The sequence below is a fragment of the Streptomyces sp. NBC_00536 genome, assembly GCF_036346295.1.
Lineage (GTDB): Bacteria > Actinomycetota > Actinomycetes > Streptomycetales > Streptomycetaceae > Streptomyces.
In genome coordinates this window covers 7,657,275-7,714,091 of sequence record NZ_CP107819.1, presented here as the reverse complement: position 1 = coordinate 7,714,091, position 56,817 = coordinate 7,657,275, and the positions used below count along the sequence as shown (strand labels likewise).

Annotated in this window: 47 protein-coding genes and 1 pseudogene (2 of these 48 running past the window's edge); 13 read left to right on the top strand and 35 right to left on the bottom strand. The window is 75.1% G+C overall.

Annotation, left to right across the window (positions count from 1 at the left end; translation table 11 throughout):
- On the bottom strand, nt 1-320 hold the 5' portion of the coding sequence (locus OHS33_RS32990) for a MarR family winged helix-turn-helix transcriptional regulator (protein ID WP_330334080.1). It extends 139 nt beyond the left edge of the window; only the first 320 of its 459 coding nucleotides appear in the window; it begins with the start codon at nt 318-320; the stop codon falls past the left edge of the window.
- A gap of 120 nt (nt 321-440) precedes the next feature.
- Here OHS33_RS32990 and OHS33_RS32985 point away from each other — a divergent pair, with 120 nt between their 5' ends.
- The gene (locus OHS33_RS32985; protein WP_330334079.1) at nt 441-995 is read left to right on the top strand and encodes a DoxX family protein; all 555 of its coding nucleotides are present in this window, start codon (nt 441-443) and stop codon (nt 993-995) included.
- Between the two features lie 30 nt (nt 996-1,025).
- Here OHS33_RS32985 and OHS33_RS32980 read toward each other — a convergent pair whose 3' ends face one another.
- From OHS33_RS32980 to OHS33_RS32970, 3 genes are all read right to left on the bottom strand, one after another.
- The gene (locus OHS33_RS32980) at nt 1,026-2,087 is read right to left on the bottom strand and encodes a GNAT family N-acetyltransferase (protein WP_330334078.1); all 1,062 of its coding nucleotides are present in this window, start codon (nt 2,085-2,087) and stop codon (nt 1,026-1,028) included.
- A gap of 73 nt (nt 2,088-2,160) precedes the next feature.
- Nucleotides 2,161-4,929: a helix-turn-helix transcriptional regulator gene (locus OHS33_RS32975; RefSeq protein WP_330334077.1), complete on the bottom strand. Its 2,769-nt coding sequence runs from the start codon at nt 4,927-4,929 to the stop codon at nt 2,161-2,163.
- A 280-nt stretch (nt 4,930-5,209) separates the two neighbouring features.
- Complete coding sequence (locus OHS33_RS32970; protein WP_330335298.1) at nt 5,210-6,967, bottom strand: S8 family serine peptidase; 1,758 nt, start codon at nt 6,965-6,967, stop codon at nt 5,210-5,212.
- A gap of 630 nt (nt 6,968-7,597) precedes the next feature.
- Between OHS33_RS32970 and OHS33_RS32965 the strand changes: the two genes are divergently transcribed.
- The 6 genes from OHS33_RS32965 to OHS33_RS32940 all read left to right on the top strand — a co-directional run bounded on the left by OHS33_RS32965 (nt 7,598) and on the right by OHS33_RS32940 (nt 12,266).
- Complete coding sequence (locus tag OHS33_RS32965; RefSeq protein WP_330334076.1) at nt 7,598-8,650, top strand: DUF1996 domain-containing protein; 1,053 nt, start codon at nt 7,598-7,600, stop codon at nt 8,648-8,650.
- Between the two features lie 110 nt (nt 8,651-8,760).
- On the top strand, nt 8,761-9,390 hold the full coding sequence (locus OHS33_RS32960; protein WP_330334075.1) for a sigma-70 family RNA polymerase sigma factor: 630 nt from the start codon (nt 8,761-8,763) through the stop codon (nt 9,388-9,390).
- Complete coding sequence (locus OHS33_RS32955) at nt 9,387-10,121, top strand: anti-sigma factor family protein (RefSeq protein WP_330334074.1); 735 nt, start codon at nt 9,387-9,389, stop codon at nt 10,119-10,121. Before OHS33_RS32960 ends, OHS33_RS32955 begins: the two co-directional genes overlap by 4 nt.
- A gap of 214 nt (nt 10,122-10,335) precedes the next feature.
- Nucleotides 10,336-11,268: an SCO0930 family lipoprotein gene (locus OHS33_RS32950; protein ID WP_330334073.1), complete on the top strand. Its 933-nt coding sequence runs from the start codon at nt 10,336-10,338 to the stop codon at nt 11,266-11,268.
- 124 nt (nt 11,269-11,392) lie between these two features.
- On the top strand, nt 11,393-11,584 hold the full coding sequence (locus OHS33_RS32945) for a DUF5302 domain-containing protein (protein WP_330334072.1): 192 nt from the start codon (nt 11,393-11,395) through the stop codon (nt 11,582-11,584).
- A 193-nt stretch (nt 11,585-11,777) separates the two neighbouring features.
- Nucleotides 11,778-12,266 (top strand): hypothetical protein, encoded by a 489-nt coding sequence (locus tag OHS33_RS32940; protein ID WP_330334071.1) that lies wholly within the window; start codon nt 11,778-11,780, stop codon nt 12,264-12,266.
- A 60-nt stretch (nt 12,267-12,326) separates the two neighbouring features.
- Here the strand turns inward: OHS33_RS32940 and OHS33_RS32935 are convergent, their stop codons facing one another.
- The 4 genes from OHS33_RS32935 to OHS33_RS32920 form a co-directional block, all read right to left on the bottom strand.
- Nucleotides 12,327-13,025: a hotdog fold domain-containing protein gene (locus OHS33_RS32935; protein WP_330335297.1), complete on the bottom strand. Its 699-nt coding sequence runs from the start codon at nt 13,023-13,025 to the stop codon at nt 12,327-12,329.
- 5 nt (nt 13,026-13,030) lie between these two features.
- Nucleotides 13,031-13,768 carry a DUF1838 family protein gene (locus tag OHS33_RS32930; protein ID WP_330334070.1) on the bottom strand — a complete coding sequence of 246 codons (738 nt, stop codon included), beginning with the start codon at nt 13,766-13,768 and terminating at the stop codon, nt 13,031-13,033.
- 184 nt (nt 13,769-13,952) lie between these two features.
- Entirely contained in the window at nt 13,953-14,219 is a 267-nt protein-coding gene (locus OHS33_RS32925; protein ID WP_330334069.1) for a hypothetical protein, read from the bottom strand.
- Between the two features lie 29 nt (nt 14,220-14,248).
- A complete protein-coding gene (locus tag OHS33_RS32920; protein ID WP_330334068.1) occupies nt 14,249-14,470 on the bottom strand; it encodes a hypothetical protein in 222 nt (73 codons plus the stop codon).
- Nucleotides 14,471-14,799: 329 nt separating this feature from the next.
- Here OHS33_RS32920 and OHS33_RS32915 point away from each other — a divergent pair.
- Nucleotides 14,800-15,866: pseudogene (locus OHS33_RS32915) on the top strand (RNA ligase (ATP)).
- A 75-nt stretch (nt 15,867-15,941) separates the two neighbouring features.
- On the opposite strand, the gene OHS33_RS32910 reads toward OHS33_RS32915, so the two are convergent.
- The 20 genes from OHS33_RS32910 to OHS33_RS32815 all read right to left on the bottom strand — a co-directional run bounded on the left by OHS33_RS32910 (nt 15,942) and on the right by OHS33_RS32815 (nt 43,243).
- A complete protein-coding gene (locus tag OHS33_RS32910) occupies nt 15,942-16,751 on the bottom strand; it encodes an AfsR/SARP family transcriptional regulator (RefSeq protein ID WP_330334067.1) in 810 nt (269 codons plus the stop codon).
- A gap of 95 nt (nt 16,752-16,846) precedes the next feature.
- Nucleotides 16,847-18,322: a hypothetical protein gene (locus OHS33_RS32905; RefSeq protein WP_330334066.1), complete on the bottom strand. Its 1,476-nt coding sequence runs from the start codon at nt 18,320-18,322 to the stop codon at nt 16,847-16,849.
- On the bottom strand, nt 18,319-19,794 hold the full coding sequence (locus OHS33_RS32900; RefSeq protein WP_330334065.1) for a hypothetical protein: 1,476 nt from the start codon (nt 19,792-19,794) through the stop codon (nt 18,319-18,321). The genes OHS33_RS32905 and OHS33_RS32900 overlap by 4 nt, the downstream gene beginning before the upstream one ends.
- Nucleotides 19,791-21,887 carry an AAA family ATPase gene (locus OHS33_RS32895; RefSeq protein ID WP_330334064.1) on the bottom strand — a complete coding sequence of 699 codons (2,097 nt, stop codon included), beginning with the start codon at nt 21,885-21,887 and terminating at the stop codon, nt 19,791-19,793. Before OHS33_RS32895 ends, OHS33_RS32900 begins: the two co-directional genes overlap by 4 nt.
- Nucleotides 21,880-23,649, bottom strand: coding sequence for a hypothetical protein (locus OHS33_RS32890; RefSeq protein ID WP_330334063.1), 1,770 nt, complete (start codon nt 23,647-23,649; stop codon nt 21,880-21,882). Before OHS33_RS32890 ends, OHS33_RS32895 begins: the two co-directional genes overlap by 8 nt.
- Nucleotides 23,650-23,863: 214 nt before the next feature.
- Nucleotides 23,864-26,014: a phage tail protein gene (locus OHS33_RS32885; protein ID WP_330334062.1), complete on the bottom strand. Its 2,151-nt coding sequence runs from the start codon at nt 26,012-26,014 to the stop codon at nt 23,864-23,866.
- Nucleotides 26,014-28,233 carry a putative baseplate assembly protein gene (locus OHS33_RS32880; RefSeq protein WP_330334061.1) on the bottom strand — a complete coding sequence of 740 codons (2,220 nt, stop codon included), beginning with the start codon at nt 28,231-28,233 and terminating at the stop codon, nt 26,014-26,016. The genes OHS33_RS32885 and OHS33_RS32880 overlap by 1 nt, the downstream gene beginning before the upstream one ends.
- A 19-nt stretch (nt 28,234-28,252) precedes the next feature.
- The gene (locus OHS33_RS32875; protein WP_330334060.1) at nt 28,253-28,753 is read right to left on the bottom strand and encodes a GPW/gp25 family protein; all 501 of its coding nucleotides are present in this window, start codon (nt 28,751-28,753) and stop codon (nt 28,253-28,255) included.
- A 49-nt stretch (nt 28,754-28,802) separates the two neighbouring features.
- A complete protein-coding gene (locus OHS33_RS32870; RefSeq protein WP_330334059.1) occupies nt 28,803-31,775 on the bottom strand; it encodes a hypothetical protein in 2,973 nt (990 codons plus the stop codon).
- The gene (locus OHS33_RS32865) at nt 31,772-33,343 is read right to left on the bottom strand and encodes a hypothetical protein (RefSeq protein ID WP_330334058.1); all 1,572 of its coding nucleotides are present in this window, start codon (nt 33,341-33,343) and stop codon (nt 31,772-31,774) included. Before OHS33_RS32865 ends, OHS33_RS32870 begins: the two co-directional genes overlap by 4 nt.
- Complete coding sequence (locus OHS33_RS32860; protein WP_330334057.1) at nt 33,340-34,005, bottom strand: phage baseplate assembly protein V; 666 nt, start codon at nt 34,003-34,005, stop codon at nt 33,340-33,342. Before OHS33_RS32860 ends, OHS33_RS32865 begins: the two co-directional genes overlap by 4 nt.
- Nucleotides 34,005-35,090, bottom strand: coding sequence for a phage late control D family protein (locus OHS33_RS32855; protein WP_330334056.1), 1,086 nt, complete (start codon nt 35,088-35,090; stop codon nt 34,005-34,007). The genes OHS33_RS32860 and OHS33_RS32855 overlap by 1 nt, the downstream gene beginning before the upstream one ends.
- Nucleotides 35,083-35,259: a hypothetical protein gene (locus OHS33_RS32850; protein WP_330334055.1), complete on the bottom strand. Its 177-nt coding sequence runs from the start codon at nt 35,257-35,259 to the stop codon at nt 35,083-35,085. Before OHS33_RS32850 ends, OHS33_RS32855 begins: the two co-directional genes overlap by 8 nt.
- Nucleotides 35,256-36,656, bottom strand: coding sequence for a CIS tube protein (locus OHS33_RS32845; RefSeq protein ID WP_330334054.1), 1,401 nt, complete (start codon nt 36,654-36,656; stop codon nt 35,256-35,258). The genes OHS33_RS32850 and OHS33_RS32845 overlap by 4 nt, the downstream gene beginning before the upstream one ends.
- Nucleotides 36,653-37,237 carry a phage tail protein gene (locus tag OHS33_RS32840; protein WP_330334053.1) on the bottom strand — a complete coding sequence of 195 codons (585 nt, stop codon included), beginning with the start codon at nt 37,235-37,237 and terminating at the stop codon, nt 36,653-36,655. The genes OHS33_RS32845 and OHS33_RS32840 overlap by 4 nt, the downstream gene beginning before the upstream one ends.
- Nucleotides 37,238-37,240: 3 nt before the next feature.
- Nucleotides 37,241-39,256, bottom strand: coding sequence for a phage tail sheath C-terminal domain-containing protein (locus OHS33_RS32835; RefSeq protein ID WP_330334052.1), 2,016 nt, complete (start codon nt 39,254-39,256; stop codon nt 37,241-37,243).
- Nucleotides 39,253-39,720: a phage tail protein gene (locus OHS33_RS32830; RefSeq protein WP_330334051.1), complete on the bottom strand. Its 468-nt coding sequence runs from the start codon at nt 39,718-39,720 to the stop codon at nt 39,253-39,255. Before OHS33_RS32830 ends, OHS33_RS32835 begins: the two co-directional genes overlap by 4 nt.
- Before the next feature lie 42 nt (nt 39,721-39,762).
- Complete coding sequence (locus tag OHS33_RS32825) at nt 39,763-41,637, bottom strand: phage tail sheath family protein (protein ID WP_330334050.1); 1,875 nt, start codon at nt 41,635-41,637, stop codon at nt 39,763-39,765.
- Entirely contained in the window at nt 41,622-42,650 is a 1,029-nt protein-coding gene (locus OHS33_RS32820) for a hypothetical protein (RefSeq protein WP_330334049.1), read from the bottom strand. Before OHS33_RS32820 ends, OHS33_RS32825 begins: the two co-directional genes overlap by 16 nt.
- Nucleotides 42,647-43,243, bottom strand: a complete 597-nt coding sequence (locus OHS33_RS32815; protein ID WP_330334048.1) for a Pvc16 family protein — start codon at nt 43,241-43,243, stop codon at nt 42,647-42,649. The genes OHS33_RS32820 and OHS33_RS32815 overlap by 4 nt, the downstream gene beginning before the upstream one ends.
- Before the next feature lie 115 nt (nt 43,244-43,358).
- Here OHS33_RS32815 and OHS33_RS32810 point away from each other — a divergent pair, with 115 nt between their 5' ends.
- Nucleotides 43,359-44,255, top strand: a complete 897-nt coding sequence (locus OHS33_RS32810; RefSeq protein WP_330334047.1) for a hypothetical protein — start codon at nt 43,359-43,361, stop codon at nt 44,253-44,255.
- A 79-nt stretch (nt 44,256-44,334) separates the two neighbouring features.
- Here OHS33_RS32810 and OHS33_RS32805 read toward each other — a convergent pair whose 3' ends face one another.
- Nucleotides 44,335-45,249 (bottom strand): phosphatase domain-containing protein, encoded by a 915-nt coding sequence (locus tag OHS33_RS32805; protein ID WP_330334046.1) that lies wholly within the window; start codon nt 45,247-45,249, stop codon nt 44,335-44,337.
- 3 nt (nt 45,250-45,252) lie between these two features.
- Nucleotides 45,253-46,461 carry a T4 RnlA family RNA ligase gene (locus tag OHS33_RS32800; protein ID WP_330334045.1) on the bottom strand — a complete coding sequence of 403 codons (1,209 nt, stop codon included), beginning with the start codon at nt 46,459-46,461 and terminating at the stop codon, nt 45,253-45,255.
- Nucleotides 46,462-46,647: 186 nt separating this feature from the next.
- Between OHS33_RS32800 and OHS33_RS32795 the strand changes: the two genes are divergently transcribed.
- A complete protein-coding gene (locus tag OHS33_RS32795; RefSeq protein WP_330334044.1) occupies nt 46,648-48,408 on the top strand; it encodes an immunity 49 family protein in 1,761 nt (586 codons plus the stop codon).
- A 74-nt stretch (nt 48,409-48,482) separates the two neighbouring features.
- On the opposite strand, the gene OHS33_RS32790 is transcribed toward OHS33_RS32795, so the two are convergent.
- A complete protein-coding gene (locus OHS33_RS32790; RefSeq protein ID WP_330334043.1) occupies nt 48,483-51,674 on the bottom strand; it encodes a tetratricopeptide repeat protein in 3,192 nt (1,063 codons plus the stop codon).
- Nucleotides 51,675-51,804: 130 nt separating this feature from the next.
- Between OHS33_RS32790 and OHS33_RS32785 the strand changes: the two genes are divergently transcribed.
- Nucleotides 51,805-52,008, top strand: coding sequence for a hypothetical protein (locus tag OHS33_RS32785; RefSeq protein WP_330334042.1), 204 nt, complete (start codon nt 51,805-51,807; stop codon nt 52,006-52,008).
- Between the two features lie 14 nt (nt 52,009-52,022).
- On the opposite strand, the gene OHS33_RS32780 is transcribed toward OHS33_RS32785, so the two are convergent.
- The gene (locus OHS33_RS32780) at nt 52,023-52,613 is read right to left on the bottom strand and encodes a cysteine hydrolase family protein (protein ID WP_330334041.1); all 591 of its coding nucleotides are present in this window, start codon (nt 52,611-52,613) and stop codon (nt 52,023-52,025) included.
- 71 nt (nt 52,614-52,684) lie between these two features.
- Here OHS33_RS32780 and OHS33_RS32775 point away from each other — a divergent pair, with 71 nt between their 5' ends.
- Nucleotides 52,685-53,701 (top strand): GlxA family transcriptional regulator, encoded by a 1,017-nt coding sequence (locus tag OHS33_RS32775; RefSeq protein WP_330334040.1) that lies wholly within the window; start codon nt 52,685-52,687, stop codon nt 53,699-53,701.
- A 32-nt stretch (nt 53,702-53,733) separates the two neighbouring features.
- On the opposite strand, the gene OHS33_RS32770 is transcribed toward OHS33_RS32775, so the two are convergent.
- Nucleotides 53,734-54,177, bottom strand: a complete 444-nt coding sequence (locus tag OHS33_RS32770) for a MarR family winged helix-turn-helix transcriptional regulator (RefSeq protein WP_330335296.1) — start codon at nt 54,175-54,177, stop codon at nt 53,734-53,736.
- 194 nt (nt 54,178-54,371) lie between these two features.
- Here OHS33_RS32770 and OHS33_RS32765 point away from each other — a divergent pair, with 194 nt between their 5' ends.
- Nucleotides 54,372-55,892, top strand: coding sequence for an MFS transporter (locus OHS33_RS32765; RefSeq protein WP_330334039.1), 1,521 nt, complete (start codon nt 54,372-54,374; stop codon nt 55,890-55,892).
- 6 nt (nt 55,893-55,898) lie between these two features.
- Here OHS33_RS32765 and OHS33_RS32760 read toward each other — a convergent pair whose 3' ends face one another.
- Together OHS33_RS32760 and OHS33_RS32755 are read right to left on the bottom strand one after the other, a co-directional pair.
- Nucleotides 55,899-56,543, bottom strand: coding sequence for a HutD/Ves family protein (locus OHS33_RS32760; protein ID WP_330334038.1), 645 nt, complete (start codon nt 56,541-56,543; stop codon nt 55,899-55,901).
- Nucleotides 56,544-56,636: 93 nt separating this feature from the next.
- Nucleotides 56,637-56,817, bottom strand: the 3' portion of a protein-coding gene (locus tag OHS33_RS32755; protein WP_330334037.1) for a glycosyl hydrolase family 18 protein. The gene runs 1,574 nt beyond the window's last position; 181 of the gene's 1,755 nt are visible here — the last part of the coding sequence; its start codon lies off the right edge, out of view; it ends in the stop codon at nt 56,637-56,639.

Sequence of the window (56,817 nt, the reverse complement as noted above, 5' to 3'; positions counted from 1 at the left end):
CCCGCCTCGGTCAGGACCGCGTAGATTCCGCGCACGTCGGAGGGGCAGCTGCGGCGCCGGACCAGTCCGGCCTTCTCCATCTGGGTGACCTGGTAGGTCAGCCCGCTCTTGGAGTTGATCAGGCCGTGCGCGAGTTCGGTCATGCGCAGCTCGCCGTCCGTGGCCCCCGCGAGCCGGACGAGGATCTCGTACTGGGCGTGCGAGAGGCCGGAGTCGTCCTTCAACTGCTGGTCCAGACGGCGGTTCACCAGCGCCGAGGCGGCGAGGAAGCCCTGCCACGCGCGCATCTCGTCGTCATCCAGCCATCTTGTTTCAGCCATGTCTCCAGCTTATGTCAAGTTGTTCCAATTTAAATCACGGGCTAGGGTCTGACCTGGTCGTTCAAATTCGAATGACCTCATCGCTTCTACGGACAGTCCCCACCGGGAAGGATCTCCCCGATGACCCCCACCCCCACGCCCACCCTCGCCCCCACACACTCCCCCACGACTCCCGCCGCGCCGCACGCACACCCCTTCGCGGGCAGCGGACTGCTGATCCTGCGCCTCGTCCTCGGCCTCACCATGGCGGCCCACGGCTCCCAGAAGCTCTTCGGCTGGTTCGGCGGCGGCGGAATCAGCGGGACCGGCCAGTTCTTCACCATGAGCGGTTACCCGGCCGGCAAGACCATGGCGGTCGTCGCCGGTCTCTCCGAGACCTTGGGCGGACTCGGCCTCGCCGTCGGACTGCTGACCCCGCTGGCCGCGGCCGCCGTGATCGGCACCATGGTCAACGCGATCGCCGTCCATGGCACCGGCCACTTCTTCGCGCCCGCGGGCATCGAGTACGAGCTGCTGCTGACGGCCGCCGCCGCGGCCCTCGCCCTCACCGGTCCCGGCCGGTTCGCCCTCGACCGGTACGTGCCGGTGCTGCGCGAGCACCGCCCGGTCTTCGGCGCGCTGGCCGTGGTGCTCGGCGTGGTCCTCGCGGGCGCGGTGCTCCTCTCCCGCTCCTGATCCCACAGGAGCCCGGCGGCCGGACGGCCGTCAGACGGCGGTGCGGGTGTAGCGGACGTCTCCCTCGCCCGCGCCGCTCTTCGTGAATCCGGCCCGGCCGACGACCGCGTGCGAGGCCAGGTTGTCGTCGTCGACGGTGGCGTGCAGCGTGGTCAGGCCGGGCTGGGCGAGGGCCCAGGCCGCCAAGGCCCGTACCGCCTCGGTGGCGTAGCCGTTGCCCCGGGCCGAGGGCACCAGGTCGTAGCCGATCTCGGCGTTCCCGTCGCCGTCGGGGGCCGCGTGGAAGCCGATGCCGCCCACCGCGGTCGCGTCGGCGGCGCGGACGATCGCGTACGCGCCCCAGCCGGGCCGGCGGGTGCCCGCCTCGTGCGCCCTGGCCACCATTCCGGCGGCCATCCGGGTGCCCTCGTACGGCCCGTCCTCGGCCCACGCGAACCCGCCCGTGCCCCCGGCGTGCAGGTCGGCGCCGGTCACCGGGGCGATCTCGCAGAGCACGAGCCGCTCCGTCCGGATGGGGGCGGTGTGCCAGCGCCACGCCGACAGGCGGGGCAGGCCCGGCAGTTCGCCCCGGCCGGTGGCCCACAGCAGGGTCGGCCAGGGGGAGTTCACGCGCGGCGCGTGCGGGAAGAGCCGGTCCAGGACCGCCGCGCACAGCTCCACGGACGGCTCCCAGTCCGTGACCCCGAGGCCGCGGAGCATGTCATGGGTGTGCACGAAGGCCTCCACGACGCCCATCGCCGCGAAGTCTTCCGCGCCGGCCGCGCCGTACGGGTGCCAGGCCCGGACGTCGGGGGCGCTCGTGGCGACCACGGCCGAGAGGATCCCGCCGGTCGCCTCGATGCTCTGGATCAGCCCGGCGGGTGTGGTCCCCGGATCGGCGGCGATCTCGAAGGGCACCCACGCCTCGCTCGCCCGGGCCGTCAACTGGCCCGCGTAGGCGGTGAAGTCGCACGCCACATGGACGGCGGTGTCGTAACAGCTCCAGTCGAGCCCGTCGGCCGGGACCGCCCAGTCGCGGTCCGCGACGGCGCGCAGGGCCTTCGTGGTGAGGGACACCGCTTCGTCTATGTGCTGAGCACCCATGATCGTCATGCGCGCACCCTAGGGCCACCGGCCGTTTCGGGCCAGCCGATTACGGCCGCCCGGCCCGCGGCCCCGCCCGCCCTCACCGCGCCCGCAGCGCGGTGGCCAGCTGGGCCCGGGAGCGGACGTCGAGCTTCTGGTAGATGCGGGTCAGCCGCGCCTCCACCGTCTTGACGCTCACGAAGAGCCGGTCGGCGGCCTCCTGGTTGCTGGCCCCCTGGCCGACGAGCAGCGCGAGCCGGGTCTCGGCCTCGGTGAGCGCCGCGGCCCCGGGGTGACCGGCCGCGCCGTCGGGCCCGCCCGCCGGGCCGGGCGGGGCCTCCGCGGCCAGGTCCGTCCAGGGCTTCGCCCCGGCCTGCGCGAAGATCTGGGCGGCCGTGCGCAGCGCGGCGCGGGCGGGGGCGCGACGGCGGCGCCTGCGTTCCACCCGGGCGAGGGCGAGCAGGGTCCTGCCGCGTTCCAGGGGCAGTTCGAGGCGGTCGAAGCGGTCCGCGGTGGCCTCCAGCAGGGCGACGGCCGCGTCCGTCTCGCCGCGCGCGGAGAGCACCAGGCCGAGGGCCCGGTCGAGGGCGGCGACCACGGCGGTGCGGCCCAGGGCGAGGGCGACCGTACGGACGGACCCGGCCAGCTCACCGGCCTCGTCGGGGGCGTCGGCGGCGACGAGGGCCTCGGCGAGTTCCCCGTGCCAGCGCAGCACCGAGGGGTCGACGACCTGCTGGGCGGCCTCCAGTTCGGCGACCCGGCGCAGGGTGGCCACGGCCTTCGCGGTCTCCCCCGTCGCCAGTTCGACCTGCCCGAGGGCGAAGAGGCTGCGGGAGAGGAAGACCTGGTCGCGTTCCTCCTCGGAGGCCTGGATGCCGCGCCGGGCGTAGCCGGTGGCGCGCGCGAAGCTGCCGCCGGTGGCCTCCGCGGTGGCGGCGACGTACCAGGCCGGGCCGGGCGAGAGGCCCGCCTCGATGGTCAGTTCCAGGGCGCGCCGGGCGTGGGCGCGGCCCGCCGCGCAGCGGCCGCGGCGCAGTTCGACCTCGGTGAGGCTGCGCAGCACCTCGAAGACGTCCTCGGCGGAGCCGGTGCGCTGGACGGCGGGCAGCAGGACCAGGAGCTGTTCGCGGGCGTCGGTGAGCCGGTCGTCGAAGAGGGCGTGGCGGACGGCGAGGTACTGCGGGGCGTTGCGCATGCCGAGCGGTACCTCGGGGGCGGGCAGGGTGAGGGCCTCGGCCAGGATGTCCTCGGCGTCCGGGTCCCCCAGGATCCGGCCCATCCGGGCCCGTACGGTCAGGGCCATGGCCTCGGCGACCTGGTCCCCGCCGGTGGCGGCCAGTACCCCGGCTTCGGCGGCGGCGTCGCGGGAGCGGACGGGGTCGCCGTCGCAGAGATTGAGCTTCCAGGCGATCCGCAGCTGGACGGCGGCCTGGAGCGAGGGGTCGGCGGCGGCGTCGGCGCGGGCGTGGGCGAAGGTCTCGTCGAGGTCGGCGAGGGCCTGCCCGGCGGCGTCGATCACGGCGAGCCGGGCCCGTACCCGGTCGGCGGGCGAGGCGTCGCGGGCCAGGACGGCGCGGGCGGCGCGGCGGGCGAGGTCGGCGCGGCCGGCCCAGCCCGCGTCCTCGGCGGCGCCGACCAGGCGGGCCAGTTCGGCGGCGGGGCGGTCGGCCGGGGTGCGTTCCGCGGCCAGCAGGCCGAGTTCGGCGGCCAGGGCCCGTCTGCCCCGGCGGCGACTGGCCGCGGCTGCCTCCGTGATCTCGGCGGCGAGGTCCTCGTCGGGGGTGTCCACGGCGAGGGCGCGGTGCCGGACGGCCTGGACGGGGTCGTCGACGGCCCGGGCCAACGCGGCGTGCCCGGCGGCCCGTTCGGGCCAGCCCGCGTCGGCGGCGAGGGCCGTGGGCAGGGCTCCCGCGGTGAATTCGACGGTGCCGTCGTCCCGTACGGTCACCAGCGCGGCCCGTTCGGCTTCGGCCAGCTCGGCCTCCGCGTCGGGGCGTCCGGCGCGGCGGAGCAGGGCGGTGGTGGGGCGGGCCGCGAGGGCGGCGAGGAGCAGGGTGCGGTGGGCGCGGGCCGGGGCCTCGGCGAGCAGCCGCCGGGCCACCTCGCGGGCCTGGCCGGACAGGGGCAGGGTGTCGGCGTGGTGCGCGGCGCCGTCGCGGGCCTCGGCGAGGGAGTGGCCGAAGGCGAGGGCGAGGCGCGGGTTCCCGCCGCTGGCCTGGTGGATCCGGCCGGCGAGGCGGGCGGGCAGGCCGCGGCGGACGAGGAGTTCGGCGACCTCGTCGGCGCCGAGCGGCGGCACCCGCACGGTCGGGGTGCCGGGCCCGCAGAGGGTCGCGGCGACGGGGGCGCCGCCCTGGACGCATTCGGCGACCAGGACCCGGACGCCGCGGGGCGTCAGGCGCAGGGCGAACCGCAGCAGGTCGGTGGTCTCGGCGTCGAGCCACTGGGCGTTGTCGAGGACGAGGAGCAGGGGGCTGCGGTCGGCGAGGGTGCGGAGCACTTCGACCACGGCGAGGCGCAGGGCGACGTGGTCGCGTCCGGCCCGGGGGGCGTCGGCCTCGCGGCGCAGCAGGGCGATGGCGGTGCGCTGCGGCGGGGCGAGGCGGTCGAGGGCCGTGCGCGGGACGGAGGCGAGGAGGGCGGCCGCGGAGGCCTCGGGTATCCACTGGTCGGCCGCTTCCGGCGCGAGCCGGAGCACGCGTTCGCGGCGGCCGGTGGCGGCCGCCGCGATGGCGTGCAGTACTTCGGTCTTGCCCGAGCCTGCCGGTCCGGTGAGGACGGCGCGGCCGTGCGTGGTCAGCGCGCGGTCCACCGCCTCGATGAGTTCACCGTGTCCGACGGTCGTGTCAGCGTTCCCCGTCGCCGCCACGCACAGCCACCAGCCTCTCGGTCCCCAGTTCCTGTGCCGCTTCTGTGAGCGCGACAATACGAGGTCCGCCGCCGGACGGACCCGGATTGTGACGCAGAAATCAGTCAGGTGACCGGAAAGCCCGCCGGACCAGCCAATACGCGGTGTATCAGCAGGTCCGGGGGCCGGCTTGGTCCGTACTATCGGCCCGTCAGGCCGGTGTGGCCGGGCTGGCCGGCCGTTTCAGGAGCCGGTTGAGAAGCAGGTTCAGCAGTGGAGCCGGTCCAGCGGTGGAGCCGGTTCAGAAGCCGAGGCTCCAGGAGTCGATGTAGCCGGTGTCCGCGGCGGCGACGTCCTGGACCTTCAGCTGCCAGGTGCCGTTGGCGGGCAGTGCGGAGGCGTCGACGGTGTAGGTGGTGAGGATGTTCGCGGCGCTGTCGCTGGACGAGTTCTGCAGCCGCTTGACCACGGCGCCGCCGGGGCCGACGAGGTCGATGACGAGGTCACCGCGGTAGGTGTGCTTGATGTCCACGTTCACCTTGAGGGTGGCCGGGGCGTTGCCGGTGCGGCCGGAGACGGTGATCGAGGAGGAGACGGCGCCGGCGTTGTCCGGGATGGCGACGTCGGTGGTGTTCTCGTAGGCCGGGGCCGGGGTGCCCGAGGTCACCGCGGCCACGGTCGCGGCCGCGTCGGCGAGACCGGCTCCGCAGCCGCCGGTGCAGGTGCCGGCCAGCGGGCGGGCGTTGGCCTTGATGGCCGACTCGACCTGGGCCGGGGTGAGGGAGGGCTTGGCGGAGACGAGGAGCGCGGCGAGCCCGGCGATGTGCGGGGCGGCCATGCTGGTGCCCTGGTAGGGCTTGTAGATCTCGGCGCCGGGGGTGGTGGTGCCCGCGTTCAGCGAGGACAGGATGCCGTTCTCGGGGGTGGTGACGGTGCCGGGCGTGTCGGTGGCGCGGCGGGTCTCACCGCCCGGGGCGGCGATGTCGACGAGGGGGCCGAAGTTGGAGTAGAAGGAGCGGTCGCCGGTCCGGTTGGTCGCGGCGACGGCGATGACGTTGTTGCAGCTGGCGGGGGTGAAGCCGCTGGCGTCCGCGTTGCTGTTGCCCGCGGCGACGACGACGGTCGTGCCGCGCCCGACGGCCGCGTTGATGGCGTTCTGGTAGCTGGTGCCGCAGGAGCCGGAGCCGCCGAGGCTCATGTTGATGACCTTGGCGGGGGTCGGGTTGGCCGGGATGCCGGGGACGGAACCGCCCGAGGCCCAGGTGATGGCGTCGACGATGTCCGAGGTGGCGCCGCCGCACTTGCCGAGCACGCGGACGGGCTGGATCTTGGCGCCGTAGGCGATGCCCGCGATGCCCTTGCCGTTGTTGGTGGCCGCGGCGATGGTGCCGGCCACGTGGGTGCCGTGCCAGGAGGAGTCGCTGGCCTTGGAGCCGGTGCCGCACTCCTCGGCCGCGCTCCAGTCGCCCTGGTCGGCGGGGTTGTTGTCGCGGCCGTTGCCGTCACGGGCGGCGGTGGAGCTGGTGATGAAGTCGTAGCCGGGGACGATGTTCGCGGCCACGTCGGAGTGGGCGACGTAACCGGTGTCGATGACGGCGACGGTGACGCCGGTACCGGTGGTCGTGGCCCAGGCACCGGGGACGTTCATGCCCGCGGTGGGCTCGAAGAGGTCCCACTGCTTGGCGTACTCGGTGTCGTCCGGGGTGGCCATGGCGTAGGCGCGGGAGTCCGGCTCGACGTAGGCGACGTCCGGGTCGGCGCGGAACTGGGCGATCACACCGGCCGCCTCGGCCGGGGCGACGGCTCCGCCGAGGTTGACCAGCGCGGCGCCGGTGCCGAGCCTGCGCTCGAACTTCGTCTTCTTGCCGCTCTTGTGGCCCTTGGCGACGGCGTCGTCGGCGGCGGCCGTGTTGGAACTGGCCTCGGTGGCCGAGGACTTGTAGCCGACGATGAGGTTCTCGACGGGGGCCGAACCGGTGGCGGGCGCGGCCGGGGCCACGGGGACCGGGGCGGCGGCCGGAGCCGCGGCCGGAGCCGCGGCCGGGCGGCCGAGTGCCATCGAGGTGGTGGCGCTGCCTGCGAGCAGGGTGACGGAGACCGCCACCACGGATATGAGCCGACGTCTGGATGCGTGCACGGTGTTCCCTTTCGCGGGCCGCCCCCGGCGGGCCGGGGGCGGCCGGTGTGGTGCTGTGTGGGAGGTTGCGTGGGGGGTGGGCATCGGGGAGGAGGCACGGTTCCCGCACGGCGGTGTGCGGGAGGGGGCGGTGAACGACGGGGAGAGGACGGACGACCGGGGAGGGGTGTGTGGGGCTTGGCCCGCCGCGAGGGCGGCGGCGACCGGAGAGGGCTCCTCGACACGCCCCGGCCACCACCGCTCGCCACGACCCCGCCCGCGTCGACGAGGAGGGGTACCGGCGGTACCGGGGAAGCGCCGGGCCGCAGAGCGCCGCGCCATGTGGGGTTGGCGGGGCGGATGTTCGGCCCGGGCGAGACCGCCGGTGGGCAGACAGTAGGCAACGCCGGGATGAACTCGATACGGGGAAAACCCTTGCTCAGCCCCTGCCACTGCCCCGCGACCCCCGGCGCGCGGCCTCCGACCGGCGGCCTTGTCCCGTCCGCGTCCCGCCCTTGTCCCGTCCGTGAGACACGGTTGACCGCGCCCGCGCGAGCGGCGACCGTGGCCGTCATGGGGACGGAACGCCGACTGCTCGCGCTGCTGATCTGCCTGCTGCTCGGCGGCGGGCTCACCGGCGCCGTGCTGGGCGCCACGCGGGCGGCCGAAGCGGCGCGGCCCGTGGAAGCGGCCGGTACGGCGCATTCCGGCGCGGCGCATTCGGGGACGGAGCATTCCGGGACGGCCGCCGCGGACCGCCCCGCGCCGGGCGACTTCGTGGACATCCGCGACGTACCGCCCGGCCCCGCCGATCCGCCGCCCGGCCCGGGCGGCTCCGCCGGGACGGTGACGGTGGACTGCGGCCGTGACGAGGAGGGCCACTACAACGAGGACAACCTCGTGGTCTCCCCCGGCCTGCGTGCGGGCGCCCACCACACGCACGCCTACGTCGGCAACCTGTCCACCGACGCGATGTCCACGGACGACACCCTGGCCGCGGCCGCCACCAGTTGCCGGGGCGGCGACCGCTCCACGTACTACTGGCCGGTCCTGCGCCGCCCGGACCGGCCCGCGGCGCACCCCCGCGAGGGCGCGGCGGGGCACGGGAACGCGGGCGCGATCCTCCCGGAGGCCGCCGTCTCCGTGGAGTTCCTCGGCAACCCGGTGAGCCAGGTGGTGGCGATGCCCCGGTTCCTGCGCGCGATGACCGGCGACCCGGTGGCCGCCACCGCGGCCGACGACGCCGACGTCCGGGCCCGCTGGGGCTGTTCGGGCACGCCCGACCGGTCCACCACCCGCTACCCCCGCTGCCCGGCGGGCCGGCGCCTCACCCGCACGCTGGTCTTCCCCAGCTGCTGGAACGGCCTGGACACGGCGAGCTTCGACCACCGCTCGCACCTGGTGTTCCCCGGCGCGGGCGGGATCTGCCCGCAGGGCACCTTCGCGGTGCCGCGGCTGCGGATCTCCCTCGCCTACGACGTGCCGCCGGGCGCGCCGGTCTCCCTCGACTCCTTCCCCGAGCAGCGGCACAGCCCGAAGACGGACCACGCGATGTTCGTGAACGTGATGACGGACGCCGCGATGGCGGGCGTGGTGTCCTGCCTCAACTCCGGCCGCCACTGCTGAGCACGGCGGACAGAACACGGAGCGTGTGACGCAGGCCACATGAACCCGGGGCTCCCGGGCGGCGTGTACGGACCGCACCACGCACGCGAGGAAGACGGAGAGGGTGTGAGATGGCCGGACCACTGTGGCCCCGCGGCCGGCGGGGCTCGACCGATGAGGCACTGATCAGGTCGGTGTACGAGGAGCACGGGCACGCCCTGCTCGCGTACGCGACCCGGCTGACCGGGGACCGGGCCGCCGCCGAGGACGTCGTCCAGGAGACGTTCATCCGTGCCTGGCGGCATTCCGAGGTCCTGGTCAACGGAAAGGGCTCGGTGCGCGGCTGGCTGCTCACCGTGGCCCGCAACATCATCACCGACCGGTACCGGGCCAAGGCGGCCCGGCCGCAGGAGGTCTCCGGATCCGCGGCCACCCCGCCGGTGGAGCTGGACCACGCCGACTCCGTCGTGGACTCCATGACCGTACTGGGCGCCCTGGACCGGCTGACCCCCGAACACCGGGACGTCATCAAGGAGTTGTACTACCGCCAGCTCAGCGTCACGGAAGCCGCGGACGCCCTCGGCATCCCGGCGGGCACGGTCAAGTCCCGCTCGCACTACGCCCTCAAGGCATTGCGCGAGGCGTTCCGGGACGGCGCCGGCGCGGGCACCGGCAGGGAAGGCAGGAACAATCGGGGCAGCAGAGGCAACCGACCGGGCAGGCCGCCCCAGCAGCCCGGACTGCAGGAGGTGGTGGCATGAACCGGGAGCTGCACGAGGAGGAACTGCTCGGCCCCTACGTGCTCGGCGTCCTCGACGACGCCGAGGTCCGCCGCGTCGAAGAACACGTGAGCGGCTGCGTGCGGTGCCGCGAGGAGGTGGCCGCGTTGCGTGAGATGGAGGCCGCGCTCGGGGAAGTCCCCGAGGAGGCGTTCCTGGAAGGGCCGCCGGAGGGCGGCGACCTGCTGCTCCAGCGCACGCTGCGGCAGATGCGGGGCGAGCGCGCCGGGCGGTCCCGGCGCCGCGCGGCCGTCGTGGGGCTCGCGGTCGCGGCGTCGCTCGCGGCCGTGTTCTGGGCCGGGACGCGACTGGGCGCCGGAGACGGCCGAGACGTGGCCGACGGGCCCCCGGCGCCGCCCCCGACGGCGACGGCCTCCCCCTCACCACCCCCGGTGGGGACCAGGGTGGCCTCGGCCACCGATACGCGGACCGGGGCGCGCATGACCGTACAGATGACGCCCGCCGCGCGCTGGGTGCGGGTGCACGCGGCGGTGACCGGGGTGCCCGCGGGCGAGCGCTGCCTGCTGGTGGTGGTCGCCCGGGACGGTACGCGCACCACGGCGGGCAGCTGGGTCGTGGGCGCCCAGGAGAACGGCGCGGGCAAGGGCGCGGCCCTGGACGGTTCCGCCGCCGTGGATCCGGGCGACGTGAAGGAGATCGTGGTGCAGAACGAGGCGGGCACGTCGTTCGTGTCCGTACCGCTGCCCGCCTGAGCGGCGCCGCACGCGGCGCGTGCGGCGCACGGCGCGGAGCGCCGGCCGGGGGACGCCCCCGACCGGCGCTTTCGTGTGTGCGCGGCCGGTCCGCCGCGGCCCCCTGACGCAGCCGACTGAAGAAACTCCCGGAATTCGTTGAACCCGTCCCGAGGGGGTCGCGTGTTTGCGGTGCCGACAGTTTGAAACGAACCACCGGATTACGGGAGTTGTCATGATGAACCTGCGCAAGCTCACCCTCGCCGGAGCCGCGACCGCGCTGCTCCTCGGCGCGACGGCCTGCGGCACGCAGGCGAGCGGGAAGACGGACGCCAAGCCCGCGGGCGCCCAGGTCCCCGCGGCGGCCCCGTCGGCGGCCGCCGACCCGTACGGCTACGGGGACGGCGCGGCGGCCCCCGCGGGCGCCGCGTCCGGCCCCCTGGCGGTCCGTACGGACGCCAAGCTCGGCCAGGTCGTGACGGACTCCGCCGGATTCACGCTCTACCGCTTCGACAAGGACACCGCGAAGCCCGCCTCGACCTCCGCCTGCTCCGGTGACTGCGCGAAGACCTGGCCCCCGGCCCCGGCCAAGGGCGTCGCGGCGGGCGCCGTCCCCGCCGGCGCCCTCGGCTCCCTCAAGCGGGCGGACGGTACGGAGCAGGTCACCATCGCGGGGTGGCCCGTGTACCGCTTCGCGAAGGACACCGCGCCCGGCCAGACCAACGGCCAGGGCGTGGGCGGCACGTGGTTCGCGGTCACCCCGGAGGGCAAGAAGGCGGGCGCGCCCGCGGCGGGGCAGCCGGAGCAGCCCGCCCTGCCCGCCCTGTCGGCCACCGACGACAAGACGCTCGGCAAGATCCTCCGGGACGGCAAGGGCCGTACGCTCTACCGCTTCACCAAGGACACCGCGTGGCCGATGAAGTCGAACTGCGAGGGCGCCTGCCTCGACAAGTGGAAGCCCGCCCAGCCGGTCGACGCGGACAAGGTCGAGGGCGTCGACCCGAAGCTGCTCAGCACCTACACCCGTGCGGACGGCACTAAGCAGCTGGCGATCGACTGCTGGCCGCTGTACTGGTTCACCGGCGACCAGAACCCGGGCGACACCGCTGGTCAGGGCGTGGGCGGCACGTGGTTCACGGTCACCCCGCAGGGCAAGCTCGTCAAGTGACGGCGGCGCCGGGGACCTGGCGCCCTGTGCCAGACTGGGGAGCGCCGCCCTTCGGGAAACGCGCTGGTCAGCAAGCGCACAGGCTGACAGACTGAAACGGTTTCAGATCAACCCAGGAGGACACATGGCAGACACCGCGGACACCCCGGAGGACACTTCCCCCGCCGCCGAGGCCAAGCGCAAGTTCCGGGAGGCCCTGGAGCGCAACGAGCGCAATGCCCAGTCCCAGCAGGCGCACCAGAGCCGTGCCAAGATCTCCGGCACCAGCAGCGGTGGCAGCGGGAAGAACAAGAAGGTCCGCCGCAAGACTGGCTGACCCGTGCACACGGCCCGGTCCCCGCTGACGGCGGGGGCGCTGCCGCTCCGGTCCCCACGGGCCGACCGGAGCGGCACTCGCCTGTTTTCGGCCATTTAGGGCGGCCCGAGAACCGTCCGGCACGGCCCCGCGTCGTTGCGTGCAGTGACAGTGACCACACTGCATTCACTCGGAACGGGGAAAGGTTCAACCCATGCTCCAGCGCCCGACCAAGCGCACGGCCGCCATCCTCTTCGCGGCCACCGCCGCCACCGCGGCCCTCTCCCTCGCCTTCGTCACCACCGCCTCCGCGTCCGGCGACGGGACCGCCCCGAAGGCCGCCCCGGCCGCGGCCCTCCCGTCCGTCTCCGGGAGTCCCGAGGCCGCCTTCACCCGGATCGCCGACTTCTACGGCGCCTACATCGACGCGGTCTACGACGGCAGCGACACGGCCGTCCAGTTGCGCTCCTCCTACCTCTCCAAGCCCCTCCAGGCCGAGCTGAAGACGTGGGAGGAGACCAACCACGCGAACGGCGTGCTGCGCGCGCAGAACGTCCCCTCGCAGTGGAAGGTCACCTCCACCGGCAGCGGAGCGGGCAAGACCAGCGCCACGGTCACCCTCACGTGGGGCGGCGGCACGACGACCCAGATCCACGTCCAGGCCGATCTGGCCACCAGGAAGATCACCTCGATCCAGGACTGACGCCCCGGTCGGGCACCGGGGCCCCCGCGGCCGAGGTCGTCTCTTCCAGGGGCTGGCGCCTCAGCTGCGGGGGTCCACCCACAGGGCCTCGCCGACCGCCAGCACCTCGCCCCCGGCCGTGGCGAGCGCCGTACCCACCCGGTGCTTGCGGCCGGACTCCCCGAGCAGCCAGGCGTACGAGATGAGCCCGCCGGCGGCCGGTACGGGACCCAGCAGCCGCGCGGTCAGCGAGGCGGTCACCGCTCCGGCGCGCTGGCTGCCCAGGAGCCGGCCCGCCGCGTTCCCGGGGCAGTCCAGCGCGGCCCACACCAGCTCGGGCGGCAGCGTGCCGTCCGCGGCGAGCAGCCCGGCCCCGGGGGTCCAGGCGGTGGCCACGATCTCCCGGCCCGGCACCCGGCCGCAGTGCAGCCGCAGGCCCGTGTCGGGCGTGCGTCCCAGCCCGCAGCCGAAGCAGTCGGACACCTCGTCCGGCGGCGCCGCGCGGTAGGCCTCGGCGGCGGCCAGGGCCTCGTCCCAGGAGGGCGCACCGGGGGCCTCCGCGGCCGCCTCGGCGGGGGTGGCCACGGCCAGGACCAGTACCCCGTTCGTCAGCTCGCTCCCGCCGTCCGGGGTCTGCGCGAGGCCGAGCGGGGTGCCGGTGGGCGTCGGCCGCCGGAAGTCCACCCGTACGGTCTTCGCGGCCGCCCGCCCGGCCAGTACGCCCGCCACATAGCCGCCGAAGGCCACGCCGGGATAGCCGTTGCGCCCGGCCGGCACCATGAGGGTCACAGCTCGCCCCGGTCTCTGAGCTTGCGGAAGTAGGTCCAGCTGGTCTCGTTCGGTTCGCTCCACGCCTCCGGGGCGTGCGCGAACTCCGGGTGGTGCGCCGCGATGTACGCGCGGGTCCGCTCGGGGACCTCCATGTAGGAACCGAGCTTGCGGCCCCGGCAGTGGAAGGTCAGGCCGCCCGGCCGCTGCCCCTGCTCCATCCAGGGCAGCCAGGGCGACATCCGGGTCCACGACATCGTCGACGGCACGCTCGGCGCGTCGGTCTCGAAGACCGTGGCCGGGGCGAAGAACTGGAAGAGTTCGAGGGCCTTGTAGGTGTCGTCCGCCGAATTCGCCGGGAAGCGCTCGACCGGCAGCGGCGACGGATAGGCGAGCGGGATCTCCAGGCTGAAGCAGACCTGGTCACCGAGCCGGGTCAGCGGGACGGGGAACGGCCTCCACCGCTGGTTGGCCGGATCGTTCCAGACGTGGACGACCGGCTTGCCCTCCCAGGTCTCCATGATCTCCCGGGTGTCCGGATCCAGGTAGAACGCGGCCTCGCGCGTCAGCAGCTCATAGCCGCTGTCCGTGGTCACGAGACGGGCCACATTCAGCCCCTCGAACCCGAACACGCGTCGGTAGGGCTGGTCCGGGGACCAGGCGTGGACATCGCCGGTCCACCAGAAGGTCACCTCCGCGCCGTCGAGCGAAGCGCGGGTACGGACGAAGGCTTGAAAGAGATCGGCCGGATTCATGGCGCCCACTGTGCAAGGTCACCCGCATGCTCGGCAAGCATCCCCGCACGGGAAAGCGCGTCCGGACGGGCACCGCCGGTGGGCGGTCATCGACGTACCGGTCCGCACGGACGGCCCCGGTCAACGGGGTTCGTGGAGCCCGTGGAAATGAGCGAGGACCGCCCGCACTGCGACGTCGTTCCGGCTATGCCGACGGGGTGAAGGGGTCACGGAGCTGCTCCCCGTCACCGGGGTCGGCGGCCGTCGTGTCCGAGTAGTCGTCCTCGGGGCCGAAATCCGGGGCCCTGAAGGGGTTCGTCGTCGCCGGGAGCCGCGATGCGGGCGTCGTGGCGTAGGTCCGTACCGGTTCCGGTGCGGAGAACAGCGGGGATCCGTCGATGAGGGCGCTGCCTTTCGTGGTTCGGGATGCCGAGGTCCAGAGCGGGTGGGACCGAGCGGAGGCATGGCTCATCGCCAAGCCTCCACTCGACTCTCACCGTCTCAAAGAGTGGTCATCTTGGTGTACGGGCTCAGGATCCGCATCCGCGACGAACCGAAATCGACGAGTACCGCGATTCCGTCCTCGATCGCGATGACACGGCCGAGGCCGTGCTGATCGTGTGTGACCCGGTCGCCGACGACGAACACCCTGAGAGGCGGAGCGGTCGCGGCCTTGAACGGGCTTGCGGGCAGGTGGCGCCGGGTTCCGGCTGACTTTGTCATTGTCACCAGTATGCGCCTGTCGGGCCGCTGTGCCGCCCGGTGTGGTCCTCTCTCTCATTGCGCCCTGATAACGCCGGTGCCGGATTCTGCCGGTTGGACCCGATCGGTCCGCAGCCGTGACCGCCCTCCGGGGCCGATCCGTTTCCCTGCGGCCGGTCCCGTGGGTGACCGTGCCGGTACGCGAGATCACTGCGGGTGAAGCGCGTGTCGGCGTGGCCCGCCGGGCCGGCGCGGTCGGCGCGGCCGGCGGAGGCGAAATCCGGTGGCCCGGGGAAGATCCGGTCGACCAGAGTGGCCCGCGATGAGAACCGCATCCGAGGAGTCCTGACATGTCGACGCTGCGCGTCACCGCCGAGCCCCTGACCGTCCACACCCATCCGAACGCCGACGCCCTCGAACTGGCCCAGGTGGGCCTCTACCGGGCCGTCGTCGCCAAGGGCGCCTACCGTACCGGCGAATTCGCGGTGTACATCCCGGAACAGGCGGTCCTCCCGACCGAGCTGATCGGGGAACTCGGGCTGACCGGACGGCTGGCGGGCAGCCGGTCGGACCGGGTCAGGGCGGTCCGGCTGCGCGGCGAGCTGTCGCAGGGGATCGTGTGCCGCCCGGCGGCGCTGGCGGACATGGACCTGGCCCACGCGGCGGGCGAAGGGACGGACTTCGCCGAGCTGCTCGGGATCACCAAATGGGCTCGCCGGTCCCGACCACGATGAGCGGCGATGTCGAGGCCGCGCCGGAGCTGCTGCCGTGGGTCGACATCGAGAACCTGCAGCGCTACCCGGACGTCTTCACGCCCGGCGAGCCGGTCGTCCTCACCGAGAAGCTGCACGGCACCGCCTGCCTGACCACCCACCTCGTCGAGGGTGCCCGGACCCATGTCTCCTCGAAGGGCTTCGGCGCCAAGAGCCTGGCCCTGGTGGAGGACCCGCGGAACCTGTACTTGCGGGCGGTCCGCTCCCATGACGTGCCCGCCGTCGCGGCCCGGCTGGCCGAGCGGCTCGGCGCGACCCGGGTCGGGATCTTCGGCGAGGTGTACGGGGCCGGCGTACAGGACCTGACGTACGGGGCGGACGGGCGCAGCGAGCTGCTGGGCTACGCCGTCTTCGACGTCTCGGCGGAGATCGACGGCCAGGTGCACTGGCTGGACCCCGCCGCCGTGCTCGACGGCGAGCTGCCGCTGGTGCCCCGGCTGTACGAGGGACCGTACGACCTCGCCGCGGTGCTGGAGCTGGCCACCGGGCGGGAGAGCGTCTCCGGGCGCGCCCTGCACCTGCGGGAGGGCGTGGTGATCCGCCCGGTCACCGAGCGGTACAGCCCGGTCGTGGGCGGCCGGGCCATCGCCAAGGCGGTCAGCCCGGCGTACCTGACGCGCAAGGGCGGCACGGAGTACGAGTGAGGCCCCGGGCCCCGGGCTGCGGCCCGGGGCCCGGAGCCACGCCTCGGCCCGGAGCGGCCGGTCGGGCGTGGCCGGTCAGTTGCGGGCGGCCGAGGCCGTGGTGCGCAGGCGCGGGGCGGCGGTGCGGCAGAACCGTGCTATCAGGTCGGACAGTTCACGGCCCGGATCCACCCCCAGTTCGCGGCGCGTCAGTTCGCGATAGGCGTCGTACGTCCGCATGGCCTCGATGAGATTGCCCTCCGCCAAGTGGGCCTCGATGAGGGCCCGCTGGGCGCTCTCCCGCAAGGGCTCGGCGCCCACCGCGACCAGTGCCGATTCGACCGCTTCCGCATGGCGCCCGGCCCGGCCCAGCTGACGGCTCAGCGCCTCCAGCGCGTGCAGCAGGCGCTGGCGGACCCGCTCCCGCTCCAGCAGCACCCAGTCGTCGTACCAGCCGGGCAGCAGATCGAGCGCATCCGTGCGCCACTTGAGCGCGGACAGGTCCTCCCCGGTGGCCGTGCCCCCGATGAGCCGTCCCGCCCACCCGTAGAGGACGTAGAGATCGACCACGGTGTGCTCGCGCATCGCGAGCGAGCACTTGTCGGAGTCGAGCAGATCGATCCCCGCGGCTTTGAGCCGCCACAGGGCCGAGCGGAGGTTGCCCGCCGCCCTCAGATCGTCGCCGGACGGCCACAGCGTGCCCGCCGCGTGCCGACGCTCGACCCGGCCGCCATTGAGGGCCACGAAGGCCAGCAGCCGCTTGCTCCCCTCCGGAACGTCCAGACGTCTCCCCCGGTGCACCACGCGCGGACCACCGATGAGGTGGAGAGCCGGAGTGTCCCCTTGCCCGGGTACCCGGGCCAACGACTCACGGAACTGCGCGGTCAGCGTATTCGGCGTGTGCAACGTGCTCGGCGTATTCATAGGCGGTCCCCCTGCTAGAAAGCCCGCCATCGATACTATGTGCAGTGCGTCACGGATCAGTCACCGACTGCTACACATCAACCGGTCGAGTGGCTTCCGGCCGCCTCCCCCGGGCTGAAGCAGAACCGCTGCTGCCGCCGGACGAACGCCACCCAGTTGGTGACGGGCCGCCCCTGTCCGTCGGACGGGACCAGGATGTCGACGGCGCCGGGGCGGTCCAGCGGGATGCGGTCGCGGTGCTGGGCCTCCTCCACGGCCTGCGCGACATCGTCCAGGGCGCAGGAGCAGTACCGCACGTCCACCTGCGGCCCGAGGAAGGTCTCGATCCGGCCGGTCGCGGCCGGGGACACCGACGCCCGGGACAGCGCGTCGGCGCCGCCGTCGGGGGCCAGCGGCAGATACCCGGCGGGCGGGAGTTCGGTGATCCCGAGCCGCTCCAGGGTCTGCGGCTGCGGCGCTTCGGCCGCGCCGGGCCCCCGCAGGCGTCCCGCGTCGATGCCTTCGACGAGCAGACCCAGCTCCCGGCCCAGCTGCTCCTTGGTGTGGCTCTGCAGGAAGGTCTGGCGGCCCAGCCGGGCCAGCTGTTCCAGCAGCGGCCGGAGGTCCGCGCGCGGCGCCGTCGCGGCGGCCGTCAACTCCGCGAGCTGGCACTGGAACTGGAGGATCTGGGCCATGAACACGTCCCAGGGCCGCATTCCCGTCCGTGACTGCCAGTACCGGTGGGGCGGGGGCGCGCCGCGTTCGCGGCGGGCGGTCCAGGTGTCGACCTCCCAGGCGGCGGCCGCGCCGGGGGCCCGGCTGAGCACGGCGAGCCGGACCCCCCGCTCCTTGCCCGTGACACCGGGCGGGGTCCAGGTCAGGGGCAGGTCGGCGGAGCCCGGTCCGTGGGGCCAGGGGGAGTGTGCGGTGCGTTCCGCCGCGAAGAGGCGGGAGGCGAGCCAGTTCCGCCGGTTGTCCGGGGGGCGGTTGTCCAGTCCGGGTTCGCTGGCCTCGGTGAGCCGGATGCGTACGCCCTCGGCGCTGTAAGGGCTGCGGGTGGTCCCCGCGCCGGAGCAGGGGTCGTCGCAGTAGCTCCCCTGGACCGGGGCTTCGCCGTACGGCCAGGCCGCGGGGACGGCCTCGACCCACCAGAAGGCGTTGGGTCCGGGTGTCAGGCCGCCCAGCGGGAGGGTGATCAGGCGCTGTGAGCGCAGCGGACGGCCGTCGGGGGCGATGGCGAGTCCGCCGCCGACCCGCAGGGTGGCGTCCCGGACGCTGACCTCGTACCCCTCGGCCACCCCGGGACCGGCCGCCTCGCCGACGGCCAGGGCGAGTTCGCGGGCGTAGTCCTGGATCCGGTTCAGGTGTTCGGCGCGCAGGAACAGGCCGTCGAAGGCGGTCAGCCGGTCGATGCCGCCGCCCGCCGTCGCGGAGGTGCCGTCGGAGGCCGGTGAACCCCCGCCCGTGGGTGCGGGGTTGGCGGGCGGGCCGGGCGGCGGGCCCGGGACGGACGGGACGGGGCCGGACGGACCGGGCGGGACGGCGGGCGGGGGTGTGCCCTCGGTGACGGTCATGCCTCGGTCCTCCCGGCCGCCGACACGCGCGGCAGACGTACGGTGATGATGGCGTCGTTCCCTTCGTCGGCCGAGCCCGGCGGCCCGCCGACCACTCCGGCGAACGGCACCGCCGGATCCTTCCCGTAGAGCGGTTTGGCGCCGGTGCCGCGGACACGGATGCGGACCGTCTCGTAGGCGGGCCGCTGGTCGAGGTCGACCTTGACCCGGTACCCGTCCGTGGAGATCCGGATTCCGGCGACCTCGTCGTCGGCCCAGCCCCGGCCCGCGTCGGACAGCGAGCTGATCTCCACCCCCTCGGGTTCGGCGGACCCCTGGGCGAGCGGCACGGTGACGTCGAAGCTGAGCACGGTGTGCTCCCGCGACCAGGTCAGCGATTCCGGGACCAGCCGGGGTCCGCCCGCGTCCGGCGCGGCGGGGGCGCCGATCAGGGCCGGGGCCAGCCCGCACAGCAGTTCCTGCACCGTGGTGGTCGGCAGGACCGCGGTACGGACCCCCGCGTCCAGCGTGACCTCGCCGATCCGGACGCACTCCTCGTACTGCGTGACCTCGACGGTGAGGCGGGCCAGCACCACCGCCGCGTGGTCCTCCGTCACCGGCGCCCAGGGCGGGCACGCGTCGCCCTCCGCCCGCTCCGGCGCCTGCTCGGTGGCGTCGAGCGCGGCGAGCCGCCGGAAGGCGTCGAGCAGGGCCGGGGCACGGTGCGCCTCGGGCACCCGGGCCACCACGGCCGCGGCGCGCCGGGCCTCCTCGCCGGCCCGGTCGCCCGGCGGGACCTCGTCCAGCCCGAGCAGGACCCGTACCCGGTGGTAGGGCCGCCAGGGGGCCGGGGCTTGGGAGCGGATCGTGATCCGCGCCGTCTCGACGGTCCGCGAGAAGTCGTCGTGGCGCCGGGTCACGTCACACGGGTTGGCGAGCGCGGGCACCGGGCGGTCCGGGCAGGTCGCGAACTCGGCGAGCACCCAGGCCTCGACGGTCCTCGGCACGGGCGGACCGGGCGGACCGGGAGGCGGCTGCGCGGGGCCGGCCGACGGCGCCGGGTCACCAGGGGCATGCCCGGGCTCCGGGTGGCGCCCGGCCCAGGCCGCGGCCCATTCCGTGAGGGACACGCACCAGGACGTCTCCAGGCTCAGCTCGCGCCCGAGCCCGTCCACGGCGAGGCCGGGCAGCACGCGCAGCTCCCCGCCGTCCCGTCGCACGCCGAGGCCCCACACCACGCCGGAGCCGTGCAGCCAGGCGCTGTGCAGCATCTGCTTGCCGCGCGGATTCCCCATCAGGACACGGAAGTCGTCCTCTCCCAGGAGCATCCCGAAGGCCACGCGCAGCGCGAGGAACGGATTGACCGCGAGGTCGTCCCCGCAACAGGGCCCCGGATCGCAGGGCGTGCCACGGGGACCGTCGGGGGGCAGGTCCGGGGCGGACGCGCCGCCGCAGCCGCACGGGCTGGTGCTGCCGGTGCCGAGCGCCGTCATGATCTCTCCTTCTGAGGGGGCTGCTGAGGGGGCTGCTGGGAGGGCTTCGGAGGGGGCGGCTCGGCGGCGGCGAGGGCCAGCGCGGCCCGGCGGTCGACCCGGGCGCCGCCCGGCTCCGCCCCGCCCCCGGGAAACGGCCGGCCCGCCTTCGCGTACTCGCGCCGCATCGCGTCGACGAGGTGGTGCCGGCGGACCGCGCTGCCCTGGTCCGCGGCGCGGAAGGCGGCGCCGATGGCGGCGTTGCGGATCCAGCCGCCCGGTACCGGACAGTGCCGTGCGAGCGCCGCGAGGTCCACGTCGGGGTGCAACAGGCCCGGCGGCAGGTGGAGTTCCCACAGCAGACGGCGCCCGTCCGGGTCCGGGAGCGGGAAGTCCACGACGAAGTCCATCCGGCGGATGAAGGCCGCGTCGATGTTCTGCCGCAGGTTGGTGGTCAGCACCGCGAGGCCGTCGAACCGGTCGAGCCGCTGGAGCAGGTAGGCGGTCTCCATGTTCGCGAAGCGGTCGTTGGCCTCGGAGACCTCCGTCCTGGTGGCGAAGAGGGCGTCGGCCTCGTCGAGCAGGAAGACCGCCTGGGTGCGCTCGGCGACGTCGAAGCACGCGGCGAGGTTCTTCTCGGTCTCGCCGATGTACTTGGAGACCAGCTCGGACCCGTCGACGATCAGCAGGTCCCGCCCCGCCTCCCCCGCCAGCACCTCCGCGGCCAGCGATTTCCCGCTCCCGGACGGTCCGGTGAGGAGCAGCCGGACCCCGCGCGCGGCCCGGGCCGCCTCCCGCAGCCGCCAGTCGTCCAGGACGAGTGCCTGGTGGCGCAGCCGGGCCACGGCGTCGCGGAGCTGCCGGCCGGGCTCCCCGTCGAGCACCAGCCGGGACCAGCCCGCGCGCGGGGTGAGCAGCTCGGTGCCCGGGGGCAGCAGCGCGGCGGCCCGGGCCCGGATGGCGCCGCGGACGTCCTGTTCCACGTCGGCGCCGCCGTCGTCGCCCGCGCCCAGGGCGGCGCTGCTGTGGACGTCGAGGGCGACCTGCGCCGTGAGCGCGGGGTCGAGGGGATGCCGCGCGGCCAGGCCGGGGGCCCGCTCGGGCGTGTCGGGCAGCGCCGCGCGCCAGGCCGTACGCCGGTCCTCCACCCCGATCGGTCCGACGGGCACGGTGATGACGGGCCACCGCGGGCCGGGGCGGACCGTACCGGGGGCCGCACAGACCAGGAGCGGGCCGGGCAGCCGGTCCAGGGCGGGGACCGCGGGCCCGGACCCGGCGGCCGGCGGGGGTGCGACCAGCAGGGGCACCGCGCCGCGCACCGCCGCGTGCAGTCCCAGCAGTCCCATGGCCCCGGGGTCGTCGGGGCGGGCGCGGGCGGCGGTCAGCCCGAGCCCGGCGGCCCGCGCGAGCACCGCGCACCGGCTGAGCGCGACGCTCTCGTCCCGGTCCGAGACCAGCAGGACGCGGGGTTCGGCGGAGCGGAGGGCGGCGACGGCCCGGGCGCTCTCGGGGCGTTCGAGCCAGGCCTCCAGCCCGGCGACCGGCGGTCCGAGGTCGACCGGGCCGAGCGCGGCGGGCCAGGCGGGGTGGCCGTGCAGGGCCTCCCAGAGCTGGTCGGCGAGGGTGAGGGAACGCTCGTGGAAGGGGCCGTCCCCGGTGAGGGCGAGGACGCCGCCGCGCACGGCGGCGCCTTCGTGCAGCAGCCTGCGCAGTGCGGTCCGGGCCCGGTCCGTGGTCCCGCCGGCACCGCCCGCCCGGTCGGTGAGCAGGCAGGCGAGGCCGACGCTGGGGTGCGGGGCGCCGCCGGGGTGCACGGCGCGGAAGGTCCGGGCGAGGCCCTCGTGCTCCTCGGGGAGCCCGGCGAGCAGGACCAGTTCGCACTCCAGGGTGCTGAGCCCGAAGCGGTCCACGAGCCGCCCGAGGGGCGTGCCGAACAGCGGGGCGGCGGGGTCGCCGACGACCGCCCGGCTCGCGGCGCCCTCGGCCCAGGCCCGCAGGAACGCCGCGGGAGCCGCGCCCGCCTCCGTACTGCACGTGCGGTCCAGCAGGTCGGCCAGCCGCACGGCGAGGGCGGCCGCGCGCGCGGAGAGGTCGCGGCTGACGCGGTCAGACATAGCGGTACCTCACGACCGCGCCGAGCCAGCCGAGCCAGCCCGGGTCGAGGTCCAGTCCGGCGCGGCGGACCGCGAGGTCGGTGTCGGCGGCGGACAGGGTCGCCTCGATCCAGCCGGGTTCGGCGATGATCCGCCCGGCCCGGCGGGCCATCGCCGCCACCGCCTCCGCCGGGTCGGCCCCGGCCCGCTCGCCGTGCAGGCGTACGGCGGTGACGCGGGCCCAGTCGGCGGCGAGTTCAGCGGTACGAGCCTGCTCGGCCGGGGTCGCGGGGGCGGCGTCCAGGACGGTGGCGGCGCGGGCCCGGCCGAGCCCGGCCAGGGCGAGCGGCGCCGCGTCATCGGCCGGGAGGCCGGGCAGCAGGAGCCGCCCGACACGGTGCAGCACCCAGGACAACGGGCGGGCGGCGAGGGCGGGTTCGTCGAGGACCCGGCCGGGCAGACCGGCCTCGGTGGCCGTGGCGAACAGGAACAGCAGCCCGGTCCATCCGGTGTCCACGCCCGGGGCGGAGCCTGGCCCCGGCTCCGCGCCCGGTCCGTCCACGGGCCCGGGCGGGCGCGGGGGCGCCGCGGTCCGGGACCCGGGCGGTACGGTCCCGCGCGCGCGGGAGCCGTCGGCCCGGGGTGGGGACGCGGGCGGGGACGCGGGCGGGCCCCCGGGGGCCGAGCCCCCGGGCCGGGGGTCCGCGGCCCGCCAAACGCCGTCGCCGGGCCGGACGGAGAGCCGAGCGGAGGATGGAGCCGAGGGCGGGACGGGGTGCGTGGCCGGGGGCGCGGCGGGCTCCGGCGCGGGCCGGACGCCCGGGGCCGGGGGCGCGAGGGCCGTGCCGCCCCGCTCCGGTGGCGCACCCTCATGCGCCGTCAGCCGTTCGGCGAGCAGCCCCGGCAGCCCGCCGCGCGGCGGACGCCCGAGCAGGGCCGGGGCGGTGTCCGCGACCACCAGCACGGCCCACGCGGCCCGCACGGGGGCGGTGGGGCGCAGCCGGGACGCCCGGATCAGCGCCGCCAGCGGTGATCCGGCGGCCAGGGTGGCGGCGAGGGCGCGCGCCGACCGGTCCGGTCCCCCGGCGGGTTCGGCCCGTACCGCGGCGGCCACCGCGGTCCAGCCCGTGTCCGGCGCGAGCCGCGCGGCCAGCCGCTGCCAGCCGGAGCCGCCCAGGGCCCGGTCCAGGGCGGCCAGCCCGCACCGCTCGGCGGCCCGCACCAGCGCGGCGGGGGTCTGGCGGGGGTGGCGGTCCAGGGCGGCCAGGATCGCCGCGCCGGGCGAGGCCAGCGGGTCCGGGTCCGCCGCACGCAGGATGCCGGTCTGCCGCCAGGCCCACAGCCGGTCGACGCGGCCGGCCGCGAGACCGGCGACGGCGTCGGCGAGCACCTCTCCGTCGTGCCGGTAGTGCACCGGCGTGTCCGGGCGGCCCTCCCGGACGCTCACCTCGATCGCCGCGGCCACCGCCCGGGACCAGGCCCGGGCGAGGGCGGGGTCGGTGCGGGCGAGGTCGAGGGGAACGGTCAGGTCGAGCCGGGGCAGGCACCAGCGCCCCGGCGGCAGGTCCAGCTCGCGCAGGGCCATTTCGAGACCGCCCCCGAGCGCGTGGCGCACCGCCCCGCGCAGCCTCCCGGCATCGGCCCCGGGCCCCTCGGCCTCCGGTCGCAAGACGACCGAGAGGCGGTCGACGACGAGCGCGGGACGGCCGGCCGGCCCCGCACCCGGAGGGGCGAGGTCCGCGGCGGCCCCGGCAGGCGTACCAGGGCTTGGGTCAGCACTCACAGGGCACCCCTCCTCACGGCGGCGCCAGGAACGGCGCCGACAGCGCCGACCCCCGGCGCGGCTACCGGCACAAGCCCGGCCACGGGCACAGACACGGGCCACGGCAGGGCCACGGGTGCCAGCCCAGGCACCGCCAGGGACACGGGTACGGGCCCCAGTACAGCCACTGGCCCGGGCGCGACCAGAGGCACACGCACACGTACGGCGGTGGTGTTCATCCGACCCGCACCGCCCCCGTGATCGAGGTCTCGCCGACGCGGGAGCCGGTGGCGGGAACGCCGACGACGCCGGTGTCGCCGAGGCGGACGGCGCCGAGCACGGCGGGATCCCAGGCCGCTCCGGGGCCGACGACCGAGGTGAGCCCGAGGTGGAGCGTGCGGCCGACCCGCATGCCCGCGCCCAGGAGGCAGATGTCGACCAGGGTGTGGGCGGGTTTGTGGGCATCGGCCACGGCCCGGACCACCTCCAGCTGTTCGGCGCCGAGGTCGGCGGGGATCAGCACGCTGAACCGGTGCGCGGTGGCCGTGTATCCGTCCTCGCCGGGGCGGGTGCCGCCGACGGTGAACCGGCCCAGCGCTCCGGACGTGCTCGCCGCGCCGCCGACGGCGGGGGCGGGGGGCCCGCCGGGCCCGGCGCCGAGGACGGCCCCGCCGAGCCCGCGCAGCCGCCAGCTCTCCACCACGCTGAGGGGCAGCGGGAGGTAGAGCCGCAGGATCCGCTCCAGGCAGGCCACGGTGCCCCGGATCCGGAACAGGTCGTGGGCCTGGGCGAGCAGCGCGCGCCGGGCGGCGACGGGCCAGCGCCGGTCGAGGGCGAGGCCGAGCAGCCCGGCCAGCCATCCGAGGGCTTCCTGCGGGGTGGTGTCCGGGTCGAGCAGCAGGGCGCGTTCGGCGGCCCGGCCGTCCAGCTCGTGCAGGAGCCCTTCGGCGGGGGCGAGGAACCGCTGGAGGAACGCGGTGTCGCCCTCGTCCCGGCTCCAGGCCCGCGGGAGCTGTCCGGGCAGCCGGTGGCCGGGCCGCTCCACCCGCAGTCCCCGGACGCGCGGGGTGAGCCTGCGGGTCCCGGTCAGCCGGAGCACGATCCACAGGTACCGGCCGGGTGGGGCCGGTACGGGCGCCTCGTACGTGTCGTACCCGTCGTCGGGGGCGATCTGGGCCCAGGGCCATTCGCGGCCGGTGGGGCGGCGGAAGAGCGGCGCGGGGTCGGGGAGCGAGGAGGCGAGCTGGTCCCGGGAGGGCAGCGGCGGGGTCAGCTCGGGGTGGCGCACGGTCCGCCCGCCCCTGACCGGCGGCGCCGCCGGCAGCGGGTCGGGGACGGTGTCCTCGTCGCTGGTGAGGCAGCTGATCCGGACGTCGGTGCCGGGTGGGACGCACGCGTCGAGGAACACCCGCCCCCAGCGGGTGCGGTACGCGGCGCCGTCCAGCCGGTAGCAGATCACCGTGCCGGTGGGCGTGTAGCGGGCGGCGGGTCCGGCGCTGCGGCCGGTTCCGCTCGCGGTGGTGAAGGTGATCCGGCCGTCGGGGGCCACGGTGACGGCTCCGCCGTCGTAGCCGGGGGCGCGCAGGGGTTCGGTCTCGGCCCAGGAGTGTCCGTCGGGCCGGAAGAGCCGGAACGGCTGTCCCGGGCCGCGGGCCGCCACCAGGGTGCCGTCGGCGGTGAAGTCGAGGTCTCCGGCGCCGGGCACGGCGAGCGGACGGCTGCCGTCCGCCCGGGCGAGCACCGCGCGGCCGCCGTCCGCGCCGGTCCACAGGACGTACAACTGCCCCGCGTGGTCGGCGATCCGGGTCGGGCGCAGGCCCTCGGCCCCGGCCGGCGGGCGCAGCGCGGGGCCGGGCCGGGGGTCCCGGCGGCCGCGCAGGACGACGAGTCCGGCGGGCCGGGTGAGCAGGGCGACGACGGCGCCGCAGTGGGCGGTGAGGTCGAGCGGCCGCCGGTGCGGCCGGGCGGTGTCGCGGACGGGGACCCGGCGCAGCGGCCGCTCGGCCCACAGGTCGACGACCTGCACGGCGCCCGCGCCGGATTCGGCGATGTACAGGCGCTGCGCGGTGTCGACGGCGAGTCCGCGCGGTACGCACAGCGCGCCGGGCGGGTGCTGCGGAGCGCCGGCCGCCAGGGCCCCCGCACCGGCCCCGTCGGCGGGCAGGAGTTCGACCCGGCCCGTCCTCGGGTGCGAGCGGTAGCCGCGGCCCCACCGGTCGAAGGCCAGCCCGGCGGGCCCGTGCCCGGCCGGCCGGGGACCCTCCTCCGGTTCGGGTTCCCAGGCCAGGCACACCCCGCCCTCGTCCAGGAGCGCGGTCGCCTCGTGGGCGCAGCGCGCCCACTGGTCCGGGTCGGCGAGCAGGCTCAGTGTCCGGTCCGCGTACATCAGCACACCTCCGGGGGCAGGGGGACGACGACGGGATCGCCGGGCGGTGGCGGCGGGGTGCCGTACCCGGCGCCGACGGGCAGGGGGCTGCCGGTGACCACGGTGATCCCGGCGAGCCGGGGGACCTCCCACGGCCGCAGCGCCACGAGCGGCGCCGGCGTCCACACCGCTCCGGCCGTGTCCCCCGCCCCCGTGCCCGGCGCACGGCGGGCCAGCAGCAGTTCGTCCTCGATGTACGCGAGGCCTTCCACCTGGACGGCGACGGCCTCCAGTTCGGCGCGCCGCACGGCCCGGCCCAGCGGCCATCCGGCGCCCTCCGGCCCGTACGGCGGGAGCGGGGCGAGGTACTGGCGCAGGATCAGCTCCACCCAGCGGCGCACCGCGTCGCTCTGATAACCCTCCCGGGTGCGGATCCCGACGGAGACCGCGATGTCCACGTAGGTGGGCGGGATGACATACAGCTCGGTGGTGACCAGCCGGCGCGGGTTCAGGTACGCCGCCACCTGGCGCAGCAGCGCGAGGTCGGGCAGCGGCGCGCCCGGGTCGCGCAGGTCCTCGGCGGGGAAGACGAGCACGCTGATGACGCCCGCGGCCGGCTGGCCGGGCGTGTCGGGGTGCAGCAGCGGCAGGGGTTCGGCGCGGCGGACTCCGGGGACCTCCAGGGCCAGCGCCCGGAAGTCCTCGGCGGTGACGGCCCGGTCGCGGCGGTGCACCTCGGCGGGCAGCGCGTCGAGGGCGTCGGCGAGGGAGGCCGGATCGGCGCCCCCGGTCGCGGGCAGCGGGTTGGTGACCTTCACCCCGGCGACCGCGGTGAAGGAGCCGACCGCCCCGGCCGGTACGTTCCCCGCGGAACCACCCCCGTACCAGTAGGAGAGCACCCGGATCCGCTCGCCGATCCGGGGCAGTCTGCCGCGCTCGGCGAAGCGGACGACCCCCGCTTCGGCGTCCAGGGTGTAGTGCCGGTCGAAGGGGCCGGTGGCGGCGAAGGACTCGGCTTCGGTCCAGGGGCGCCAGCCGTCGGCTTCCTCGACCTCCAGCCGGACGCTGCCCGCGATCACGGGGCGCTGGGTGAGGCGGAAGGCCTGGCCCGCGTCGGCCGTGCCGGTGCCGAGGTGTTCGGGTGTCGCGGTGCGGGCCTGCACGGCGCCCACCGCGTTGATCCCGACCCAGCGGATGCGGTGGATCGCGTCGTTCTCCCCGGCCGGGCGGCGGACCCGGAGCCAGCCCAGGACCCGGGCCGCGGCCTTCTCGTCGTCGAGGGGCGGCGGGCTGTTCGACCCGCCGGTGCTCGCGGCGCCCCGGGCGTGGGTGGGGAACGCGGCGGGCAGGGCGAGGGAGACCACGCCTCCCGCGCTCAGTCCGCGGGTGGTGTCCGCGAGGACGTCGAGGGGGGTGAAGGCGGCCGGGGCGGACGGGCCGTTCCACAGCTCCCAGAGGAAGCCGGGCGGGGCCGCGAGCAGATCGGCCGCGCGCAGCCGGGTGGGATCGCCGGGGGTGCGGGGCACCAGGTCGTAGGGCCGCGGCAGTTCCTCGTCGGGCAGGACGCCCAGGAAGATGCTCCGGCCGCGCAGTTGGCGGGGGTCGGCGGAGTCCTTGGCGAGCAGCGCGATCCACAGGCACTGGTCGATGGTGGTGGCGACATCGAGCGGTACGGAGCCTTCGCCCAGCGGATCGGCGGGCACGGCGGTGGTGACGTAGAAGGACACGGGCGCACCGGTGCGCGCCCGGTCCCGCTCGGCGGGCGCCAGACCCTCCACCGCGTCCTGGCGGCGCCGCTGCTCGGTGGCGGCGCGGGCGGGGTCATCGGCGGCCGGGGCCGGGGCGCGGGTCTTCCCGACCGCGAGGACCTCCAGCGGCCAGGCCACCACTTCGCCGTCGGTCTCGAAGGGGACGGCGCCCGCGCGGGCCTCGGTGCCGGGCAACACCTGGACGCCCTCGGGCCGTTCGGTGTCGAGGACCAGCAGGGTACGCGCGCTCAGCGCGGGCCGGGGGCGGACGCCCAGCAGCCGCAGGAACGCGACTTTGGTGGCGTCGGGGATCTGGTTGAAGCGGAAGAGGACCGACTCGCCGAGGTGCGCGAAGAGTTCGAGCAGGGCGATGCCGGGGTCGCCCGCATTGTGGTCGGTCCACTCGGGGGCGTAGACCGGGATCCGCTTGACCAGCTCGTCCCTGAGCTGCTCGAAGGTCCGGTCGTCGAGGATGGGGCCGATCAGTGGCATGGCGCGCTCCCCTCGTCCTCTATCGCAGGTAGAAGGGGTAGACGAGATTGTCCGGGCGCAGGTCGGCGAGGCGTACGTAGCCGATGTCGATCCACACCATGGACGGCTCCTCCCCCGGGGTCACGGCGACCCCGGTGACCCTGATCCTCGGCTCCCAGCGGGTGAGCGCCTCGGCTGTGTCCGCACTGATCGCGGCGCGGGTGGCGGGGGTGTTCGGTGCCATCAGGTGGCGGCGCAGTCCGCAGCCGAAGGTGGGCCGCATGACGCGCTCGCCGGGCTCGGTGTCGAGGATCGTCTCGATCGACTGCCGGATCACGGCGGTTCCGCTCAGCCAGGCGAGGGCTCCGGGGCGGCCGCCGTCCGCCGTACCTGGTCCCAGCGCGCCCAGCGCGCCCGCCGCGCCCGCCGCCAGGGGGCGCAGCGGGAACCTGACCCCGGTCCCGGTCCAGGGATCGCCTGTGGGTGGGGCTCCCGGTCCATAGCCGCCGGGGGCGGAGGTGAGGGCGTCAGATGCTGCCATGTCCTCCATCCTCCGCACGGACCGTCACCGCAACGTTTCCGGCGGGGCCTCAGCGCGGGCGGCTGCCCAGGATCTTCGCGATCTGTCCCAGGAGCAGGGCCTTGGCCTCGTGGTACCAGCCCACCGCCCGGTTGACGGCCGCGGCCGGATACCACTTCCGGGCGCCGCCCCACTGGGGCCAGGGCACCTCCTGGCGGGAGGAGTTGGGCCCCTTCTCCTGCATGCGCAGATTGCCCCGCTGGTGCACCAGCTCCAGCCGCTCCTCGGGCCACAGCCGAGCGACGTCCGGGATTTCGGCGAACTCCTTCTTGGCGACCACGTGGTCCAGGCTCCAGGAGCCGCGCGGAATGGGGTTCTCGCCGTACTCGTCCTTGCCCTGGGCCCGACGGTAGATCCAGTCCCGGTCCTTGCCGGGCACCTGCGTGTTCTTCACGGTGTCGTAGACGGTCTCGGCTTTCTTTCCGGCCCGCTCCGCCGACTTCTGCGCCGCCTCCTTGTCGGCGGTGTCGCGCCCGATCTCCTCGGCCTTACGGGCATTCAGTTCCCTGATGTGGATCAGGACCATCCCCCGGGTGACGTCGGCGGGCTCGAGGTCGGGATACGCGTCCCGCAGGATCGCCCGTTCCACGGCGGTGCTGCCCTGTCCCACCTTCTTGGCTCCGACGGCCTCCATGCGCCGGTTCAGGCCGATCAGGTGGGCGTACGCCTCGGCATCGTCGGGGACGGCCACCTCCCCGACCGGCTTCGCGGTGGTGTCGGCGTCGATGGGCGGAAGGTTGCGGGTCGTGGGGTTCATGGAGGCCGTGATCTGCCATGCGCCGCCGTGCAGTTCGGCCTCCAGCGCGGTGAACCCGTGCGCCTTCTTGAGGCCGGCGAGGGCGGCCCGTAGCTCGGTCGCGTCGTACGGGTCGTGGTGGGACCGCTCGGCGACCGCGCCCAGCGCCTTCAGACCGGTGAGCCAGCGCTCCTGCACGGCGGGCGCGGGTACGACCGCCTCCTCCGTGACCGGTTTCGCGGCACCCGGTTTCGCGGCACCCGGTTTCGCCCCGGCCGGGGCCGGTGTGACGGCGGGCGGCTTGGCTGCGGGCGCACCGGCGGCGGGACCCGCGCCCGCCCGGGCCGGTGGCGCCGCGGCTCCCGGCTCGGTCCACGCCCCGCGCCTCGGTTCGTCCTTCGCCGTCTTCGCGGGCATCCGGTCGTCGACCAGGTCCGCCAGGAACTTGTCGGGAGAGAAGTTCACCTCGCCGAAGGTCACTTCGGGCACCTTCCCCGAGCCCACGACGTGCTCCACATCGGCCCCGATGCCGAACTCCCCGGGCAGTGGGTACTCCCGCTGGAAGAGCGGCCAGTTCCAGCGGTGGTCGGGGACCGGGGACCACCACGGGCTGTCCAGCTCGACGAAGAGTTCACCGCCGAGGCCCAGGAACGGCTGGGCGGCGATCTCCATGTGGCCGGCGAGGAAGAACTCGCCGTGCTTGCCCGCCTTGGGGTCCGCGACCTCCCGGTAGCCGATCCGGGGCGTGGCCTCGACATAGCCGCGGACGGCCGCGAGCGCGCTGAGCGCGAGGCCCGCCTTGATGTCGTGGCCGACGAGCGTGGCTCCGGCGCCGCCCTCGGCGGTGAGCCGGAGCCCGGCGGAGGCCGAGACGTTGAGGGTCGCGGTGAGCCCGAAATCACGCAGCACCTCGGGCTTGGTCGACCAGGTCCCGGTGAGTTCGATGTGGTCGAGGGTGGCCGGGCCGAGGACGGCGAGGGCTTCGAGGCCGATGTTGGCGAAGAGGAAGACATTGCCGACGAGGGGGACTCCGTAGGCCGCGCGGACCTCGAACCGGGCGAGCTGCTTCTGGTAGTGCCGGTCCGCGAAGAGGGGTTTGTCCATCCTGGGGCTGATCTTGCCGACCACGGTGACGTCTCCGTGGTGGTCGACGATCACGAGCGCCTCGCCGCTCAGCCAGTCGGCGAGCCGGACATGGAGCGTGCCCCAGCCCGCCACCACCCGGGGACCGGGCGCCGCGGCGGCGGGAGCGGATGCGGAGGGCGCGGCCGCAGCCTTCGCCGGGTCCGGCGCTTTGGCGTCCGGAAGCTTGCCGTCCGTCAGCTCCTTGGCCGTCTTCGCGTCGGTGGCGACCAGGGTGACCTCGCCGTCGAACTTCTCGTTCGCGTACCGCACCGTCCCGCGCACGTCGACGGCGCCTGCCGCGAACGCCGCCGTCACCTGGCCGGTGAACCCGCGCAGCAGTACGTCGACGCTCGCGCTCCCGGTCAGGGCGCCGTCCGGACCGCGCCGGACCGGGACCTCCACCGCGCCCAGCCCGGCCACGGCTCCGCGCGCGACCGCGTCGAAGGTGACCACCTCGCCCGCGAGGCCGAAGGATCCGGTGGCGCTGAGGAAACCGCCGAGGGTGAAGGACATCCCGGTGACGCCCACCACCAGCGTCGTGCCGCGCAGTTCGTTCTCCACACCGGGCAGGCGCAGGCCGCCCAGGCCCGCCCAGCCGAGGGCTCGGGGATGCTGTTCCATCAGGTCGAGCAGGGCACGGCCGCCGGTGAGCAGTCTGCCCTTCACCACGGCGGAGGCATGGCCCTCCAGGACCCCGTCGTGGACACGGAGCGCGAGGACCGGTTCGATGCCCTCGGCGCGCAGCGGGTGCAGCAGGGGGTGGAGGAGCGGGACCGGCTGGAAGGCGTCACCCGGGCCGGTGGTCAGGGTCAGGCCGTTCCCGTCGGCCCGCCGCAGGTTGAGGGTGCCCGCCGCCATCTGGCCGAGCCGGACCCGGACCGGGCCTCCCGCGGCTCCCCGGGTGTCCAGGTGGGCGGCGGTCGCGGGGGTCGCGGTGAGTGCCGCACCGCCCTGGAGGGCCAGCTCCTCCGCGAGCGGACCGCCTGGTACGGCGCCTGCCGGGGCCGGGGCCGCTCCGGGCGCGGGGACCGGCCCCGCGGGAACCGGCGGCGCGGGAACCGACACGGGCACGGCCTCCGGAACCGGCACCGGAACCGGCACCGGTGCGGCGCGGGCGCTCATGGTCCGCTCCCGCACAGCGGGTCGGGAGGCGAACTCTCCGGTTCGGGCCGCGGTACGGGCCCGGGCGGAGGCGGGGTCAGGGCGTCGAGGAGGTCGTCCCCGTCCTCGTCGGCGAATCCGCTGCCGGGGTCCTGGAGCCGGGCGGCCGCCCCGGCGGTGCCCAGGAGGGAGTCCAGGGCGGCCCGTTCGTCCGCGCCCATGGTGGACAGCTTTCCGCCGCCCGCGAAGTAGGCCTTGAGCGCGGCGATCGCCTCCGCGGACGGGGGCAGGCAGAACCGGAGGGCCAGCAGCCACCAGAGCTGGAAGAGGAACACCACGATCGGCAGGAACATGCTGAAGACGAAGAACGCGACGATCATGAAGATTTCGACGGCGAAGGTGCAGGTACGGGCTGTGGTGCCGCCCACGGAGCCGCCGCTCGGGGTGCCGCCGCCGGGGTCAAAGGCGAGCTGTGAACCCGGTGGGCTGGTGACGGCCACTCCCCCGGGTCCGGGCGGGCCGCCCGCGCGGGCGGCGACCGCCCGCAGGTCCGGCAGGGTCAGGGAGGTCTTCCGGTTCTTGGTGCCCTCCGGGTCGTAGAAGGCGGCCAGCCGGAAGCCTTCGGTGGGGGCGCTCCACGAGGTCGCCACCGGGCAGTGCGCGTGTCCGGGGCGCGCGGGGCGGCGTACGAAACAGGTCAGTTCATAGAGGGACTGCGCGTCGAGTTTGGGGGCGCCGAGGTCGTCGTGGTCACCGGAGGCGACCGGCACCAGGCCGAACCAGAGGGAGCGGGCGGGGGGCGGCGGCCGGTCCGGGCAGTCGCCGGAGCGGGGCGGGAGCCGCCACATCGGGAACTCCTGCTCCCGGTCGGCCGGGCGGCCGGGCGGCGCGGCCCCGCCGAGGGGACGCCATTGGCCGCCGGCCGGTCCGGTCATCCAGGCCTCGGTGTGGGTCTCCAGGCCCACCTGGTCGAGCAGTTCGCGGTGGTCCTCGGCGAACCGGGTCCGGGCGAGGTCCGCCCGCAGGACGTCCCCGGCCTCCGCCGTCGCCAGTCCCGCACCGGCCCGGCCCGCGTCGGCCCGTCCGGCGCCGGCGCGTTCCGCACCCCGTTCCGCGCCGAGCAGTTCCGCCGTGAGGCGGCCCGCGAGCCGACGCAGCACCTGCGGCGGCGCGGTCAGTTCCATCCGGCGGCGGCGCATCACGAACCCCACCTCCAGCCCCTCCGAGGACTGCGGCCGGGGCAGCCCGGGCCGGTCGCAGAACAGCTCGACCACGACCGCGTAGAACCGGTCGTGGCTGGGCTGGTAGAGCTTGCGCAGCCCAGTGCGGACCAGTCGGTGGGTGGCGAAGCGGGCCCGCCCCGGGGCCCGGTCGCCGAGGGCGACGGGCACGGGGTAGGACCAGACGTCCTCGGCGGGGTCGAAGCGCAGCGAGGCCCGCGGGTCCGCGAGGAGCCGGGTGACGAAGTCGGCGGAGTCGTACTTCTGCAGGGCCGGGGCCAGGGCCCTGGGGTCGAAACGGTCGAAGCCGCCGCGCTCGCAGGCGTACCAGGGGGCGAGGGGGCGGAAGCCGTGCTCGGCGGCGCTCACCAGATGTTCCCGGCGCCGGGGCTGTAGGCGGGGGACACGATCCCCTGGTCGACCAGCAGGGTGCCGACCTGGACGACGCCGCTGAAGGAGGTGTATCCGGCGCTCACCTTGACGACGGGCGCGGTGACCTCCAGGGAGGCGACCGCCTGGATCTCCACGGTGGCGCCGGTCAGCCGGATCACGCACCCGCCGCCGTGCCGGATGGTGATCTGCTGGGTGGCGTCATCGAGGGTGACCTCGTGGCCGGAGGCCATGGTGATCCGGACCTTGGCCGCGCCTGGCGTGTCGTCGAACTGGAGCCTGCTGTCCGCCCGCGAGCGGAGCTGGCGCAGGTCGTTGGAGCGCTGCGGTGGGTGCGGGAGGGCCGCGCTGCCGTGCCAGGCGGCGCCGAGGACATACGGGCGGCGCGGGTTCCCGGCTTCGAAGGCGACGACGACCTGGCTGTCGACCTCGGGCAGCACGAGCAGTCCCTGCTCGTCATCGGCGTACGGCGAGCACAGGGTGGCCCAGGCCCGGACGTCGCGCTCGCCCTCCTTGCCCATCCAGGGGAAGCGGACCTCGACCCTGCCGAGCCGTTTCTCGTCGACGATGTCGGTGACGAAGGCGGGGTAGACGCCGAAGTATCCCGGGGCGGAGCCGTCCGCGGGGGCGGGCAGGGTCATCACACCACCTCGTTCAGTGCGGAGCGTTCGGCGTCGAAGCGGGTGCGGAAGCCGTGCTCCGGGTCGAAGGTGTGCCGGATCCGGGTGACGTGGTAGCCCTCCCCCTCGAAGGGCGCGCCGACGGAGCGGAGGGTGAGGCGGCCGCCGACCACCAGGTCGGGGCTGCCGTGGGTGGTGCCCGCGACGGTGACGAACCGGCGGCCGCGGCGCAGCATTTCGGCGCGGGCCCAGGCCCGGGCCTCCTCGGCGGTGAGGGCGGCCTCGCGGATCCGCAGGCTGGTGGAGGGGCCGAGCGTCTGGGTCAGGAGCCGGGCGCCGGTGCGGCCGCCCGCCGTCTCGGCCTCCACGGTCTCGGGTCCGGCGCGCTCGTCGATGCCTTCGCCCCGCTCGGCGTCGTATCCGGTGACGACGATCTCGCTGCGCTGGTGGGCGAGGTCGGCGGCGAACCGGGCGGAGAGGAGTTCGCTGCCGTAGACCAGGGTCTGGGCGGTGGTGCCGCGGCTGCCGCGGGGCCGGAAGTGCAGGGTGCGTCCGCTCGCCCACAGTTCGGCCTGGATCAGCCGGGCCCGGTCGCGCAGGAAGGCGAGGTCGCTCTGGTTGAGCTGCTGGACCAGGTCGTAGCGGGGGCCGGGGGCATCGGTCTCGGCGCCGAGGCCGTGTTCCGCGGCGACGGCCGCGGCGATCCCGGCGTCGGTGACCTCCCGGTAGGTGCGCAGGCGGCGGCTCATCCGCAGGCGCATCAGCGCGTCTTCGGCGTGCACGAGGACCTGGGGCGGTTCGCCGTCGCCGAGGACGAGTTCGATGGCGGAGACCACCCCGTCGAAGACGTGGCGCAGCCGGGCTGCGGGGCCGAGGGCGACCTTGAGGGCGCTGCCGAGCCCGATGGTGCTGCCGTCGAGGTGCAGGAGGCGGGCCGGTGGCCCCGTGGCCCCGGCGCCGACGGCGAGGAAGTGCGCGCGCAGGGTGCGCAGACCCTCGGTCCCCTCCGTCACGTCGAGGTGTACGCAGTCCCGCGCGAGGTCTCTGACCAGCGCGCCGCCGACTTCGAAGACGGGTGAGACGGCCGCCACCACCGGTTCAGTCATCGAAGGCCTCGGCGGCGGTCCGGGCCGCGAGCCAGGCGGAGCGCTCGCAGGCCTCGCGGTGCCGGTCGGCGGCGGCGTGCGGATCCGCGGCGCCGGGGGCCGGGCCGGTGGGGCCCTGTCCGGCGGCGGGCACGACGTCGGTGTGCAGTTCTCCGATGTAGACGCTCATGGCGGGCCTCCTCGCGGTGTCCGTCCCAGGGTGCGGGGGCCCGCGTCACGGCGGCGTTGCTCGCAGTCGGCGGTGGTGCGGCCGGGCGGATCGGGTGGCAGCCGCTCCCAGGGGGCCGCGCCGGGGTCGGGCGCGGGAAGTTCCCGGCGCCGGGCCCGGTCGGCCAGGCTCCGGCCGCCGCCCGCTTCCACTTCGGCGAGGGTGCCGGGGTCGGCGCGCGCCCGCAGCGGCACGCCGCGGCCGTAGCCGAGCGAACGCCGGTCGGGGGCTGCGGGGCCGGGCACGGGCGAACCGGGGACGACCGGTCCGGGCCCGGTGGGCGCCGTCGCGCCGGCCGGTACCTCGAAGGACTGCCGGGCCCGGGTGGTGGCCCGGTCCACCTCAGCGGCGCTGACCACGGCCGCCGCCGCGGCGATGCCGCCACCGGCCGACAGGGCGAAGCCCACGGCGACCGGGTCCGGTACTCCGCCGTACCCGGCGGGCGCGGGGTTCCCGCTGCCCGGACCGCCGTCGGCAGCGCTTCCCGACCCATTGCCGACGTCTACGGCGATGCCCAGGGCGCCGGCGAGCCCCGCGACGGAGGTCGCCGCGGCCCCGCCCGCGAAGCCCGCCGCCGCCCACGGTCCGGACGTGCCCGCGGCGAAGGGGACCGTCACCTCGGCGCCCAGCTGTACGGCGGCCCCGGCCGCCAGGGTCAGCGGGCTGTCCAGCCCGTTCATCGCACCGCGCCACCCGGCCGGGTCCAGCCCGAGGCGGGACAGCAGTTGCTGGGCGGATTCCCCGTCCCGGGCCCGCACCACCCGGTCGGGGCGGCCGGTTCCGGAGGTGCCGGGGGCGGCGCCGGTGCGCGGGGCTCCGGGTTCGGTGGCGGCGCGGGCGTCGCGCGTACCGGGTCCCTCGGCGTGGGCTTCGTAGGCGAAGTTCTGCTCGACGAGGGTGACGCCGACCTTGGCGCGCAGCGGGGTGCCGTCGGGGGCGAAGTGGTCGAGTTCCTCGTTGACCTGGGTGACGATGCCGTTGTAGCGGAGGGTGCCCCAGACGAAGCGGACGACGGGCGGCGGGTCGGCGGGCTGGTCGGGGGGCGGTTCGGCGTACTGGCGCACCAGCGCCGTCCAGCGGCGCACGTCGACGTACTGGCCGCCGGAGCGCTGTTCGGAGGTGTCGAATTCCAGGTCGAAGGTGAGGGTGGAGCCCTCCGTCGCGGGGTGCTGGCGCTTCTGGGAGCGGGTGGTGGCGCCGCCGCGGTCGACGGTGTTGTTGCGGCTGATGCGCAGGGTGGTGGGGTTGAACTGGACGGGGACGGCGGGGCCGTCGTCCACGACCAGCGGCGGCTGGTCCTTGGCTCCGGCGCCGCTGTGCGCGAGGCGTTGCAGGGTGGCGTGGGCGAGGGCGCTCACGGGGTGCGCTCCAGGCACAGGCCCTCGTGGGCGATGTGGAGTTCTTCCATGGCGATCTCCCCCGTCTTCGCGTTCAGCGATGGGCCGATGATCTTCAGTGGCAGTCCCCGGGTGAAGGTCCACCGGGCCACCACGCGTTGTCCGGTGGGGTCGAGCACCTCGATGTCCCCGTCGTAGCGGACGGCCGGCGCACCGCCGTCGACCATGCCCTGGAGCCAGTCCCACAGGCCGGTGTCGGCGCCGCCGTCGGCCGTGGCGAGGAGCATGCCGCGTTTGAGGACGAGCGGCTGGAGCCGGACCCGGCCGACCCGGCGCACCACCGCGTCGTTCGCCCCGCCCTGCGCGTGTTCGCGGAGGTCGGCCTCCAGGCCGAGTCCGGCGCATTCCTGGAAGCCGCCGTCGCCGAGCCGCTCGGGCGCCGCGGCGCCGCTCCCGCGCTCTCCCCCGGCCGCGGCGACGGCGGCCGCCGGGGCGTCGTGGGTGACGTGGGCGAGGACGGGCGGCGGCAGGTCGGTGCGGCCGGGGGCGGCGCTGCGGGTGAGCCGGACGCGGAAGCGGAAGGTCTGGACGAGGTCGGGCACGGCTCACCCCACCGTCACGGCGCCGTCGCCGTCCTGCGCGATCCGCAGGACGAGGTACTCCAGGGGCCGCGCCGGGGCGACCCCGATCTCCGCCACCAGCCGCCCGAGGCCCTGGGACCAGGGCGGGTTGAGGCGTTCGTCGCAGTGCACGAAGAAGGAGTCCTCCTCGCGCTCGCCCGCGAACGCCCCGGAGCGGTGCAGTCCGCGCAGCAACTGCACGACGGTCCCCCGCAGTTCGGCGCGCAGTCCGGGCGAGTGCGGTTCGAAGGCCAGGGCCTGGGCCTGCCGGTCGAGGGCGAGGCGCAGCATGGTCATCAGCCGCCGGACGCTCAGCTGGCGGTAGTCGGGATCGCCGGAGAGGGTACGGGCGGAGGCGAGCCGGAAGCCGTCGCGCTCGGCCCGGAAGACGTCGACGCCGAGCAGGTGCAGCGGGTCGTGGTCGGCCTCGTCGAGCCGCTGGGCGGCGGTCACGGCGTCGGCGGCGAGTTCGTTGGCCGGTCCCCAGGGCAGGCCGAGGCGCCGTTCCCGCTCGGCGATGATGCCCGCCGCGAAGCCGCAGGGCGGGACGAGGACGGCGGCGCCCCGCGGGTCGTCGGCGGGCGATACGCCGAGCCACGGGTGGTGGGCGGCGGCGTACGAGCTGTCGAAGGCGGCGCGCCAGCGGGCGACGGCGCGGACGGGCATCCGGGGCGGTACGTCGAGCAGCGCGACGAAGCGCCGCTGCCGCTCGGCGAGGGCCACGAGCCGTTGCTGGCGGCGCAGGATCTCGGGCAGTTCCGTCGCTCCGTCCAGCAGGAACTCCCGTACGGCGGCGGGGCGGGAGGTCAGCGCCACCGGCGGGGGCGGGCACGGTGCGAAGACCGCGCCGGGCGCGGTCCGGGCCGGGAGTTCGGTGCTCTGCGGGGCCTCGCTGTGCTCCCAGAGCAGGTCGGGCACGGCCAGCAGGGCGACCTCGGTGACCAGTGCCATCCGGTCCATGCCGACGGCCGGAAGCGGGCCCCCGCCGGGCTCCTCCGCGCTCTCGCTGCCGCCGGTCGGCAGCAGGTCGACGGGGCCGGGGCCCTGGAAGCTGTCGGGGCCGATGTCCGCGTAGCGGTCGAGACCGGGACGGACGGGCCGGGACAGTACGGACCCGAGCCGGCCGTCGGGGGGCAGCAGGGTCTCGGGCCAGGTCCCGGCGGGGGTGACGAGGAGGGATTCGGCGGCCAGCACCGCGGCGGCGGCGCGGGGGTGGCCGGGGGCGAGCCCGAGCCCGGCGAAGCGTTCCTGGCGGGGGCGCGCCGGGTCGGGGTCGGTGACCGTGACCGTGAGGGTGACGGCCTCGGCCTCCACGGTCAGCGTGACGGTCCGGCCGCCGGGGCCGGTGAGGGGCGGCCGGTCCAGGACGGCGGTCCGGCGCCGCGGCCCCCTGGGGCCGGGGCCGGTGGGCGCGTCCCCGAACCCGGTGACGCGGAAGAGGCTCCCGGCGGCGGGCAGTCCGGCGCCCCGCAGGCGCAGCACGCTTCCGGCGGGCGGGGTCCGGGCCTCGGGCAGGGCCAGCTCCCGGCCGGTCACGACGGCCTCGAACTGCTCGGACCCGGTGAACTCCCAGCGGACCGAGAGCCGCCCGCCCCAGCCGCCCTCGTCGCGGGCCCGCAGGTCCACCTCGGGGCCGCGCCCCGCACCCGTCCCCGCACCGGTTCCGTCCCCGAGCCGGGTCCGGTGCAGCGCGTGGGCCGCTTCGGCCGCGGGGTGCGGGGCGCGCGGGAGGGGGGACACGCGCAGCACATGGGCGCGGACTCCGCCCTGGGCGAAGAACGCCCGTACCGCGTAGGGCAGCAGGCCCGGGCCCTCGAAGCCGCCGAAGCGGTCCAGGTAGTCCGTCCAGCGGTCGACGGCGACCGGGGTGTCGACGGGGCCGCGCGGGGCCACCCCGACGAACCCGGCGATGTCCAGGCGCACCGGGCCTGGGGCGGGCGCGGGGCGGCGCGCGTCCCGGTACACACCGGGGGCGCCGAGCCGCGGTCCGGCGGGGGTCACGAGGAGGCCGACAGGAAGTCGATGGATTCCGCGACGAGGTGCAGCTCCTCCATGGCCACCTCGCCGCCGCCCTTGCCCTGGAGGGTGGGGCCGACCCATTTCTTGGGCTGGGCGAAGTTCAGCCGCCAGGAACAGACGGAGGTGTGGCCCTCGTCGTTGAGCGTGACGATCACGGTGAGGGGGCGGTAGAGGCCGCTGCGGGTGTCGGCGATCCACTGGAACAGGCGCAGGTCGCCGATGATGCCGCGCTTGAGGGTGATGTCGTCGGTGGTGTTGGTGTTGGCGATCTTGCGGACGTGGTTGAACTGGTCGTTCCCGTTGCGGTACTCGGAGAACTTCACCTCGTTCCCCGCTCCGCTGAAATCGGAGAAGCCGCCGCCGATGTCCCCTTCGATGCCGGCGCTCGTATTGCCCAGCTGGACGAGGAAGTTGAAGGCTCCGTAGGGGTTGGTGCGCGTGGCCATGGGTCTGTCTCCTGGTCTTCCGGCTGCTGGTCTCGGGGCGCGTCAGGCGCGCTGGGCGTCGGCCGTGAACTGTCCGACGCGGAACACGACGAACTCGGCGGGGTAGGTGGGGGCCACGCCGACCAGGCAGACCAGCCGTCCGTTGTCCAGGTCGTTCTGCGTCATGGTGGTGCGGTCGCAGCGGACGAAGAACGCGTCCTCGGGTTTGCTGCCCAGGAGCGCGCCGGTCCGCCAGGTGGCGATCAGGAAGTCCTCGACCGACTGTCGGACGGAGGCCCACAGCCGTTCGTTGTTGGGCTCGAACACCGCCCACTGGGTCGACTTGTCGATCGAGTGCTCCAGGTAGATGAAGAGCCTGCGGACGTTCACGTACTTCCACTCGGGGTCGGAGCTCATGGTCCGGGCGCCCCAGACGCGGCGGGCGCGGCCCTCGAAGAACCGCAGGGCGTTGATGCCTTCGGGGTTGAGCACGGCCTGGCGGTCGTAGGTCACGTTCGTGGTGAAGTCGTCGATGCCGAGGAGGACCTCGTTGGCGGGGGCCTTGTGCACACCGCGCTCGATGTCGCTGCGGGCATAGATCCCGGCGACGTAGCCCGAGGGCGGTACGTCCAGGAGGGCGGCCGGGGCCCCGGGGTCGGCGCGGCGGGCCGGGTCGGTGATCCGCACCCACGGGTAGTAGAGGGCGGCGTACTTGGTGTCGAACTGGGCCCGGAAGCGGCGCACTTCGGAGACCGAGCTGTCCGGGGGCGGATCGATGACCGCCATCCGGTAGCGCAGTCGCTCGCAGTGCCCGATGAGGAGGTCCACCGCGCTCTTCTGCTCCGCGGCGTCGAGGGTGACGGTGTCCGGGACGGCGACGATGGCGATGTCATCGATCTCCGCGAGCGCGCCGAGGCCGCGGGCGGGGTCGGTGAGGCTGTCCGGATTGGCGTCGCGGCCGCCGAGGTCGGCCGCGGTGAGCGCGTCCCCGTCGCCGCCGCCGGTCAGGTAGAGGCCCTGCGCGGGGGTGAGGAGCGCGGTGAGCCGGGCGCCCGCGGTCACCGGCTGCGCGCCGGTCGCCGGCGGTACGTTCTCCAGCCAGACCAGGGCGAACTCGTCGGCCGGGTCGGCCGCTTGCAGGACGCGGGCCACCGACCGGGGGTGGGCGTCGTCCAGCTCCAGTTCGTTGTACACATCGGTGCGCTCGCCCTCGGAGCGCACGGTGACGGCGAGGGTGAGGTGGAAGGCGGCGGTACCGGCGGCGACCGGCTCGAAGGCGCCCTGGGCGCCGAGGTAGCCCAGCTCACCGTCGGCGCGGCGGGCCACGATCCGGACGTTCCCCGGGACCGGCGCCGTGCTGTCGGGCAGGACCGGGGCCTCGCCCCCGGCGAGCGGGACGACCTCCACCGCGGCGCCGGGGCGCACCCCGGTGAGCCGCGGCAGGGCGCCCGTACGGGGGACGAGGATGTTCTTGCCGCGGCGGAAGGTCACGGCGACGCTGATCCGCGAGCCCGCCGAACCGGGCCAGCGCGCCCGCCACCGGACCAGTGGCGCGCCCTGCGCGGGGACGGGGACGGAGGCGAAGTTGCGGGGGACGTCGATGACGGGGGGTGTCCCGGCGGTCCGGGTGAAGGTGAAGACCCGGGAGACGTAGAGCCGTCGGCCGCCGTTGGCGAAGAAGGCCCGGGCGGCGAGCGCGAGGTGGCAGTTGTCCTCACCGATGGTCAGGCCGCCGAAGGCCCGTTCGTACTCGGTGTAGCTGGTGACCAGGGTCGGCGCGGGCAGCACGGTGGGTCCGCCCTCGGGCAGGCTGTAGGGCACCGGACCGTACGCGGTGCGGCCCGCCATGGCGAAGGTGCTGGTCGGTACGCCCTCGATGGACCGGGAGCGGAAGCTGGTCTCCTCGACATAGACGCCGGGGGTCAGGTACTCGGGCATGTACGGCTCTCCTCGGTCACGGGCCGGTCGGTGGTGTGGGACAGATCGCCGGCGGGAACCACCTGGCCGACGGTGAGGGTGCGGACGGTGTCCACGGCGCAGGTGCGGTATCCGGGCGGCGGTGCGAGGCCGCGCAGCACGTCGTTGTCGAGGTCCTGGGGCCGGGGCGGGGAGGTGCTGCGCTCGACGGCCTCGGCCACGAGGCCGTCGAGGGGGTCCAGGGGGTCGAGGGGGTCGAGGGGGTCGTCCGGCGGGGCCGCCGGGCCCGGGTCGGGGTCCGGGTCCGGGGCGTGGGTGCGCAGCGCGACGTCGAAGCGGGGCGGCGGCGGGAAGGGCAGGGGCGCGCCGCCGCCGATCAGCAGCAGCACCTCTCCGTGCTCGTCCCCATGGCCCCAGCCGACGAGCACCCCGCCCGGGCCGTACGCCTCCACCCGCGGCCACCGCACGGGGGTGTCCGGCCCCGGTCCCCGGCCCGGGCGGGTGACACGCAGCCGCAGGCCCGTCATGCCCTGCGGGAGCGGGTAGGCGGGGCCGGGCAGCATCCAGGGCAGCAGCAGCCGGGCGTCGGCGCGGACCGGGGGCGCGGTGGGCGGGCTGGTGTCGGCGCCGGCCAGCTCGGCGCGGGTCCACAGCGGTACGGAGAACCGCCGCGGGATCCAGCGGCGGGCCGGGTCGTCGATCCGTACGCGCACGGCGGCGCCGATCTCGCCCGGGGCGCCCGAGGTCCCGTACCGCAGGACGAACCCGGCCGCTTCGTGGCGCTCCAGGGAGCGGACGGGCCCCTCCGGCCGGGGGCGGCGGCCGGGGACCCGGCCGGATTCCCAGCCGACGCGCACCCCGGGACCGGCCGGGGCCCGGGTGTGGGCGTCGAGCGGGCGCACGGCGAGGGCGAGCCGGTGCAGTACGGCGGCCACCCCGGCCGCCCCGGCGGCGAGGGCGAGCGGCCGGTCCGGACCCGCGCCCCACCGGTCCGCACTCCACCGGTCCGGGTCCGCGCCCGGGCCGGCGCTCATCGCGGCGGCTCCGAGGTCGCGACGGCGACCGTGGTGACCTCGCCGGGAACCGGGAAGCGGCGGCCGTCGATGCGCACGACCCGCGCGAGGTAGGGAAGGGAGAGCCGGTAGTCGGTGGTCATCGCCTGGAAGGCCTCGCTCATCGAGTCCATCGCCAGCTCGTCGGGCACGACCTGGACGGAGTCCCCCGGCAGCCAGTCGCCGGTGGGATCGAGGAGGGGCCCGGTGAGGGGGCCCGCGCTCTCCATGATCCGCACGGCGAGGCCGAGCCATTCCAGCTCGCTCTCCACGAACTCGTCCCAGGCGGCGAGGAGCAGGTGCATCCGCAGCGGCAGCCGGGGCAGCCCGTCCTGCGCGGCCAGGGCCGCCCACGCGGGCCGGGTGTCGTGGTCGACGCTCAGCCGGTAGCAGTAGACGGACACCGCGGGGCGGCGGATGACGGCGTCCGTGCTGCCCACCCGGTCGAAGTCGACGGGCCCGGCGAGGACCGCCACCGGGCGGCGGGGCCCGTCGGGGATCTCCGCGCGGAAGCCCGCGTTGAGCAGCGTCACGACGCTGCGCCCCACGGCGGCGAGTGCCCGGTATCCAGCCATGCTCCGATGCTGCGGGCCGCCCCGTCACGCGGGCGTTGCGGGGCGCGGGCGACGGACCGGTGACACCCCGCGGCCCACACTCGGTGCGCCTGCCCCTTCGAGAAGGAGAGCCCTCATGAGCAGCACCTCGCACCCCCGGCCGGCCGGCACCGACTGTGACCTCGGCGCCATCGACGCCCTCGCGTGCAGCGCGAAGGGGATCCAGCGCCGGGCCGAGGTCACCCAGGAACACCTGCCGCAGCTGCGGGAGTTCCAGGAGAAGCTGGGCGCCGCGCGCGTGGAGTACACCAAGGCCCGGCACACCGCCCAGGCCGATCTGGACGCGGCGGGCGAGGTCCTCGACCGGGTCCGCGAGCAGATCCGCTGCCGCATCACGCCCGAGCAGCGGCACTGTCTGCGCGAGGCCGTGGACGAGGTGTTCGAGGAGATCAGCGCGTGCTCGGACGGCTGGGGCTGCTGTGTGGACGAGTGCGACTGCGTGTTCGACGACGAGGTCGGGGACGAGGACACGGTCGCGACCCTGTCGGCGCGGATCGCCCGGTACACCGCGGAGGTCGTGCGCGACACGGCGTGCTTCGTCTCCCTGGACGGGGAGCTGACGGCGCTGCCGGAGCGGGCCGCGAAGATCCGGACGGACGCGGCGCAGTTGCTCACCGACGCCGCCGACCCGGTCGTGGGCAAGGACGTCGTCCGGCTGTACGCGCGGCTGCTGGTGCTGCTGCGCCGGATCCATGACGCGTGGCGCGGCTTCGCCAACGTATCGGCCTATGTGGAATGCCTGTGCAAGGTGCTGCTGTGCGTGCTCAAGGGCTGGCAGGCCATCGCCGTCCTGGAGGGGGCGCGGGCCGAGCTGGTGTGCAAGGAGGAGTCGCGGAAGGCGGCGTGCGTGCGCAAGCGGAACCAGACGGTGGAGGAGGTCATGGCCGTGTACGCCCGCCTGTGCCCGCCCTGTCCGGCGGGCCACGGGGAGGGGGCGGAGGAGGAGCCCCGCGAGGACTCCGATCAGGCGTGAGGAGTCCGCGCGGGTCCCCGCCGCGCCCTGTCGGGGGGCACGGCGGGGCGGTCCGGCGCTGGTTCGGCGCGCGGTCCGGTCAGAAGGCGCCGTAGTTGACCTGCCAGGTGGGCAGGCCCATCCGGCGCCAGATGGCGACCACCCGGTCCCGGTCGTCCAGCGAGACCCGGACCGCGAAGCGGCTCCGAACGTGCCGGTCGAAGAGTTCGGCCTTGACGATGTCGTCCTGCCGGTGGTCCCCGGACGCCCGCATCCACAGCTCGTCGTAGGGCACTTCGTACCGCGCGAGCCATTCCTCCGTCTGCGGACGGTGTTCCTCGCTGCGCCCGGACAACAGCACGATGGTGTCGCCGTCGGCCCGCCGGAACGCGGTCAGGGCGTGCCGGACCGACGGGTTGAGGAGGTCGGTCCCGCACCGCGAGAAGTCGTACGGGCCGCGGTCGCCCCGGATCGCCAGCGTCCCGTCGATGTCGCACATCACGGCGGCCGGCAGCGCCGGGTCGGCGACGTAGGGCCGTACGTCCGGCTGGTCGTTCAGCCAGGCCTCGGTGAGCCGCCAGCCGCCCTTGGTGGCCTTCGCATGCTTCTCGGCGAGGATCCGGATGATCTCCTCGCCGACGGACCGCTCCCGCTCCGCGTCCCGGCGTACGCATTCCTCGACCGGCACGCCGGTGAAGTCGTGGACGACGAAGGCGGCCCGGCCCGCGACGGCCGCCTTCAGCCGCTTGGGGACGTGCTGCGTCAGGTGGGTGTTGTCGACGACCACGTCGAAGCCGCCCTCGACGGCGGTGCGCACCGCGGCGTCCTGGATCGCGAGGACCGTCTGTTCGTGGGCGAACGACCGCTCCCCGTCCTGAGCGGGGACGTCGAGCATGGCCCGCAGGTCGTCGAGGTTGACGCGGCGCATCCGGCCCCCGGACTCCTCCTGGAGCGAGCGCGCGGCGGTGGTCTTGCCCGACGCGGGCAGCCCCGTCATGACGTGTACGACAGGCACTGGTCAGTTCTCCTCATCGGTCGTGAACGGGTCGGACGCCTGCGGCCGCACCGCCCGCCAGGTGACGAGGTCGGTCGGCCGCCCGTCGAACCGCAGGAACATGGCCGCCCGGATGCCCGGATCGGTCACGGCGCGGGTGGCGCGGGCGAAGGCTCCCCGGTCGTCGCCGAGGTGCGCGATCTCCCGGAAGGCCTCGTCGATGGCGCGTTCGCGGTCGGCCGCGGCGCGTTCCATCCCCGCGATCATCTCGCGGACCCAGGTGTCGAATTCGTCCGGGACCTGTTCGAGGAGCGCGTCGAGCGGTGCGCCGCCGTGGGCCCGTACCTCGGCGAGCGAGCAGCCGAGGCCCTGGGCGACCTGCCGTGCGGGCAGCGCGGCGAACCGCTGGATGCCGTGCCCGCGCCAGATATCGCGTTCGGTGACGCCGGTCAGCACCTTGTGGAGGCGTACGTATTCGGCGATCTTGGCCTTCACCCGGACCCCGGAGGCGTAGCGCAGGACGTAGCCCTCGGCGTCGGTGCCGGTCGCCGCGCCGCCTCCGGGCAGCGTGCTGGACTCGGTCAGCGCGATCAGCTCGGCCAGCGGCATGGCGGGCCACGCCGTGACGACGGAACCTATGCCCTGCCAGTCCTGCGCGGCCCGTGCGAGCGGCAGTTCGGTGCCGTCCGGGCCCATCGCCGCGAGCAGCACCAGGTCCCGGCGGTCGCCGTAGTCGACGACGATCCGGTTCTGCGGGTAGAGGACCTCGGCCAGGTAGGTCACGCCCGGGGTCAGCGCGGTGGTGTCCTTGGCGTCGAGGTGCCGCTGGGCCCAGGTGGCCTGCTCGCTGATGAACGAGCCCTTGGACGCGACCCGCCACGCTCCCGCGTAGTGGAAGACGACCGCGAGGCTCCCGTCGACCTTCTCGTACACCTCGAACGGCTCGTCCGGCAGGGCGGGCGCGTAGGGCTGACCGGCCGTGTGCTCTCCGACGTTGAAGAACTTCGGCAGGGGCAGCGCGACGATCTCACCGGTCGCGTCGTCGGCGACCAGTCCCCGGCAGCGGGTGGTGACCCGGTTCCAGACCCGCTCGTACTGGCAGGTCCGCGAGTAGGTGTAGATCGACAGCGGTAGTTCGGGATGCGATTTGCGGGTGACGTGCCCGGCATCGAGGGCCGCCGCGAGCTCGTCGGGCGGCATCAGTTCTTTGAGAGTCAGGGGCGCCTGGCTCATGGGATTCCTCCTGGTTGCGAGCCCTCAGTCTGCCCGGGGACCCCCGCTGACCGGTAACGATTAAGGGCGCGCGGCAGCCGGGGCGCTGGGGCGCGGGCGGTCCGGACGTGGTGTCAGCCCCCCCTCCTATGCTGGACGGACAAGATCGGATGACGGCATCCGGCGGGGAGTTGTGGGAGGTACGCGGTGCACATCGAGCGCCATGCGGTCGGGGAGGCGGCGCTGTCCGCCGCGGTGACGGATTTCGCCGAGCGGATGGCCGGTGACGTGCACCGGATGCAGCACGACGAATCCCCGGAATACGGCTGGGAGATGGTCTGCGAGTCCTTCCTCGACTACCTGGGGGCCCGGTCGGTGGCGAACCCCTCGCTCACCGGGAGGGACTGCAAGCTGGCCTTCGAGTCGGCCGCGGCGGCGGCGACGGGCTCGTTCGCGCTGACCGCGCGGCCGTCGCGGGTGGGGGACGTGTTCATCGAGTACACCGGTACCGGCGTGGTGTACGACAAGGACGGCCGCGGCCGTGAAGTCCCCGCCTACGACTGGCTGGACGCCTTCTTCCTCGCGTTCGTCGCCGGTGACACCGACCGGGACGGACAGCTCTTCGTCGAGACGGCGGTGACCCGCCGGGGTCACGAGGACCGGGCCGATGTGGCGCTGGTCCACGCCCTGCTGGCCTTCGTCTACGGCGAGATCGAGGACCCCGGGACGGCCGGTGAACCGGGTCCCGTGTCCGACGAGCAGCGCAGTGCGCGGATCGACGCCCTGGTCCGGGAGCTGGGCCCGGGCACCGACCGGCCCCACCACCGGGCGGCGCTCGCGACGCTGCGGGCCCTGGCGGCGGGGGACCGGGACGCCTTCGGCGAGGCGCTGGCCGCGCAGTTGGCGGAGTACCGGGAGCGGCACGCGGGGGCGGGGAATCCCGCTCCGCGCACCTTGCTGCCCATGGACGCCCTGGCGCTCGCCGCGATGGCCCAGCGGTGGAACGGCTGGCAGCCGGGCGTCGACTCCGACTACCTGCCCGCGGGACCCATCGGCGGTTTCGCCCCGCCCGTGCCCCGGGTGCGGGCCTTCGGCGCGGACAAGCGGGCGGACGCCGTCGCTGCGCTGGCGGCCGGTCCGCTGGTGGTGGACCGGCCGCGGCCACCGGAGCGAGCCGGAGCCGGCGATCCCGCGGAGTACGAGGAGTACCTGACCCGTAGCGCGGCGGAGTTCGGCGATCCCGGGCAGGAGCCGGTGAACCTCATGCGGCGGCTGACCCGGGTGATGGACCATCAGTACCAGCTCTGCCAGAGGCGGCTGGCGGTCGACACCGACGGGCCCGACGAGCGCGGGCGCGCGGCGCTGCTGCTCGGCGCCGAGGCGGGGTCGGCGGCCTTCGTGCTGGCCGGGGCCGAGCCGGGCACCGAGCGGGAGGTCACCGTCGGCGGCGTGACGCGCGTACTGCCCGCCGGAGGCCGTCGGGACCGGGTGGGTCCGGTGCAGTGGCTGCGGGCCGCGGCGCTGGCCGTGGTCACGGGGGAAGAGCGGCTGCTGGCCGAGTGTGTCCGGGTCGGCCCGGATCCCCTCGCCTACGGTGGGTACGCCCTGGCGGCCAGGGAGTACGCGACGGCCCTGCACGAGCACCTGCGCGGGGCGGACGCCGAGCCGGCGCTGCGGCGGGCGGCGACAGAGGCGTTCCGCGCGCGCGACCTCAACCAGCTCGCGCCCCCGGTGGTGCTGCTCTCGCAGCTGACCGCGGGGGACGAGGAGGGCTTCGCCCTGGCGCTGGCGGACGCGCTGGAGGCGCACCGCGATCACTACGAGGTGGGTGAGAACGCCTCGGATCCCGACGCCGCCCTCAACCTGGACGTCCTGGCACTGGTCTGCCTCGCCCGCCGCGCCGGCTGGGAGGTGCCGGTCCGCTCCCCGTACCTGCCTTCGCAGCTGGTCGCGGGCCTGGTCGGGTAGCCGTCCTCGACCGGGGCCAGACCCGGGCGGAACGGGGTCACGCCGTGGGAGCACTCCGGCCGCGGCGGCGGGCGTCACTCCCAGGGCGTGGTCCGGGTTCCGTCCGGGTCGAGACCGTACGGCCAGTTCAGTCTGCGCCACTCCCAGGCGGTCGTGCCCTCCGTCCAGCCGCGGTCCGCGGCCAGCCGGGCCAGCCGCTCGGCGTCCTCCCAGGCACCCGCTTCCTCCCGCATCACGACCAGCGTGTTCAGGGTGTCGCCGGATCCGACCGTGCGTCTGCCGCCGTCTTCGAGGAGAGCGAGGCGCTCGGCCTCCTGGTGCTCGCCCGCCCGCTCCCGCCGCAGCGCGAGCCGTCTCAGCTCCCGGGTGTCATCGTGGTCGGCGGCCAGCACGGCGAGGCGCACGGCCTCCCCGTCCTCGCCCGCCCGCTCCCGGTTCGACACGAGCCGGTGGAGTGCGTCGTAGTCCCGCTGTCCGGCGGCCAGGACCGCGAAACGCTCGGCCTCCGCCCGGTCCCCCGCCTCCTCCCTCAGCTCCGAGAGCCGGTCCATGGCCCGGGCGACGCCGTGGGAGGCGGCGAGCACATAGAGCCGGTCGGCCTCCGCGTCGTCCCCGGCCCGTTCCCGCAGCCGTGCGGCGGACACCAGGGCCCAGGGGGCGCCCCGGTCTGCGGCGAGCCGGTAGAGGCGCTCGGCGTGGTCCCGGTACCCGGCCCACTCCCACCGTTCCGCGAGGTGGCCCAGACCGCCGCTGCGCAGGGCCAGCCGTTCCGCTTCCTCGTGGTCCCCGGCTTCCTCCCGCAGCTGGACGAGCTTGTAGAACCCGTGGGCGTCCCCGTGGTCGGCGGCGAGCCGGTAGAGGCGTTCGGCGTCCTCGCGGTCACCGGCGTCGAGGCGGTATCCGGCGATCACGCCCAGCACGACGGGGTTCCCGTCGCGCGCGGCCAGCCGGGCGAGCCGTTCGGCATCGTCCCGCTCCCCCGCCTTCTCGCGCACGCTCGCGAGGTGCATCAGGCCCTCGGGACGGTGGTCATCGCGGTCGGCCAGCAGCGCGAGGCGCTCCGCCTCCGCCCGCTCCCCGGCGGCCTCACGCCGGTCCGCCAGCCACCGCAGGGCGGTGGAGTGACCCTGCTCGGCCGTCAGGACGGCGAGGCGCTCGGCTTCCTCCCGCTCCCCCGCCTCCTCCTGCCGCTGCGTCAGCCAGTGGGTGGAGTGCGGGTTGCCGTGGTCGGACGCGAGCCGGTAGAGGCGTACGACGTCCTCCTCCGCGGCGTCGCCCCGCGTCGCGTGGGCGCCGTGGCGGAACCACGGGAAGGCGCCGTCATCCGGCGGGAAGCGGAGGTAACCGGCCCGGTGCGAGTCCTCCCCCGGTGTCCGTGGACCACGGGGCCGGAAGGCGGGGAAATCGCCGCCGGGTGTGCTCGTGGGTGCTCTCCCGGATGCGCTCGCGGGTGCGCTCCGGCCGCTGGAGAAGGGATGGAACGGATACGGGCGGCGCAGGTCGCTCTCCCGCTTGTTCGCGAGCTGGCGCAGGGCCTGTGTGTGGCCTTGTTCGGCGGCGCGCAGGTACAGGCGCTCGGCCTCCTCGCGGTCCCCCGCCGCCTCACGCTGGTCGGCGACCTTCACGAGGGCGTGGCGCTGGCCCAGAACGGCCGCCCGTGCGGTGAGGTGGTGTGCCCACCGCAGGCGGTGGCGCTCGTCCGCCGCGTTGGCCAGGCGGTACACGTCCTCGGCCTCCGTGAAGTGCTCGTGGGCCGCCTGCCAGAACGATTCCGGCGGGCACAGCGCGCGGCGCTCGGTCCGCCCGTGCTGTTCGAGGTAGTCCGCGAGCCGGTGGAGGGGCCCGGCGGGTGCCACCGGCCGGACCGGCACCGTCGCCGGGGTGCCGGGCGTACGCCGAGGGGGGCGCGGGCGGACCCGGCGCAGCGGGGCCAGGTTTCCGTGGACGGGCGCGGCCAGGTAGCCGAAGGCGCGCTCGGCCCAGTCGTCGGCGAGGGTGTCGTGCTCGGCCTCGGTGAGGTAGTCCGTGACGGCTTCGGTCAGGAAGGAGTGGGGCAGGTGGAGCCCCACCCCGAGCCGGCGCGCGTCCATCGCGGCGCGCAGCAGCGCCCCGGCCGCGGGGTCCGCGGCGCGGTAACGGTGCAGGAGCTGGGGCGCACCGGCCAGCTGCTGGGTCAGGTGCCCGTCGCTCACCAGCGGCAGCGAACGCGCCAGCTGTACGTCGCCCGCCGCGGCCAGGTCGGCGGCGGCGCCCAGGGCCGCCTGGTCGAAGGCGTCCGGAACGACGACGATCCGCCCCTCCAGCAACTGGCCGACCTGCGAGGCGGGACGCGACGCGGCCGGTCCCGGCAGGGCCGTGTAGGCGTGGGCGTAGTCGGGCCACAGGGTGGCCAGGACCAGGACCGGACCCCGCTCCGGGTCGCTCAGCAGGGTCCGCAGGGCCGCGGCCACCCGCTCGCCCGTCGCGGTGTCCGCGCCCAGGTAGTGCTGCGCCTCGTTCAGCCAGACCACCGTGCGCGGCGCCACCCGTTCGATGTCCGCCAGGGCGGCCTCGGCCCGGGTCGGGTCGTAGGGGTGCCACAGCCGCCACCCGTGGGGGGCCAGCGCCTGGACCGCCTCCCAGCAGGCCCGGGTCTTGCCCGTCGAGGAGGACCCCACCAGCACCACCATCGCGCTGGTCCCGGTGGCGGCCGCGCGCACCGCCCGCTCCAGCACCGCGTCGTGCTCCCGGCGCACGTACCCCGCCAGGGCGCCGGAACCGGCGGCTCCCCGGCTCCCGGGGCTGCGCACGCCGACGGGGTCCGCGCTGGGGTGCACCTCCAGGTCGATCGGATCGCACCGCGCGATCGGCCGCCCCACCCCGGCCGGAGGTGCGCCGGCCGACCGGTCCCCGACGGGCGGCTGATCGGTGGGTGACTCCCGAACGGGCGGCTCCCGGACGGGCGGCACCTCGGGCAGGGTCAGGGCCCGGCGACGTAACTCCAGCAGCGGCTCCACGGGGAGTGCCAGCGACTTCGCGAGAGCGGCCACCACCCTCCCCGAGGGCGGCTCCCCCGCCTTCAGCGCCTCGTACAGGGTCGACCGGCCCAGCCCCGCCCGGCGGGCCCACTGCGTCATGCTCAGGTCCGCCTTGTCGCGGCCGTCCTCCAGACGCGCCCGCAGTTCGGCCAGCGCTCCCCGCCGCCGCGCCTCGTCGGCGCTCTCCCCGGCGTCCCCGGCGCCGCGCGCGTCCCCGGCGCCGCCCCCGCCCGCGCTCCGCTGCTCCACCGCGATCCCCAACTCAGCCGCCGGTGTCCGACGTTGTCCATCTTCGTCCGGCCGGATCCCGCTGGACAGGGCTTCCCGGAAAGTGAGCCGCACAGCCCGTCCAGAAGCCCGTCCAGAGGGAGAATCCGCCGTGTCAGAACACCTCGCCGTCATCCTGCTCGCCGCCTCGAACGTCATCCTGGTCGCCGTCCTGGCCGCCCTCGTCGCCGGGTGTCTGGCCCGGCGCGCTGGTGCCGGTTACCCCGCCGCCGTCACGCGTGCGGCGGTCGCCTTCGTCACCACGCTCACCCTCGCCTCCCTGATCACCTCGACACTCACCCCGTTGGTCGGCTGATGGCCGGCCGACCGTCAGCAGGCCGCCAGGACCGCCTCGGTGGTGACCACCTTCGCGAACCGCATCCGGTGCAGGACGGCCGAGGTGGCGCGGGCGAGGTCCTCGGCGGGGATGGTGTCCCCGTCGGGTCCCGCCATGTCGAAGGTGTGCATCGCGTCGGCCGGGAAGACGGCGTCGTAGCCGAGGTTTCCCGCCATGCGGGCGGTGGTCTCGTTGCAGACGTTGGTCATGATGCCGATGATCACCACCTGCTTCGCGCCCCGCTCCGAGAGCCAGGCGTGCAGGTCGGGGGTGCCGTAGAAGGCGCTGTTGACCGTCTTGGTGATGTACAGGTCGGCCCGGACGGCGGCGACCTCGGGCTTCAGCTCGTACCCCGGCGTGCCCGGCTGGAGCGGGCCGCCGGTACTCGCGTGCTGGACCACGACGACGGGGCGTCCGGTGGACTGCCAGGCGTCGGTGAGGGCGGTCATGTTCTTCTCGGCGCCCGGGTTGTCCCGGCGCCCCCAGAAGGTGTGGTCCTCGAAGCCCCGCTGTACGTCGATCACGATCAGGACGGCGTCGGGGTCGAGGGAGAGGGGGGCGTCGAATGCGCTGGTGTTGGTCATGGCTCCATCGTGGTGCGGGCCGGCCGGGGCCCGTGAGCGGGCGGACCGCCGGTGATCGATAGATTCCTGCCATGTCCGCCGCGCCCGTTGCTCCCGCCCCCGTCCGCATCCCCGAGCCCGAAGCCGTGCCCGCCCTCCGGGCGCCGCGGACCGTCGGCTGCCTGCTCTTCGACGGGGTCCGGGCCTTCGACTACGCCGTCATCGGTGAGGTGTGGAGCCGCCTGGCGGGTGTCGAGCTGCGCGTGTGCGGGCCGTCCGCGGCCCGGGTCCGGCTCGGCGGCGGCCTGGAGCGGGTGCCCGATCACGGTCTGGACGCGCTGCTGGAGTGCGACCTGATCCTGGTTCCCGGGGTGGAGGAGCCGCTCGCCGCCCGCGATCCGGCCGTGCTGGAGGTGCTGCGCGCCGCGCACGGCCGGGGGGTCGCGCTGGCGTCGCTGTGCGCGGGTGCGTTCGTACTGGCCGAGGCGGGCCTGCTGGAGGGCCGTACCGTCACCACCCACTGGTCGCTCACGGGGCGGCTGGCCGCGCGGTACCCGGGCGTCGACGTCCGGCCGGAGGTGCTGTTCACCGGGGACGGGGAGATCTGGACCTCGGCCGGGGTGGCGGCGGGCATCGACCTCTGTCTGCACCTGGTGCGCGCGGCGCACGGGCAGCGGGCCGCGGCGGCGGTCGCGCGGGCGATGGTCACCGCGCCGTTCCGGCCGGGGGGCCAGGCCCAGTTCATCCCGTCTCCGGTCCCGCCGGAGCCGGACGCCGGGCGGGACGATCCGCTCGCCGGGGCGCGGGCGGTGGTACTGGGCGCCCTCGGGGACCCATGGACGGTCCGGCGGATGGCCGACGCGGCCCTGATGTCCGAGCGCACCTTCGCGCGCCGGTTCGCCGAGGCCTGCGGTACGACGCCGCTGCGCTGGCTGCTGGAGCAGCGGGTACTGGCGGCCCAGCAGCTGCTGGAGGAGACGGACCTGCCGGTCGAGGAGGTCGCGACGCGCTGCGGGTTCGGTTCGGCGGTCTCGCTGCGGCCCGCCTTCGTACGGCGGCTGGGGCTGTCCCCGCGCGCCTACCGGCAGACCTTCCGCGGAACGGCGTAACCCGCCGCGACCGGTGGAAGGCGGCCGCGCCGTCAGAGCGCCTTGCTCTCCATCGTCGGGCGCAGCCGCTCCAGCAGGGCGTGGAGCGTCGCGCTCTCCTCCTCGTCGAGGGTGTCGAGCGCGCCGTGCGTGGCCTGCATCTCCTCGCGCACGCGCCGGATGATCTCGCGGCCCGCGTCGGTGGCCACGACGTTCTTGACGCGGCGGTCGGCGGGGTCCGCCTCGCGCCGGACCAGCCCGCGGGCTTCGAGCCGGTCGACGATCCCGGTGACGTTGGATGCGTCACACACCAGCAGGGTGGCGAGTCCGCGCATCGGGACCGGCGCGTCGAGCTGGGCGAGGGCCTTGGCCTGGGTGGAGGTGAGGCCGTGCCGGGCCGCCGCCGCCGCGAAGTCCCGCCACTGGGCGGTGGCGATCGCCGCGAGCAGTTCCAGCAGCCGGAGCTTGGCGGGCGTGTGCGGGGTGGTGGCGCTCATGCCGGGAGTCATGTCTGGAGTGACGCTCATGCCTGGAGTGTACGCGGAGTGCTTGAGGTCATCAATCATTTACTTGACGTCCTTAACTATCGAGGTTTAACGTCATCCTCCTGACCAGTTGCTTGAGGCACTCAAACATCCGCGGTCTGAAGCGAACCTGAGCATTACGAAGCCATGAGAAGGTCCTGCCAGCCATGAGCACCCCCGCATCCGCCCCCGCCGCCGCCGGGCACAGGAACGAGACGGTCATCGTCTTCGCCCTGAGCCTCGCCGCCATGGTCGTGTCGATGATGCAGACCCTGCCCGTCCCGATCCTGGGTCTGATCCGGACCGATCTCGGTACCTCCACCGCCAACGTCAGCTGGGTGACCACCGCCACCCTGCTCTCCGCCGCGGTCTTCACCCCGCTTCTCGGCCGCTTCGGCGACCAGCACGGCAAGAAGCCGACCCTGATCGCCGTCCTCGGCGTGATGGTCGCCGGATCCGTCATCGCCGCGCTGGCGACCTCGCTCCCGCTGCTGATCCTGGGCCGGGTCCTCCAGGGCGCCGCCACGGCGATCTTCCCGCTGGCGCTGTCGGTGCTGCGCGAGGAGGTCCGCCCGCAGAAGCTTCCCGGTGCGATGGCCCTGGTCAGCGGCACGCTCGCGTTCGGCAGCGGGCTCGCTCTCGTGGCCACCGGCCTGCTCACCTCCGGCAAGGACGCGGACTACCGCAACGCCTTCTGGATGGCGACCGGCTTCGCCGTCCTCGCCCTGCTCGCGGTCGTCTTCCTCGTCCCGGCCACCCGCCACAAGACCGGCGGCCGCACCGACATCCTCGGCGCGCTGACCCTCGGCATCGCGCTGCTGCTGCTCCTGCTGCCGATCTCGCAGGGGCACGAGTGGGGCTGGTCCTCGGGCCGCACGCTGGGCAGCTTCGCGGGCGCCGTGGTCATGTTCGCCGTCTGGGTGTTCACCGAGCTGAAGGTCCGCGAGCCGCTCGTCGACATGCGGATGTTCGTGCACCGTCCGGTGCTGATGGCCAACCTGGCCGGCATCCTCGTCGGCTTCGGCATGTTCGCGAACTTCCTGGGCGTCTCCTACCTCGTGCAGATGCCGAAGGCGCTCACCGGATACGGCTTCGACGCGTCCATCCTGCGCGCGTCCGTCCAGTTCCTGCTGCCCGGCGCGATCGTCTCGCTGCTCGCCTCCCCCGTCGGCGGCCAGCTGGTCCGCCACCGCGGACCGCGGATCGCGCTCGCCGTGGCCGCCGGGCTCGGCGCCGTGGGCTTCGGCTGGCTGGCCCTGGACCACGAGCACACCTTCTCGGTGATCGGCGCGGGCGTCGTCGTCGGCGCGGCCGTCAGCTTCGGCTACGCGGCCATGCCCGCCGTCATCATGGCGAGCGTCCCGCACCACCAGAGCGGCATCGCCAACGGCATCAACTCGATCTCCCGCTCCACCGGCAGCGCGATCGGCAGCGCCATCGTCACCACGATCCTGGCGTCGAAGACGATCGAGCACCTGCCCGCCGGAGTTCCGCCGCTGCCCGCCGAATCGGGCTTCACCCTGACCTTCGGCATCGGGGCCGTCGCCTTCGCGCTGGTCGCGGTGATCAGCTGGCTGGGTCTGCGCGGCGGCCACGGACCGCGCGTGGAGGCCGGTTCGGTCGAAACGAGCGCGCCGCTGCTGAAGAGCGTGCCGTCGAAGGCGCCCGAGAGCGCCGACGCCGTCTGACCCGTACTACCCCGCCGGTGTGAACCGGACCACCGCCGCGCGGCCTTCCGCGCCCAGGTGCAGGACGCCCTGCTCGCCGCCCGTCGCGAGCAGGGCGTCGTACGTTCCCAGCCCGACGCGGTCGGTGTGCGCGCCCTCGACGGACACCGGCCCCGCCAGGGAGACCACGAGCAGCGCGCCACCGCCCGGCGGGGCGGTCAGGGCGAGGTCGCCCCGTACGACGGCGACCTCCGCGCGCGTGGTGTCCCGGCGGTACATGACGTTGAAGTTCACGACGGGTCCGGCGAGCAGCCGGCAGCCGGTCGCCGCGTCCCCCGGGAAGCGCTGGGGCGCGTAGCGCTCGTCCACGAGGCGCGGTACTCCGTCCACGGTGAGGTCCATCCCGGCGCCCTCGGCGAGGGTGAGCGTGCGATCGACCCCGGGGAAGACCGAGAAGGGGCCGTCGGCAGCCACCTCCGCGAGGCTGACCCGCCAGCCGAAGTCGCCGGACGCGGAGCCGGGGGCGGTGCCGGATCCGGGGCCCGTACCAGAGCCCGTGCCGGAGCCGCAGGCCCCGGCCGCGATCTGCCGGGTGACTCCCCCGCCGTTCTTCCAGGCCTCGGCGGTCCGGTCGGCGGCGCGCAGGATCCGTACGTCAGGTGCGTTCGTCATGGTGATCAGGATGCCCTGACGGCCGGACCCGACGGCGGCCGCGCCCCCTGTCACCGGGGTCGCGACCGCCGCCGCACCGAGAGGGGGTCCGGTCTATCCGACCGCGAGGTCGTCCCCGTAGACGGATCCCTGGCCGTACCAGCCGTGCAGGTACACGGTGACCGTGCCGGAGGCCCCGGTGGTGAAGGGGACCGACAGCTTGCTCCAGGAAGCGGAGCTGGTCCACGCGCTGCCGCTGGCGCCGCCCCGCACGCCCAGGTAGGCGTAGCTGCCC

Coding starts and splice junctions, on each gene's coding strand:
- OHS33_RS32955 (WP_330334074.1), top strand. CDS start 9,387: ATGAACCGGGAGCTGCACGAGGAGGAACTGCTCGGCCCCTACGTGCTC.
- OHS33_RS32850 (WP_330334055.1), bottom strand. CDS start 35,259: ATGAGCGTCTACATCGGAGAACTGCACACCGACGTCGTGCCCGCCGCC.
- OHS33_RS32855 (WP_330334056.1), bottom strand. CDS start 35,090: ATGACTGAACCGGTGGTGGCGGCCGTCTCACCCGTCTTCGAAGTCGGC.
- OHS33_RS32965 (WP_330334076.1), top strand. CDS start 7,598: ATGGGGACGGAACGCCGACTGCTCGCGCTGCTGATCTGCCTGCTGCTC.
- OHS33_RS32935 (WP_330335297.1), bottom strand. CDS start 13,025: ATGGTGCCGGCCGGGCGCAACGGCTATCCCGGCGTGGCCTTCGGCGGC.
- OHS33_RS32830 (WP_330334051.1), bottom strand. CDS start 39,720: ATGGCCACGCGCACCAACCCCTACGGAGCCTTCAACTTCCTCGTCCAG.
- OHS33_RS32925 (WP_330334069.1), bottom strand. CDS start 14,219: ATGAGCCATGCCTCCGCTCGGTCCCACCCGCTCTGGACCTCGGCATCC.
- OHS33_RS32985 (WP_330334079.1), top strand. CDS start 441: ATGACCCCCACCCCCACGCCCACCCTCGCCCCCACACACTCCCCCACG.
- OHS33_RS32895 (WP_330334064.1), bottom strand. CDS start 21,887: ATGTCTGACCGCGTCAGCCGCGACCTCTCCGCGCGCGCGGCCGCCCTC.
- OHS33_RS32780 (WP_330334041.1), bottom strand. CDS start 52,613: ATGACCAACACCAGCGCATTCGACGCCCCCCTCTCCCTCGACCCCGAC.
- OHS33_RS32815 (WP_330334048.1), bottom strand. CDS start 43,243: ATGGCTGGATACCGGGCACTCGCCGCCGTGGGGCGCAGCGTCGTGACG.
- OHS33_RS32960 (WP_330334075.1), top strand. CDS start 8,761: ATGGCCGGACCACTGTGGCCCCGCGGCCGGCGGGGCTCGACCGATGAG.
- OHS33_RS32870 (WP_330334059.1), bottom strand. CDS start 31,775: ATGAGCGCCCGCGCCGCACCGGTGCCGGTTCCGGTGCCGGTTCCGGAG.
- OHS33_RS32765 (WP_330334039.1), top strand. CDS start 54,372: ATGAGCACCCCCGCATCCGCCCCCGCCGCCGCCGGGCACAGGAACGAG.
- OHS33_RS32920 (WP_330334068.1), bottom strand. CDS start 14,470: ATGACAAAGTCAGCCGGAACCCGGCGCCACCTGCCCGCAAGCCCGTTC.
- OHS33_RS32810 (WP_330334047.1), top strand. CDS start 43,359: ATGAGCAGCACCTCGCACCCCCGGCCGGCCGGCACCGACTGTGACCTC.
- OHS33_RS32900 (WP_330334065.1), bottom strand. CDS start 19,794: ATGACGGCGCTCGGCACCGGCAGCACCAGCCCGTGCGGCTGCGGCGGC.
- OHS33_RS32860 (WP_330334057.1), bottom strand. CDS start 34,005: ATGACCCTGCCCGCCCCCGCGGACGGCTCCGCCCCGGGATACTTCGGC.
- OHS33_RS32775 (WP_330334040.1), top strand. CDS start 52,685: ATGTCCGCCGCGCCCGTTGCTCCCGCCCCCGTCCGCATCCCCGAGCCC.
- OHS33_RS32885 (WP_330334062.1), bottom strand. CDS start 26,014: ATGTACGCGGACCGGACACTGAGCCTGCTCGCCGACCCGGACCAGTGG.
- OHS33_RS32905 (WP_330334066.1), bottom strand. CDS start 18,322: ATGACCGTCACCGAGGGCACACCCCCGCCCGCCGTCCCGCCCGGTCCG.
- OHS33_RS32760 (WP_330334038.1), bottom strand. CDS start 56,543: ATGACGAACGCACCTGACGTACGGATCCTGCGCGCCGCCGACCGGACC.
- OHS33_RS32875 (WP_330334060.1), bottom strand. CDS start 28,753: ATGGCAGCATCTGACGCCCTCACCTCCGCCCCCGGCGGCTATGGACCG.
- OHS33_RS32825 (WP_330334050.1), bottom strand. CDS start 41,637: ATGCCCGAGTACCTGACCCCCGGCGTCTATGTCGAGGAGACCAGCTTC.
- OHS33_RS32770 (WP_330335296.1), bottom strand. CDS start 54,177: ATGAGCGCCACCACCCCGCACACGCCCGCCAAGCTCCGGCTGCTGGAA.
- OHS33_RS32945 (WP_330334072.1), top strand. CDS start 11,393: ATGGCAGACACCGCGGACACCCCGGAGGACACTTCCCCCGCCGCCGAG.
- OHS33_RS32980 (WP_330334078.1), bottom strand. CDS start 2,087: ATGACGATCATGGGTGCTCAGCACATAGACGAAGCGGTGTCCCTCACC.
- OHS33_RS32880 (WP_330334061.1), bottom strand. CDS start 28,233: ATGCCACTGATCGGCCCCATCCTCGACGACCGGACCTTCGAGCAGCTC.
- OHS33_RS32940 (WP_330334071.1), top strand. CDS start 11,778: ATGCTCCAGCGCCCGACCAAGCGCACGGCCGCCATCCTCTTCGCGGCC.
- OHS33_RS32820 (WP_330334049.1), bottom strand. CDS start 42,650: ATGAGCGCCGGCCCGGGCGCGGACCCGGACCGGTGGAGTGCGGACCGG.
- OHS33_RS32970 (WP_330335298.1), bottom strand. CDS start 6,967: ATGGCACTCGGCCGCCCGGCCGCGGCTCCGGCCGCGGCTCCGGCCGCC.
- OHS33_RS32800 (WP_330334045.1), bottom strand. CDS start 46,461: ATGAGCCAGGCGCCCCTGACTCTCAAAGAACTGATGCCGCCCGACGAG.
- OHS33_RS32930 (WP_330334070.1), bottom strand. CDS start 13,768: ATGAATCCGGCCGATCTCTTTCAAGCCTTCGTCCGTACCCGCGCTTCG.
- OHS33_RS32950 (WP_330334073.1), top strand. CDS start 10,336: ATGATGAACCTGCGCAAGCTCACCCTCGCCGGAGCCGCGACCGCGCTG.